We start from the raw sequence: 54331 nt of genomic DNA on the forward strand, positions 1-54331 counted from the left end.
CGCCCGAGCGTCCAGTCAAGAAGGTCCCGGCGGCGGAGGGCACCGTAAAGAGCCTCGGTGAGGAAGGCCCTGTCCCGGAGAGCCAGCCCCCGGGCGAGGGCGTCCCGGACCTCCCGGGGCTTCTCCCCGTAAGTGAGCACCCGGGTGAGGGCCTCCGAGGCGCGTTTCCGGACCGAGGACATGCCCGATTATACAGGCGGCCCGCGCGCGGCGGCAAAGCAGGCATCGGCCCGCGGCGATAAAGCGGCGGGCATGACGAGCATCATATTTTTTCTCCCGGACACTTTTTAAAATGAAATCAAACGAACCCGAATACCGGCCCCTTAACAAGGAGGGAAAAATGGAAAAGAACAACACCCATCAGGAAGAATGCCCCTCGTGCGCGACCCTGGGCGCTGCCATCGCCAGGGAGGCCCCGCGGGAGGACCGGGTGCTTCCGCACTGGCCCGTGCAGATACGGCTCATCGGCACGGTGGCGCCGTTTCTTCAGAACGCGGACCTCATGGTGGCCGCCGACTGCACGGCCTTCGCCGTGAGGGACTTCCAGGGGCTCCGGGGGGACCGAAAGCTCCTCATCGGCTGCCCCAAGCTGGACAACCCCCAGCAGTACGTGGAGAAGTTCACCGAGATACTCCGGAACATTCCCATCAAGAGCCTCACCGTCCTGAGGATGGAAGTACCCTGCTGCGGCGGCATGACGGGCATCCTCACCGAGGCCGTCAGGCGCTCGGGTGTGGAGATACCCCTCAGGGAAGTCGTCATCGGCGTCAAGGGCGACGTGCTGGGAGAGCGCGAGCTGCGGTAACCGGGAAGGCCGGGGCATGAGGAGGCGCTTCGAGGACCGCGAGCCTTCCCGCCGTTATCCGGAGTTCCGGGTATAATGGAGCCATGGTCATCGTCTCGCTGAATATCGGCCTTCCCCGGAGGGAAATCTTCGGAGGCAAGGAGCTTATCACCGGCATTTGCAAGAGGCCCGTTCAAGGCCCCGTGCTCGTCAGGAGGACGGGCCTTGAGGGAGACGGCGTGGGAGACAGAAAGAACCACGGCGGCGCGGACAAGGCCGTCTGCGTCTACAGCCTGGAGCACTATCCCTTCTGGGAAAAGGAGCTTTCGACCACCCTGCCCCCGGCGGCCTTCGGGGAAAACTTGACGGTACGGGGCCTCCGGGAGGAGGACATACGTATCGGAGACGTTCTCCGGGCCGGGAGCGCCCTTTTCGAGGTAAGCCAGCCCCGGCAGCCGTGCAAGACCCTGGCCGCCCGGCTGGGAAGGGCGGACCTGCCGAAAATGATGACCGCAGCCGGCAGGACCGGCTTTTACATGCGCGTCCTGGAGGAAGGCACCGTAAGTCCGGGGGACGAGCTTCGCCTCGTCCGGGAGGATCCCCTCGGGGTCACCGTGGCCTTTGCCAACCGCATTCATTACCATGAAAGAGACAACCTGAAAGGAATCGAGCGCGTTCTGGCCGTGCCCGCCCTCTCCGGGGCCTGGCGGGATACCTTCCGGAAGATGAAGGAAAAGCTCCTCTCCTGAGAGCCATCCGCCCGCCCCGGGCGCTCCCCACCCGCCTCACAGCTTGACACCCGTCGGGCGGCATGATAACTGAAAGGTAAGAATTTCAGCGTCTTTTTGGCCCCGGCGACGAAGCCCGACCGAAAGCGGGCGGGGCCGGCACGGAGGCGTTCTGAAGAGAAGTGCAGCCTTCATCGGAGAGGCGCCCGGGCCTTACCCGCCCTTTCACTTTCGGGCGGCGAGCATCGGCCCGGCAGGGCGTAAGAGGAGAGATGGCAGGGAAAGGCATCCGGGCAGGGAAAGCCCGAAACGGCTCTCCCGGACCCCGGAGACGGCTTTCCACCGGGGTGCTCCGGCGCGGACTCTGCGAGGCCTTCCTCGTGACGGCGCTTCTTCTGGGCCTGGCGGGGCATGCCCGCGCACAGGAGCTCCGGGTGGAGGTGACGGTGGAAGGGGTGGAGGGAGCACTCAAGAAAAACGTGCTTGCGCACTTGGAAATCGAGCGGGAGAAGGACAACCCCCGCCTTACCCCGGCCATCATCAGGCAGATGCACCGGGATGCACCGGAGCAGGTCAGGCGGGCCCTGGAGCCCTTCGGATATTACAGCCCCGAGGTGAAAGCCGAGCTTCGCCGGGAGAAGGAAGGCCTCTGGCGGGCCCGCTATCTCATCGACCCCGGCAAGCCCGTGCGGGTGCGGACCATTGACATCGCAATCACGGGCGAAGGGGCCGGAGAGACGTATTTCAGGCACTTCAGGGCGACACCCCCGTTCAAGGCCGGGGACGTGTTCACGGACCCCGCCTACCGGAAGGCGAAGCGCGACCTCGAGGAAATCGCCCGCCGGTACGGATACTTCGATGCGAAGATGACCGTGCATCGGGTGAAGGTGTACCCCGGGGAATACAGGGCCGATATTACCATTCATTTCGATACGGGGCCGCGGTACAGGTTCGGGGAGGTGACCTTCAAGCAGAACATCCTGAAAGACGGCTTCCTCAGGCGTTTCGTCACGTTCGCCGAAGGCCAGCCCTACGACCAGAGGAAGGTCTTCGACCTGCAGGACGCCTTGAGCAACAGCGGCTACTTCAGCCTGGTGGAGATACGGCGGCATCCCGGGGAGGGCCCGGACCTGGAGGTCCCCCTGGAGGTCGTCCTGCACCCCGGCAAGCGCAACAAGTACGGCTTCGGGCTGGGCTACGGGACGGACACGGGTCCGCGGGGGACCCTGCGGTACGAAAACACGCGGGTCAACAGATGGGGACACCGCCTGAGGGCGGAGCTGAAGCTCTCGGCCGTGCGCAACGAGTTCACCACGGCCTACATCATCCCCATGCGGAACCCCCGCACGGACCACCTCGACTTCACGGCGGCCTATCGCCGGGAGAATCCCGAGACGAGCAAGTACGAGACCCTGCTCGGGGGGACGAGCTTTACGCACATGCGGCGGGGCTGGTTCGAGACCTTCTACCTGAACCTCCATTACGAGGACTTCGAGGTGGCGGGGGAATCCGAGCAGAGCTTCCTCGTCCTCCCCGGGGTCACCTGGACCCGCAGGAAGGCGGAGGACAGGAGAGCCGGGGTCTCCGGCCCTTACGCGGCCTCGGGCTACAGGGTGTTTCTCGACCTCAAGGGGACGAGCGAGTACCTGGGCTCCGACCTGGCGTTTGCGCAGGCCACGGCCCGGGGGAAACTCGTCTACGGGCTGGACTCCTTCGGGCAGGTTATCCTGCGCGCGGAGGCCGGAAGCACGGCGGTAAGCGACTTCGCCGAGCTTCCCGCCTCGCTCAGGTTCTTCGCCGGCGGCGACCAGAGCATCCGGGGCTTCGCGTACAAGTCCCTGGGGCCGCGGAACGAGGCGGGGGAGGTGGTCGGGGGAAAGCATCTCCTGGTGGGGAGCTTCGAGTACGACCAGAGGGTCTACAAGGCATGGAGCGTTGCCGCCTTCGTGGATGCCGGCAACGCCTTCAACGCCTTCAGCGGCGAGAAGGTCAACGTGGGCGTGGGAGGCGGCATACGATGGATATCCCCGGTGGGCCCCCTGCGCCTGGACCTGGCCAACGCCGTCAGTGAGCCGGGCAACCCCTGGCGCGTCCACGTGAGCGTGGGGCCGGAGCTGTGAGGCGCGCCCTCCGCATCACGTGCCTGACCCTCCTGGGCCTCCTGGTGCTCCTTCTGGGCGCCCTCTGGTATGCGGTCTCCACGGAGCGCGCTCTCACGTGGGCCTACGGAGAGCTTCAGGCGCGGGTGCCGGGGGAGCTTCGGGTGCAAAGCCTGAAGGGCACGCTCAAGGGGCCCATCAAGGTCTCCGGCCTCCGGTACGGTTCCCCCACCATGAACATGCGCCTTGAGAGCCTGTCCCTGGACTGGAACCTCTGGTCCCTTCTCTTTCTTACCTTGCACGTAGAGAACGTGCAGGCCCGGGGCCTCCATGTGGAGCTTGCAGGGAAGGAGGCCCCCGGGAAGCCCTCCGCCCTTCCCGCCCTAAGGCTTCCCCTGGCGGTAAGTGTTTCGGACCTCCGCGTTACCGACGTGAGCATCCTCCGGCCCGGGGGGCGCGAGCCCCTCGTCGTCAGGGAGTTTTATCTGAAGGCCAAACTTGGCCGGAAGCTCACGATAAAGGACCTCCGCCTCAAGGCGCCGCTTCTGGACGCCCGCGTGCGGGGCTCCCTTACGCCTTCGGGGGACTATCCCCTGGACCTCACGCTCCACTGGACCGCCAGGCCGCCGGGATACGCCGAGGCATCCGGGAGCGGCACCCTGAAGGGCAGCGTCACGGACATGGACATCGCGCAGCGGTTGACCGCGCCCTTTGAGGGCAGCGTGCAGGCCACGGTGCGGGACGCCCTCACAAGGCTCCGGTGGGAAGGCACCGTCTCGATGGAGGGCCTGGACCCGAAGGCGGTAAACCCCCGGTGGCCCGAGGAGCACATATCCGGGGACGTGCGGGGCAGCGGCACCCTCGCGTCCTTTTCCCTCTCGGGCGCTCTCAGGGCGAGGGAGGCGGTGCAGGGCCGGGACGTGACGGCGGACTTCGCCCTGAAACGCGAGGACGGCCTCTGGTCCATCAAAAAGCTCACCGCCCTCTTTCCGGGGCTGCAAACGCGGGTGCAGGTGCACGGGGAAGTCCTCACCCACCCCGTGCGCGCCGACCTCACCGGGTCCTGGCGCTCGCTGGCATGGCCCCCGGGGGCGGAACGGCCCCTTATCGCAAGTCCTTCCGGGACGCTCGTTTTCATCGGAGAGCCCGACGCCTACAGCTTCGAGTTTCACGGGGACCTCTCCGGGAAGGACATTCCCCGGGGACAATGGGACCTCACCGGAAAGGGAAACGCATCGGGAGTGGAGGTCTCCGCCCTCAAGGCCCGGGTGCTGGACGGAGTGGTCACGGGAAGCGGGCGCTTTGGGTGGAAACCCGCTACCACGTGGAAGGCCTCCCTTTCCGCGAAGGGCGTGAATCCCGAGGGGCTGGCCGAGCAGTGGAAGGGAAAGCTCGCCGTGGCGGTGGAGACCACCGGCACCCTGGGGAAGGAAGGCCGGAGCATGGCCTTCGACCTAAAGAAGGCCAGCGGCACGCTCAGGGGATATCCCCTGAGGGCCTCGGGACGCCTGGAGGTGAAGGGAGACAGCTATTCCCTGTCCCGGCTCACGCTGCGCTCGGGCCTGGCCCGGCTTACCGCATCCGGCGGGCTCGATGAGAGCTGGAACATGCACTGGGAGATGGACGCACAGGAGCTCAAGGCGCTTCTCCCCGGGGCGGCCGGCTCCTTGAGCGGGAAGGGGCGGCTCCGCGGCCCCCGGAGGAAGCCCATCGTGCAGGCCACCCTCAAGGGCACGGAGGTGAGGTACGGGGAGTACCGGGCACAGAGCCTGAGCGCAAAGCTTACCCTGGACCTCACAAGTACGGGGGAATCGAAGGTTGACGTGGATGCTCAAGGGCTTACGCTGAGGGAGACGAAGCTTCAGAGGCTGGCTGTGAGGGGGTCCGGGACCATCGCCTCCCACCGGTTCGACGCGGATATGACGGCGAAGGACGCCGCGCTGAGCCTCTCCGCCAAAGGCGGCTACCAGAAGGGCTCCTGGCGGGGCACGCTTGGGAAGGCAGAGCTTGTCTCCCCGGAGTTCGGCACATGGAATCTCGAAAGCCCCGCCGCCCTGGCCGTCTCCTCCGGGGCCGTGCAGGCGGAGGTGTCCTGCTGGGCAAGCAAGAAGGCCCGGGCCTGCGCCGGGGGCTCCTGGAAAAAAGAACGGGGATGGCGGGGAAAGGCGTCCCTGGAGGCCCTGCCCGTGGGCCTCCTGGGGCCTTTTCTTCCGGAAAAGACGGCCCTCACCGGCACGCTGGGAGGACGCGCGGACCTGGCTGGAGGCCCGGGCAGGCCCACGACCGGCTCCTTCTCCTTCACCATGAGGGACGGGTCTTTCTCCTACGCCATGGAAGAGCAGTCCCTGGGGTTTCCCCTGCCCAAGGCCGAGGTGCAGGGCACCCTGACGGAGAAGGCCGCGAGCGCCCGGTGGGACATCTCCCTGGGCAAGGATGGGACCCTGTCCGGAAAGGTCTCCCTTCCGCCCCTGGAAGGGACCACCATCCCGGACGGCCCCCTTAAGGGGACGCTTCGGGCGGAGCTTCGGGAGCTGGGCTTCCTCGGCATCCTCACCACGAAGGTCAGGGACGTGGAGGGCGCCCTCACGGCGGACCTTGCGCTATCGGGCAGGACGAAGAACCCCGAGGTCTCCGGAACGCTCCGCGTAACCGGCGCAAAGGCGGCTATCCCGCCCCTGGGCATCACCCTCAGCAAAATCGACCTTACCGCCACGATGAAGGGCGATAACGTCATCAGCTTCGAAGGGGGTGCGGCCTCGGGCGAGGGCACGGTGGAGATAAAAGGGAGCCTCGAAGCGCCGCCCGGAAAGCCCCTCTCCCTCCAGGTGGAACTGACGGGGAAGCAATTCGAGGCCATCAGGGTGCCGGAGGCCCGCATTCTCATCTCCCCGGACATGGAGATACGGCTCAAGGGCAAGACCATACGCCTTGAGGGAAAGCTCGCCATCCCCGAGGCCGACATCAAGCCCCGGGACCTCTCGGGTGCCGTGGAGCCCTCCCCCGACGTCGTGGTGGTGCGGAAGGCAGGGCGGCCAGGGAAGAGGGCGCAGCAGTGGAAGCTCTTCGCGGAGGTCACCGTCGTCCTCGGGGACAAGGTGCACTTCGAGGCCTTCGGCCTCGAGGCATCCCTGGCGGGGAGCCTCGCCGTGGTGGACCAGCCGGGGAAGGCGACCACGGGCCAGGGGGAGCTGACCATCGTGGAGGGCCATTACCGGGCCTACGGCCAGGACCTCACCATCAAGGACGGGCGGATAATCTTCGTCGGGGGGCCCGTGGACAACCCCCGCCTGGACATACGGGCCGTCCGGCAGGTAAAGGACGTGACGGCCGGAATCCAGGTGACCGGAAACCTCCGCTCTCCCCGCCTGACCGTCTTCTCCGACCCGCCCATGGAGGAGGCCGACGCCCTGTCCTACGTCCTTTTCGGCCGCCCCCTGCGGGGCATTTCAAGCTCCGAGGGCCGGCAGCTCTACGGCGCGGCCACTTCGGCGGCCCTGGCCGGGGGAGAGGTCATCGCAGAGCGCGTGGGGCATCTCTTCGGGATACAGGAAGTGGAGATAGAGTCGGGGCAGACCCGGGAGCAGGCCACCCTGTTTCTGGGGAGGTACCTCTCCCCGAGCCTCTACGTCAGCTACGGAGTGGGCATCTTCGAGCCCATCAACGTCTTCCGCATGCGGTACATGCTGACCGGGAACTGGTCGCTGCAGGCCGAAAGCGGCACGGAGAGCGGGGTGGACCTCTTCTACAACATCGAGCGATAGCCCATGGAGGCATTGGACAGAGGGGCGGCCGCCATCGAGCGGCTCATCTGGGAGACACGGAAGGAGGACCTGGACAGGCCCCGGGCCGTGCTCCTGACTCTGGTGCGCTATGCCTGCGTCGTGGGCAGGACCGTCCGGGAGAGGCAGCTTACCCTGAGGGCCATGAGCCTGGTCTACACGACGCTACTCTCCCTGGTCCCTTTGCTGGCCGTGAGCTTCTCGGTGCTCAAGGCCTTCGGCGTGCACAACAGGATAGAGCCCCTGCTTTACCGGTTCCTCGCCCCCCTCGGCCCGAAGGCGGGGGAGATAACCGACAGGGTCGTGGAGTTCGTCTCCAGGGTCAACGCCGGGGTGCTGGGCTCCCTGGGGCTCGTCATGTTCGTCTACACGGTCATCTCCCTTCTGCAAAAGGTGGAGACGACCTTCAACGAGCTCTGGCGCGTGCAGGCCCCGCGGAGCTTCGCCCGAAGGTTCAGCGATTACATGAGCGTCATCCTCGTGGGGCCGGTCCTCGTCTTTGCGGCCCTGGGCCTGACGGCCTCGGTGATGAGCGCGGAGTTCATCCAGAGCCTCCTGGCCTTCGAGCCCCTGGGCAGGGTGGTCCGCTTCCTCGCGCGGCTCCTGCCCTACCTCATGGTCTCGGGGGCCTTTACCTTTCTTTACTCCTTCCTCCCCAACAGGAAGGTGAAACTCTCCTCCGCCCTGGTCGGCGGGGTGGTGGCCGGGGTCTTGTGGGAGACGGCGGGATGGGGGTTTGCGGCCTTCATCGTGACCTCCACCAAGTACACGGCAATATACTCGGGCTTTGCCATCCTGATTTTCTTCATGATATGGCTTTATGTAAGCTGGCTCATCCTCATCGTGGGGGCGGTCATCTCCTTCTACCACCAGCATCCCCGGTACGTGGCCAGAAAAAGGCCGAAGGACCTCTTGAACACCCGGCTCCTGGAGAGGGCGGCCCTTCTGGTGATGTTCCTCGTGGCGCTCCGTTTCGCCCGGGACCGGGACCCGTGGAGCATGGACGAACTGGTGGACGAAACGGGCCTCCCCATCGAGGCCGTGCAGGCGGTGGTGGAAACCCTGGAGCACCGGAGGCTGCTTCAGAGGACGGGAGAGGACCTGGACGCCCTCCTCCCCGGGCGCTCCCTGGACACCATAGCCCTTACGGACATCCTGGAGGCCCTCCGTCCGGAGGGCGGCGGGGAGGAGCAGGGCGTCGCCGTCAGGGAGGTGCAGCACGTGATGAAAGGGCTCGACAGGGCGGTGAGAAGCGCCCTCGGAAAAGAGACCCTGAGAGACATGGTCCTGGCCTACAAGGGAGAGACCCTTCCCGGAGACGAAAAGGCTCCGCCGTCCGGGGAAGGCACCTAGAGCGGCGGAAGAAAGGGCAGAGGTGCCTTTGGAAAAAAAGGGGGGACTGGTCCCCCGGTGCCTCTCAGTCTTGTTATACGTTTGAGGGCGGGGATATAATAGTCGCCTATGCTCGTTCCTTTTTCATGGCTTCGGGAAATGGTGGACGTGCGCATGCCCGTCCACAGGGTCTCGCACACCCTGACCATGGCAGGCCTGGAGGTGGAGGGCCTCACGGAGGTCGCAGGAGACCATGTCCTGGAGATAAACGTCACCCCCAACAGGCCCGACTGCCTGAGCGTGCTGGGCATAGCCCGGGAGCTTGCCGCCCTCACGGGCAAGCAGGTGAAGATGCCCCCCTTCTCCATCGCGGAGGAGGCGGCCACCGGGTTCAGGGTGGAGATACTGGATGCCGCGCTCTGCCCCCGATACGCCGGGCGGGTGATACGCGGGGTCGCGCCCGGGGAGTCCCCGGCCTGGATGCGGGAGCGCCTGGAGATGTGCGGCATCCGTGCCATCAATACCGTGGTGGACGTGACCAACTATGTGCTTTTGGAGCTGGGCCATCCGCTGCACGCCTTCGACCTGGGCACCCTGGCGGGAGGAATGATACGGGTGGGAACCGCAGGGCGGGGACGGAGCATACGGACCCTGGACGGCATGGAGCGCGAGCTTCCGGAGGACGCCCTGCTTATCTGGGACGCCGAGAGGCCGGTTGCCGTGGCCGGGATTATGGGAGGCGCGGAGACGGAAGTGACCGGAGGGACGACGGACGTCTTCATGGAAAGCGCCTGCTTCGACCCCCTGTCGGTACGGAGGACCTCCCGGCGGCTGGGCCTCGGAACGGAGGCGGCCTACCGCTTCGAGCGGGGGACGGACCGGGAGATGCTCCTCACCGCCCTGGACAGGGCCTCGGCCCTGGTGGCCGAGCTTTCGGGCGGGCGCATCGAGCGGGCCGTGGACGAGTATCCCGTGCCCTTTACGCCCGTTTCCATCACCTTTTCGCCGGAGAAGGCGGGCAGGGTGCTGGGCACCGAGATAGGGCGGGAAGAGATGACCCGCATCCTGGAGAGCCTCTCCATGAAAGTCACCGCCGAAGCGGGCGCCCTCAGGGTCCTGACCCCGCCGCATCGCCACGACCTGGCCTCCGACGCCGACATCATCGAGGAAGTGGCCCGCGTGCACGGCTATGAGAACATCGCCACCGAACTCCCCAAAGCCGAGGTCACGGCCCGCGTCGCCTCGCCCGGACGCAGGGTGGCCTTCACGGTCAAGGAAGTGCTCCGGAAGGAGGGCTACCACGAGGCCGTAAACTTCAGCTTCATGGACCCGGCGTACCTGGACATCCTGAGCCTCCCGGCCGGGGACAGGCGGCGGAAGACCGTGGAGCTGAGAAACCCGCTCACCAGGGAGGACAGCGCCATGCGAACCATGCTCCTGCCCTCGCTGCTTGAGAACTTCGTCCTGAACCACGCCCGGGGGGCCGCCGAGATGCGCGTCTTTGAGGCAGCCAGGGTCTTCACGCGGACCTTCGAGGAGCTTCCGGCGGAGCACCTGCATGCCGGGGGCCTTTCCTACGTGGAACGGACGCCCTCCCTTTATCCGGAGACGGCGGAGGAGTTCTTCGTGGTCAAGGGCACGGTGCAGTCCGTCTTCGACCGCATGAGGGTCACGGGCTACGCTTTCCTGCCCTCGGGGGAGCCCTTCCTTCACCCGGGGAAGTCGGCCGACCTTGCCGTCGGCGGCAGGAGGATGGGCTTCGTGGGGGAGGTGTCCCCCCAGGTCCTGGAGAAGCTCGACGTCAAGCCCCGGGCGCCCGTCTACGTCTTCGACCTGAACCTCGACAGGCTGTTGACGCTGCTGCCGGAGCGCGTGACCTATGAGCCCCTGCCCAAGTTTCCCCCCATCGAGCGGGACGTGGCCGTGCTTCTGGGCGAAGAGGTGCAGGCGGCCGACGTGGTTGCCGTCATCCGGGCCTTCCCCTCGGAGTTCATCGAGGACGTCGGCGTCTTTGACGTCTACAGGGGAAAGGGCGTGCCGGAGGGGATGAAGTCGCTGGGGCTGGGCATACGGTACCGCTCGAAGGAGCGCACCCTCACGGACGAGGAAGTCGACAGCCTGCACAAAAGCCTGGTGGAGCACCTCCTCAGGGAAACCGGCGGGCACCTGCGCGGCTGAGGGCTTCCCCGCACCCCTCCGGCGGCCTCTTCTCTTGGCGTCCACCGTAACGCCGAGGCGGAGAGCTTCGCGGGCCGGGCTCCGGGACGGCTACCTCTTCTCCGCGCTGTCCAGAAGGACGGTGACCGGGCCGTCGTTGGTGAGGGCCACGTGCATGTGAGCGGCAAACCGTCCCCGGCACACCCGGACGCCCTCTCTGCCCAGGGCCTCCACGAACTCCCGGAACATCGCCTCCGCCCGGGCGGGCTCCTCCGCGGCGGTGAACGAGGGGCGGTTCCCCCGCCGGAGGTCCGCCGCAAGGGTGAACTGGCTTACCGCCAGCACTTCGCCCCCAACGTCCCTGACCGAGAGGTTCATCTTCCCCCCGGCGTCCTCGAAGATGCGGAGGTTTGCGACCTTCCGGACCAGCCAGTCCGCGTCCTCCGGGCCGTCGGGAGGCAACCCGCTCCTCCCCCACCCGTACCGATGCCTCCGAGACCCGCTGGATGAGCGCCCGCATGCGGGCATGGTACCGGAAAGCGCGGCTTCCTGTAAACAGGACAAAGACATGGAAGTGCCGTCCTCGCCGCTCAGGGCTCGTTGAGAGGTTCTTTCACATGAAGGGGGGCTTCGCCCGAGTGGGCTACGCCTTGCGGCGCGAGCGGGCTTTCTTTCCGGAGGCGCCGGCCTTGCCCTTCGCGCGCCACCTGTCTTTCTCTTCCCTCAGGTAGTCCCTGAGCTCGAAGGGTGTCCTGAACATGACGTCGTACCAGTCGTCGTACCGCTCGCAGTAGGGAGGGAGGTGCTTCCTGCAGGTATCGAAGCGGTCGTCGTAGATGGTGCAGAGGTTGTCCTTCCCCAGGTACTGGCACACGCCCTTGACGATGAGGTGCCAGCGCCGGTTGCGGATGTACACGCCCACGGTGTCGTAGTTCAGGTGCCACATGAGGTCGTCTATCTCCTTGCGGGTCCGGGGCTTGAGGATGGTGATGGAGAGGTCGTGGCAGCACAGGGCGGGGCAGTCGCTGCAGTCCTTGAGGGTGGTCTTCTTCCTCTTCCTCTCTTTTTTTATGGTGCTCAGTTTCTTGTTCATGGGCGGAAACAATATTATAAGGCATAAGGGGCCGGCCCCGCCAGGGTGCAACCGGCCACGGGAAAAAGTCTCCTCTGTTATGATGGGGTATGCCGCGGAGCGAGCGTGAAGCACTGAGAAGAGAAGTGGAGGAACTGAGGGCGGCGCCCTCCCGGGACCTCCTCTCCCAGCTCAGGGTGCGGGGCTTCCGGGTGCATTCCATGCAGCCCGGCGGCGACCTTCTCATACCCGCCCCCGAACACACCGGGGAGTTTTACGACCTCATGAAGAAATACTCCTTCAGGCTCTTCCTGAGGGAGGTCATCAAGCGCCAGGGGGCCTTCGGCCGCCGGGACGTCACCCGGTACGCAAACGCCCGGGTGACCGGCGAGTACATAGACGCCCTCCTCGATATGGGGCTTGCCCGCAGGGAGGGCAGGCACGGTTTCCGGCTTCTCCGCGAGGTCAGCAGCTTCGGCGACACGCTGGAATGGTTCATGGCCGAGGTGATGAAGCGCGAGTTCCTCACCCAGGCCTTCTGGGGCGTGAAGTTCAAGGGTAAACAGGTGGGCGGGGACTACGACCTTCTGGCCCGGGTGGACTGCTCGCTCCTTTACATGGAGGTGAAGTCCTCCCCGCCCAAGCAGGTGCAGGACGCCGAGGTGGCGGCCTTCCTTGACAGGGTGGAGGACCTGGCGCCCCTGCTCTCGGTGTTCTTCATGGACACCGAGCTGAGGATGAAGGACAAAATCGTCTCCATGTTCGAAGAGGAGCTGGCCCGGCGCTCCCCGGGTGAGCCCCCGCCCGTCCTGCGCATGGAGAAAGAGCTCTTTCGCGCCGGGGAGGATATTTTTATAATAAATGCCAAGGACAGCATCGTCGCCAACCTGGAGAAAGTGCTCTCCTGGCGGCTGAGGAGGAAGACGTGACGGAAAAGACCAATATATGCGTCATCTGCGCCTGGCGGGCGGGATGCCAGAAGAAATTCTCCCTTTCGGGAAAGGATGCCCGCTGCGCGGACTTCACCGAGGACGTCTCGCTCAGGAAGAAAACCCCTCCGCCCGAAAAACAGCGGGAAGAGGACGAGAAGGAGCGGTAACATCCTCCGGGCCTTCCTGTATAGCGTTTTCTGGGTCCTCGTCATGGTCGCGGGCTACCTGTACCTTCAGGGATGGTGGGACCGCGCACCGGCCACGGAAGAGGCGGAAGTAACGGCGTCCGCCTCCCCTGTGCGCCCCGCGCCTGCCGCCGGGGAGCCTTCCGCGGAGGCCACCCTCGCCCGGGCTTCGGCGCCCGCCCTCCCCAAGGAGCAGCCCGGCATGCGGGTGGAGCCCGAAAGCCTCTCCCCGGTCATCCGGGAGGCCCAGGAGAAGCTCGAGGCGGGGGATTACGAGGAGGCGCTCAGCCTGATGAAGGGCCTTCTGCCGGGGGACAGGCGAGCCCTGGCGGGGGTGGGCCTGGTCTACTACAAGATGGGGGAATATCCGCTGGCCATCGAGTACCTGGAGCAGTCGCTCGAGGAAGGGGTAAACGAGTTCCTCTCGTTGAAGTTCCTGGCCTTCGCCCATTACAGGCAGGAGGAGCTCTCCCGGAGCCTCAAGCGGACCGAGGAGGCCCTGGCCCTCCAGCCGGACCGGGAGCTGGCGGACCTCAAGGAGAAGCTCAAGCGTGAGCTCCGCGCCCGGGGCTCCTCCCACGTGGCGGAGCAGTCGCTTCATTTCAAGGTGGTCTTCGACGGCTACAAGCACGGCGCGATAAGCCGCACCGTCCTGGACATCCTGGAGGACGCCTACAGGGACCTGGGCCAGAAGATGGACTATTTCCCTTCCCGCACGGTCACGGTGGTGCTTTACACCGAGAAGAACTTCTTCGACGTCACCCTGCTTCCGGCCTGGACGGCGGGGGCCTTCGACGGGAAGATCCGCCTCCCCGTAAAGGGCGTCGAGCAGGAGGCCCCCGGCAAGCTCCGCCAGGTCCTGTACCACGAGTACGTCCACGCCATGCTCTACGACATGGCTCCCGGCCGCCTGCCCCACTGGCTCAATGAGGGGCTGGCCGAGTACCTGGTGCCCCGGGGCCTCGCAAAGACCGGACAGGTGCTGCCGCTCCGCTCGCTCACGGACAGCTTCCCCGTGGGAAACCAGAGGACCATGATGCTGGCTTACAGCGAAAGCTACTCGGCCGTGGCCCATCTGGCCGATGCCTACGGGCTCTGGAAGGTCAAGGAGCTCATCCTGGCCCTGGGCAGGGGAGAGGACCTGGACAGCGCTTTCCAGTCGGCCTTCTACCTGGGCTACGAGGATTTCCTCCGGGACTGGGGAAAGGAAGGCTCGACGGGCTGAGGGCGGCTCTTCCGGGTATCAGGCGGAGGCGGCGTTGCGCCTGGCCAGCTCCGGTTCTCTCGCCGTCCCTTCTCGAACCCCACCGAACGTCCCGCCTTTGTCTCCCTGACCTTCGACCGTCATGCCTGCGTCCTTGCTTTGCGTTCAGTGTGGCGATGAATTGTCTGTCATTCAGGGCTTGACCCGGCACCCGGTTTTTTCGCCCGCGGTCCCGGCCTTCGCGGCAATGCCTGTTTGTCGGCGTTTGGATTCGGAGATATAATGCGGAAAGCACGACGTGGTTCACATGCCGATGCCGCAATCAAGATGAAAGAAACAGGAGGTCCGACATGAACAGGCTGACGGGAAAGACCGCGCTTGTAACCGGCGCAAGCCGCGGCATAGGGCGTGCGGTGGCGCTTGCGCTGGCCGGGGAAGGAGCCGGTGTTGCCGTGAATTACAGGGCGAGGGAACAGGAGGCTCTCAAGACCTGTGAAGAAATAAGGAAACTCGGGAGCCGCGCGGCGGCTGTCCAGGCCGATGTTTCCATTTCAGCCGACGTTTCCCGGATGGTCGAAACGGTGCAAAAGGAGCTTGGCCCGGCCGACGTCCTCGTAAACAATGCCGGAACGGCAGGCCGCCAGCCCATCGATGACATCGCCGAATCCGACTGGGACGAAGTGCTTGCCGTAAACCTCACGTCCGCCTTCCTGGTAACCAGGGCGGTTCTGCCGGGGATGCGGGCCCGCGGGTGGGGACGCATAATAAACATATCATCGGTCGCAGCCCAGATAGGCGGGGTGGTCGGCCCTCATTACGCCGCCTCGAAAGCCGGCGTCATAGGGCTTGCGCATTACTACGCCTCGCATTTCGCAAAGGAGGGGGTCACCGTCAATGCCATAGCGCCCGGCCCCGTAAGCACGGAGATGGTCGCGGCGCTCAGGCACCTCACCCCGGACACCGTTCCGGTGGGCCGTTTCGGCGCGGCGGAGGAAATAGCAGCGGTTGCCGTAATGCTTGCCTGTAACGGCTATATCACGGGGCAGACCATAAACGTAAACGGCGGCAGGTATTTCAGTTGAATCGGGACAGCGCTGGCGCTTTAAGGCGCCCCTTGCCGCTTCTCTTTTCCGGCGTAAGCGGCATTAACCATTACATTTTTGTGTGGTAGGATGTCTTATGGCGCGGGAGCTGACCATCGTCTCGGGCGGCATCCTCTTTTACAGGCTCTTCGACGTGGCCTGGGAGATAGACCTCAAGGGGCTTGACGAGAAGCTCCGGGAATCCCGCCGCCTGAGCATCGAGCGGAAGCTCTTCAGCAAGGCCTTCGAGTTCGCCAACCCTCCCGTGTCCATCCGGCTTTCCAACCTCACGGCCACCCTGGACGGGCGAACCATGGAGGCCCACGCGTACGCCAAGTTCTACGACTACGGCGTGGTGAGCGTCATCCTGGACTTCCCGGCCCGGGGGATGAGCATGGGGGAGTACGCCTCCCTGGCCCTGCACCTCAGGCACAAGCAGCCCCTGGAGGAGTATTTCCGCACGGAGCTGCGCCGCCTGGTGGAGGACCTGAAGGACGCCATGGAGGCCGTGAAGATAAGCCCCCTGGAGGAGGACTACACCGTCTACCACCTGCGGGCCCTGGAGCCCGCCCTCACGGCGGAGGAGCTTCTGGCGGGCATCGACCTGGGGGAGCTGATGCTCGCCGAGGAGGGGGAGCTGCCTCCGGGAAGGGCGCGAATCGAGGAGCTTCTCGCCTCACGGTACTCGTACTCCGACCGGGACCTGGTCCTCATCAACTGGGACAACGCCCTTCTTCTGGAGCCCTCGGCCAGCATGGACATCCCCGACCTTCTGGAGTTCGCCCACGCCCAGCTCCTTGAGCTCAGGGTCTACGACCAGATACTGAACAAGGAGCTCGACGCCATCTACGCCAGCATCAGCCCCGGCGTGCGCATCCCCTTCTGGGGCATCAAGCGCTACGAGGAGCTGGCGGCCCGGGTGACCCGCATCATCGCCGAGCTTACCGAGATTACCGAGAAGGTGGACAACTCCCTGAAGGTGACCGAGGACGTCTACTACGCCCGCATCTACGCGGCGGCGGTGAGCCTCTTCAAGGTGGGGCAGTGGGAGGACGACATACGGCGCAAGATAGCCCTGGCCTCCCGCGTCTATGACATGCTTTACCGCGAGATTGCCAACCGCCGGACGGAGGCCCTGGAGGTGGTCATCGTCCTGCTCATCGCGCTGGAAATCGTCCTTTTCTTCTTCGACTGAGGGGGCGCAAAAGCGGCCCCCCCGAGTGACGTAAATTGTCACAAGCCGCCGTGCCGGGTTCCTCAAGAGGGGGCAGCCGGAAATATTTTCGGCCATATTTTCTGCTTAATCAAGACCTTAGGTTCCATAAGAAAACTTTATCATTGACACATTTTCACTTTATGAATTATAATTTGAATTGCCCTGGGGGAGGCACCGAAATGCCTGAGAGTCTCCAGTTAGGAGAGACCCCTGAACCTGATACGGGTCATGCCGGCGTAGGAAAGGGTACTTTGGGTGGGAAGAAACCGTGTCTAGGTTACGTACGGGCGTGCGGCCTCAAAGAGGGAGACAGCGTTGAGCTCGTCAATTTCGTCGGCGGAGGATAGGGCCCGGGTGGGAGACAAGCTGGTCATCCGGGGCATCGAGTTCGCCTCGCGCCTCTGGGTGGGGACGGGCAAGTACCGCGACTTCGAGGAGACGGCCCGGGCCCTGGAGGCCTCGGGCACCGACGTGGTGACCGTCTCGGTGCGCAGGGTGAACATCACCGACAGAAAGTCGGCGAACCTCCTGGACTACGTCGACCCGAAGAAGTACAAGATACTGCCCAACACGGCCGGCTGCTACACCGTCGAGGACGCCCTCCGGTACGCGCGCCTGGGCCGCGAGGCCGGGGTCTCGGACCTGGTCAAGCTCGAGGTCATCGGGGACGAAAAGACCCTTTTCCCCGACGTCTGCGGCCTTCTCAAGGCCACCGAGGAGCTGGCCAAGGAGGGGTTTATCGTGCTGCCCTACTCCTCGGACGACCCCATCACGGCACGGAGGCTCATGGATGCCGGGGCCGCGGCGGTCATGCCCCTGGGAGCGCCCATCGGGTCGGGACTGGGGATAAGAAACCCGTACAACATAAAGATAATTCTGGAGACCGTGGACGCCCCTCTCATCGTGGATGCGGGCGTGGGGACGGCCTCCGATGCAGCGCAGGCCATGGAGCTGGGGTGCGACGCCGTGCTCATCAATTCCGGCATCGCAGGGGCAAAGGACCCCATAGCCATGGCCGAGGCCATGAAGCACGCCGTCATGGCGGGGAGACTCGCGTATCGAGCGGGGAGGATTCCAAAAAAACTGTACGCCACCGCAAGCAGTCCGTTAGAGGGGATGTTATGATTGCGACCGAGACGAAGAGGGAAAAAGAAAAGAGAACCATGCATTATCAGCCGCTGGAGCTTGATTTCAACCTGTACCTGGTAACCGACCGCGCGGTCCTCGGGGACAGGGACATGCTGAGGGCCGTCGAGGACGCCCTGAAGGGCGGGGTGCGGGCCGTGCAGCTGAGGGAGAAGACCATGGGCACCCGGGAGCTCCTCCGGCTGGCCTACGAGATGCGGGAGCTGACCCTGAAGCACGACGCCCGCCTGTTCATCAACGACCGCGTGGACATCGCCGTGGCCGTGGACGCCGACGGCGTGCACCTGGGGCAAAGGAGCATTCCGCCTTACGCCGTGCGCCGGTTCGCCGGCCGGCTCATCATAGGAGTCTCCGCCCACAGCCTCGCCGAGGCCCGCAAGGCGGAGGCCGACGGGGCCGACTTCATCACCCTGGGGCCCGTCTTCCACACGCCCTCCAAGGCGAAGTACGGAGAGCCCCTGGGGCTCGGGACGCTGAAGGAGGTCGTCGAGGACGTCTCCGTCCCCGTCTTTGCCATCGGGGGCATCGGCCCCGAGAACCTCAAGGAGGTCCTGGATGCGGGCGCGCACGGCGTGGCCCTCATCTCGGGCATCCTGGGAGCAAAGGACATCAAGGGCGCCACACTGAAGTTCTTCCGGCTGTTGAAATGACGCGCATCGAACTGGCAGCGAGGGGAGACCTCACCGACGAGGTCCGGGCCGCGGCCGTCTCCGAAGGAGTTTCTCCGGAAGCGCTCGCCCGGGACCTCGCCGGGGGATTCTCGGTCATCCCCCGAAACGCCGCGAGGCCCATCGCCCCCCTTGCCATCGGCAGGGGCCTCCGCACCAAGGTCAACGCCAACATGGGCACCTCCCGGGACAGGATTTCCATCGAGGAGGAAAAGGAGAAGCTCCGGGTGGCCCTCAAGCACGGGGCCGACGCCGTGATGGAGCTTTCCACCGGCGGGCCCCTCAGGGAGATGCGGGAGCACATCCTCCGGGAATGCCCCGTGCCGGTGGGAACCGTGCCCATCTACGAGGCCGTTCTCCGCGTGGTGGAGCACAAGGGAAAGATAGCGGCCCTGACGGCGGATGACCTCTTCCGGGTCATAGAGGAACACGGGGAGATGGGCGTGGACTTCATCACCGTGCACGCGGGCCTGACGCTTCATGCCGTGGAGCGGCTCAAGGAACAGGGCCGCGTCCTGGACATCGTGAGCCGGGGAGGGGCCTTCCTGCTTGAGTGGATGGTCTATAACGAGCGCGAAAACCCCCTGTACGCGGAGTACGACCGCCTCCTCGAGATAGCCCGCCGCTTCGACATGACCCTCAGCCTGGGCGACGGGCTGAGGCCGGGATGCCTGGCAGACGCCACCGACCGCGCCCAGGTGGAGGAACTGCTCACCCTGGGGGAGCTCAGGGACAGGGCCCTCGGGGCGGGGGTGCAGGTCATCATAGAGGGGCCGGGCCACGTGCCCCTGCACCAGGTGGAGCTGAACATGAAGCTCCAGAAGGAACTCTGCGGGGGCGCACCTTTCTATGTGCTCGGCCCCCTGGTGACGGACGTGGCCATGGGGTACGACCACATCGCCGCCGCCATCGGCGGCGCCCTGGCGGCCGCCGCAGGGGCGGACTTCCTCTGCTACGTCACCCCCGCCGAGCACGTGCGCCTGCCCGGCGTCGAGGACGTGCGCGAGGGGGTCATCGCCTCCAAGATAGCCGCCCACGCCGCCGACCTGGCCAAGGGCGTCCCCTCGGCCCTCCAGAAGGACAGGCGGATGGCCCGGGCCCGGAAGGCCCTGGACTGGGAGGAACAGATAGCCCTGAGCTTCGACCCCGAGAGGGTGAGGCGGTGGCGCGAGCAGGTTCCGCCCGCCCTGAGCGAGGTCTGCAGCATGTGCGGGGAGTTCTGCGCCATCCGCACCGTGGAGCGGGCCCTGAAAAAGAAAGCCTCCCCGTGACCGCGGCCAGGGCCATCCTCGTCCTGGCCGTCCTGGCCGGAGCCGGCCTGGCCGCCTATTTCCTCCTGCGTCCCCTACCCGACGGAGAGGCCGTCTTCAAGAAGCAGGGCTGCGTGCGGTGCCACCATATCCACGGCGTGGGGGAAGGCCCCGTCTCGCTCAACGGCGTCACCAAGAGGCGCTCGGACACGTGGATAAGGCAGCAAATCGAGGACGCCCGCATCCATAACTCCACAAGCGGCATGCCCAGCTTCGGGTACCTCCCGAGGGCAAAGATAAAAGCCCTGGTGCGGTTCCTCCACAAGCAGGGTCAACAGTCCGCCGCGCACTCCCCCTCTCCGTAGCCGAAGAAGCACAGCCACCGGTCGAAGACGGCCAGCTTCTCACCCCCGTAGCGGGCTATGGAGGCCCGTACCACCTCCAGGGGCTTCTCCCTGGCGGACCCGCCGTCCTTGGAAAAGAACTTGTCGGCAAAACAGACGATTTTCTCCTCGAGGCTCACCGGGAGCATGTCCCTCTCAGGAAGGGGCAACCCGCTCCTCCGTACGTCCTCCGCCGAGAGCCCCACGCCCACGTGCCTCTCTGCTACGAGGGCATGGCGGGGAAGGCCCTCCCGCTCTAGGAGCTCCCTGCCCAGAACACCGTGCACGACGTAGGGCCGCTCCCCGCGGCAGCCCAGCAGCGGGGCCCGGGTCCAGAGGATGCCCACGTCATGAAGGAGAGCGGCCTCACGGAGGAAGTCCAGGTCGGGCCCCAGATGCGCCACGTGCCGGGCCACGGCGAGGGCCTTGGCCGCGACGGCCTCCGAATGGTCAACCAGGAGGCGGCGGGCCCGGGGCGAGGAGCGGTAGTATTTCGCGATGATGGCCGTGGGGTCCATCCGGTTATTGTACCGGAGGGGAGTCGGGACAATCACCCGGCGCTCTAGAACCTATCTCAAAATCGCTTCCGGCTCAGCCCCGAAAAGTCTTGTGACTTTTCGGGGACCCCTGGCCGAAAGAGGCCCAAATGACGGCATACGGCGTCTTGAAGGAAAAATCGTCCTCAACGCAGCGCTGCTGCGCCTCCGGGCGATTTCCCCTTCCCTCCTTGTCTGCCGCCATTTTCGCTTCGAAATCAATTTTGAGACAGGCTCTACTTGACCAGAACCCCCGCGTATCCCACCACGCTTGCGTAGTCCCCCGTGACCTCGGCGCTGGTGGCATAGCGGACCAGCTCCGCCCCGGTGGCCCCCAGGGCCCGGGAGGCCGCCAGCATGACCACCGTCGGCATGTAGCCGCACATGGAGATGTTCTCCCGCCGGACCACCTCGTAGAGGCCCTCGGCGTCCAGCTCCAGGATACGCTCGATGGCCAGGCGGTCCCGGGCGCGGGCCACGTCCTCCGGGAGAAAATGGCTCATGTCCGAGCTGGCCGCCACGGTCACCGGATACCCCGCCCCCGCTATGGCCCGCGCAATGCCCTCCCCCATCTGCAAAAGCTCGGCCAGGCCGGCAACCATGATGGCGATGGGGACGATACTGGCTTCCGGGGCGAAGTGCGCCACGAAGGGGAGCTGCACCTCCAGGGAATGTTCAAAGGCATGGGCCTCGCTGTCGGGACGCACCAGGGGGACCTCCCGGGAGATGGACCGGGCCAGGGCGGTGTTGACGGCCAGAAGGCCGGTGGGTACCTCCCACTCCCCCTCGTCCATCATGGCCACCGGAAGGCCCATCCCCGTGTGGTTGGGGCCCAGGAGAACGAAGCTCCGGGGGAACTTGATGCGGCTGTAGACCGACCCGGCCACCGCTCCGGAGTACATGAGCCCGGCGTGCGGGGCCAGGAGGCCCTTGACCGCCTCCCGGGGCGCGTCGGCCTCAACGAGGGAGGCCACCTGCTTCCGAAGCCTCTCCCTGTCGCGCTCATAGAATTGCCCTGCAACCGCCGGCACCCGTCTCATGCTCCATTATTTCATGAACGCCAAGTGGGTGTAAAGACTACTGTGCGTTTTCGCACAGGGCAACAATGCCCTTTTCAGGGCGTCCGCTCTTAAAAATACTGGAAAGAAGCTGTGTTAGCGGAAGAAAGGACGCTTGGCGGCCGGAAAAAGAGATAATCGCTCTATATCAGAGAAAAAGGTCTCTAGCCGAAGAGGCGCCGGCCTCAACAAAAAAGGCGCTGGCGCCCACTGGTGCCCTTAGAAGGGCTCGGAGACCTCCACGGGCTCCTCGTCCGGGTAGTAGCCGTGGGCCGCGCTCTCGAACCGGGTGCAGTAGTCCAGGTAATGGAGGTGCACGGTGCCGGTGGGGCCGTTGCGCTGCTTGGCGATGATGACCTCGGCCTTTCCTTGCTTCTCCCGGTTGTTGTGGTCGTAGACCTCCTCGCGGTACAGGAACAGAATCACGTCGGCGTCCTGCTCGATGGCGCCCGACTCCCTCAGGTCCGCCAGGGTCGGGTGCTTGTCCACCCGGAGCTCCACGCCCCGGTTCAGCTGGCTCAGGGCCACCACGGGGACGTCCAGCTCCTTGGCCAGGGCCTTCAGCGAGCGTGAGATGTCGCTTATCTCCTGCTCCCGCCGCTCGAAGCTCGCCCGGCCCCGCATGAGCTGCAGGTAGTCCACCACCACCAGGCTCAGCCCGTGCTCCATCTTCAGCCTCCGGGCCTTGGCCCGCATCTCCAGGACGTTGATGGCGGAGCTGTCGTCTATGAAGATGGGGGCCTCGGTCAGGCGGCCCGCCGCGGCGGTGAGCTTGCGCCATTCGGCCTTCTCGATGTGCCCCTTGCGCACCCTGTTGCTGTCCACCTTGCCCTCGGAGCAGAGCATCCGGAGGACGAGCTGCCGGGTGGACATCTCCAGAGAGAAGATGGCCACCGGCTCCTTGAGGTCCACGGCCACGTGCTGTGCCAGGTTCAGGCTGAGGGCGGTCTTTCCCATGGAGGGCCGTCCCCCCACGACGATGAGGTCCCCCCTCTGAAACCCCGTGGTCTTCTCGTCCAGGTCCAGAAAGCCCGAGGGCACCCCGGTGATGGCCTCCTTGCGGGCGTACAGCTCCTCTATCATGGTGAAGCTGTCCTTCACGGCGTCCCTGAGGACGGCGAAGCTGCCCCGGTTGCGGTTCTCCGAGATGTCGAAGACGCTCTTCTCGGCGAAGTCCAGAAGCTCCTCGGCATCCCCCGCCTCCTCGTATATGCGGCTTGCGATGTCGGTGCTGGAGCGCAGGAGCGAGCGCAGAAGCGCCTTTTCCCGGACGATCTTGGAGTGATAGCGGATGTTCGCCGCGGTGGGGATGGCCGAGGCTATCTCGGCCAGGTAGGTGGCCCCGCCCACGCCCTCGAGCTCTTTCTTCCTCAGGAGGAGGTCCGACAGGGTCACCAGGTCGATGGCCTCCCCCCTGTCGAAGAGCTCCAGTATGGCCCCGAAAATCCTGCGGTGGCTCTCCCGGTAGAAGTCCTCTTCCCTGAGGATTTCCAGGCACTTCAGGAGCGCGCCGTTTTCAAGCAGAATGGCCCCCAGCACGGACTGCTCCGCCTCCAGGTTCTGGGGCGGGAGACGGTCAAACGGGGGGCCGGAGCTCACTGGCTCTCGGACTCGGCGACCACCTCGACGGTCACCGTGGCCGTCACGTCGGGGGCGACCTTCACGGGCACCTGGTAGGTGCCCAGTTTCTTGATGGGCTCCTCGAGCTGCACCTTGCGGCGGTCCACGGCGTAGCCCTTCTCCTCAAGGGCCTGGGCCACGTCCTTGGCCGTGACGGAGCCGAAGAGCTTCTCCTCCTCGCCGGCCTTTGCCTGAAACCTGAGCGTGACCTCCGACACCCTTGCCGCCAGGTCCTCGGCCTCCAGGAGCAGCTTTCTCGCGCGCTCCTGGATGATGCGCTTCTCGTGCTCCAGGGCCTTGACGTTCTTCTTCGAGGCCTCCAGGGCGAAGCCCTTGGGGATGAGGTAGTTGCGGGCATAGCCGGGCCTCACCTTCACCACCTCGCCCATTCTGCCCAGGTTCTCCACGTTCTCCTTTAAAATGACGTCCATGGAGGAGTCTCCTTTCCGGGATTACGGGTGTAAGGTGATTAGTATAGTGATTTCCGGCCTCCCTTTGCAAGGAGCCGGTGCTGGGATACCACCGCCCCGCACCCGCTTTTTCTCTTGATTTACCGGGGCTTCCCCGCGCGCCAAGCCTTTGCGGTCACGCGAAAAAGCGCAAAGCCGCCGAGCGGAATCCTTCGACTGCATCAAAACCGTTTTGGTTATCGACTTCTGGAGTAATGATGGAAGAGGGTAAGGGAGCCGGAAGCTTGCTCCATTGTCTTGGGCGGATAAAAAACCCCGCCCCTTATTCAATCAATAATGGATAAACAACGACCGGGACAATCGCGTTGCCCCTCAACGAAAACGAGAACCTGAATGCATAAGGTATGGCCCCTCGGGCGCATTCGTCTCGTTTCCTTGCCTTGCAAAAAGAGAAACTCATCCTGCGGTTTAAGCATGCCTCAGGATTATGCCCGGGCAGGCCCGCCGATTGCGCCAGCGCCTCCGGCGCTCATCTCATTGTCCGCCCTGGCCGTTGTCCTGGTCTGCGGCATGTTGGCCTGCGGCACCCACGGTATCCGAATTGTTCGTGCCCGAAGCATAGTCCCCGCTTCCGCACGCGGCCAGTGTAGAAAAGGCGACCAGCATGAGTAACATGATGAGAGCCTTGAGTCGTTCTTTCATGGTATTCCCCCTTCACCGCCTGAATTTCCCAGCTCCATGAAAAAGGGCAAGGCCTGCCGGGGGCCATCCTCCGGCAGTCCGGCCAAGCTAGAGCACCCGCCGCCTCCCGCCCCAGCCTTACGGTTGGTTTTGGATGCCGAACAATAAATCACCACCGATTCAGCTGCTAATATAGAAGCAAGTTTCATGCGCAAGGTTCCAAGCGCCTTGATTTTAAAGAGGTTTTATTCGGAAGAAAAGTAATCCTGTAAAAACCATCGACAGAAAGTATCGGCGGATTTTACACTGATGATGAACGGCGTCCTCTCGGCATGCCTGCCACTTCTTATCCTCCCGCCAAATAAATCTAGCTTGGATAGTTTTTTAATGATAAAGTATGACAATGGGAACAGCGGACAAGGGGTGGCGCATGGACAGCGATCTGCCGGAACGCCTGGAAACGTGGATTTCCATCGAGCTGGGCATCGCCGGCATATACCACGCCTTCAGCCGGATGTTCGCCGAGGCGGAGGGCTTCTGGGCTGACTTGGCCCGCCAGGAGGAAAACCACGCCACCATCCTGATCGTGGGGAAAAGGTACATCCAGGGGGGACAGCTTCCCCAGGGCATGGTCCCCGCATCCCTTCCCCACATGAAGAGCACCCTCCAGCTCATCGAGGCGTTCAGGAAAGAAATCGCAGTTGGCAGAGTTTCGCCGGAAAGGGCGCAACAGATGGGCCTGGCCCTCGAAGAGACCATCGAGGAGGGCTACCTCCTGGAGGTGATGACCGGGAAAACCGACTCGGAGATAATCTCCCGGTTGCAGAGGCTGCTTCTGGACACCAGGTCGCACGTCCTGAGGATACGAACCTTCGTGGAAAAAGGAGGATATCCCTAGCCGCCGCGCAAGACGGGCGCCTCCGGCGGGAAGGTTCCGCTCAGGCCTTCTTCTGTCCCTTCTCCCCCGCCAGCATATGGAGCCTGGCGGTAAAGACGAAGTTTACGCCCTCCTCGGCCACCACCCGGCGGTAGAAGGCGCATTCCTGGCAGGCGTGGAGCTTCTGGGCGAAGGTGCCCTGCACCTCTCCCTGGCAGAGGGTTCCGGCCACTGCCCAGCAGGCCCGGCCCGCGTTGCATCCGCCGTGCACGCCGTCATACCGGGCATCCACCGCGGCGGGGCAGACCCTTTGCCCTCCGTTTCGCGCGCCGCCGGGCTCCCGCCCGCATTTCATCTCTTCCCAGCAGTTCTTCTTCATGAAAAGCATCGGCACCAGGTTGCCGACGCCGGACATTATAAGCACCGTGCCCGCCCGTGTCAAACCCACCAGACTCTCTCTAACGCCGGAGCAGGTCCTTCAATGCCTCTCCGGTTCCCTCGGACGCCCCTTCTCCGAGCTCCTTTCCGGCCCGCTCCTGGAGCATTTTCTTGACGTCCTCAGCGGACTTCCCCAGGTATGTCCCGGCCCCCGCCCGGATGGCGGCTTGGGCGGCGCGGGCTGCCAGGGGCCGGAGCACCTGCACGGCTATCTGCGTGGGGGAGGCCCCGCCCTCCCCGCCCACGTCGGTCAGGCGAACCGAGGGGAGCTCGGCCCTGTACGTCTTGCCCGGCCGGGCCGCAACCCTGAGGTCCACCCGCCCCTTCTCCGCCACCAGCTCCCGGATAAGGATGTTCTTTCCCCCGCCCCTCTCGGCCGGGGCCTCCTCCCCGGCCTGGTTCTCCAGGTGCTTGCGGATGACGTCTATGTTGGCCCGGCCCGCCTCGTTAATCTCATAGATGACGCGGGGCGCGGTGACGTGCACCCGGTTCAGGACAATGGTGCCGGTGGTGACCGACTTGGGCACCACGCCCACGGTGATGCTCCCCGCCCGAAAGGCGCTGTTCCCGGAGAACCCCTCGGGGTTTCCCACGGTGAAGCCGCTCAGCGTCGCCTCCCCCTTTTTCAGCTCGACGTGCACCGATTCCACGCGCACCGCCGTGCCCGTGGCCCGCGAGCCGTAGCGCTCGATGGCCAGCTTCACGATGGCGTCGACGTTGGACAGGGTTACGTAGACGGCCGCCCCGGCGATGGCCAGGACCACGACAAAGGCAATGGCTATCTTCGTCCTCTTCCTCATCTCCCCCTCCTCAGTGCCCCGATTTTCCCTGCATGGTAACACCTTCCCCTCGCGGAAGGCCAGGGTGTGAGCCCGCCGCTTTACAATTCCCGGCGATTCAATATAATATGGATACCAATTTTTCAGCCGGAAAAGGAGGAAAAGCATGTTCAGAAAATGGGTCTCATGGTATATGATTGCCTCCATGCTCCTTTTGGCCGTCGTGCCCCGGGTGGAGGGGGCGCTGAGCCCGTCGGAGGTCATCAAACTGAGCAAGGCCGAGCGGGCGCAGGACATGGCCACGGTCCGCTCCATCCTGGAGAACAAGCTGGTCTCCCAGCGCCTTTCCGACCTGGGCTACAGCGCCGAGGAGGCGCAGGCCCGCCTGGGACAGCTCTCCGACGCCCAGCTTCACTCCCTGGCCCAGAAGCTCGACGACCTCAACCCCGGCGGAGACGCCCTGGGCGTCATCGTCGTCCTTCTGGTCATCGCCATTCTGGTGGTGCTCTTCCTCAAGCTTTACAACAGACAGGTCGTCATACGATAGCCCGCGGGTTGAGACAAAGGGCCGCCTCCCCCGGCGGGGGAGGCGGCCCCGCCCGTCAGTTCCCATGAAAACAAGAATCGCCTTTTCCCTTGTCCTGCCTCTTCTCCTCTGGGGCTGCGCCCTGGGGGGCGGCGAGAGGACGTCCATTCCCGAGGGCGCAACGGTGCTCAAAGGTGTGCCTGTCTATGCCCAGGAAGCCCACCAGTGCGGCCCCGCCGCCCTGGCCATGGTCCTCGGTTACTGGCAGGGACCCGACGGCCCGGCCATCACCCCGGAGGACGTGGCCCCCGCCGTTTACAGCAAAAACGCCCGGGGCACCCTGGGACTGGACCTGGAGCTTTACGCCCGGCGCAAGGGCTATCGGGTGGGCCGCCCCGAGGGGAGCCTCGAGGCCCTCAAAAGGAGCCTGGACGAGGGCGTGCCCCCCATCATCATGGTGGACTACGGCACGTGGGTCTACAAGGTCTACCACTTCATGGTCGTCACCGGCTATCATAAGGACGGGCTGGTGGTGCAGGCGGGAAAGGACCGGCCCGAGTTCATCAAGACGGACTCTTTGTTGAGGATATGGCGGAAGACCGGAAACTGGATGCTCACCATACGCCCCTGAGGCGCGGGAAAGACCGCCCGTGGCTCCTTCCCGTGCTGGCGCTCCTCATGCTGGCCCTCGCCGGATGCGGCCTGCCCCACATCGTGGTCCTCAACGACCCCCTGAGCCCCGAGGAGCACATCAACCTGGGGGTGGCCTATGAGAAGGACGGCGAGTACGAGCAGGCGCTCAAGCAGTACGAGGCCGCCAAGGGCGACCTGCCCATCGCCCATCTGTACATGGGTAACGTCCTGTTTCTTCAGGGGCGGTACGGGAAGGCGGAGAAAAACTACCGGGAGGCCATCGAGAAAACGGACGACCCCCGGGCCTATAACAACCTGGCATGGCTCTTCTTTACCCGGGGCGAGCGGCTCGACGAGGCCCGCACGCTGGCCCGCGAGGCCCTGGCACGCGAGCCGGACTCGGAGCAGTTTCGGGACACCCTGGAGCAGATAGAAGGGAAAGTGGCCCCCCGGGGCGAGGGCTCTCAGTAGTAGCGCTTCTGCCGGGAGATCTTCCCGATAATCCAGCCTACCAGCAGGACGCCGCCGCCGGCCAGGAACCACTTTATCATGCCGTTTCGCATGAGGCGCTCGTTTTCGGCCTGCAGCGTGGAGCTCGTCGTGTTCAGCCGCTCGTTCTCGGCCTTCAGCAGGTCGCGCTCCTGGACAATCTGGGTGACGTTCTTGGACTGCTCGGCCAGCGTCTCGTACTTCTCCGTCATCTCCTTGAGCTGGTGGGCCGTGTCCTGGGCCGACTGTGCGGCCTCGCTCATCTGGCTGGAAAGGTCCCGGGCCTCGCTCCTGTAAGAGCGCCTGGCGTCCTGCAGGTCGCTCTTCAGCTTGTCGCGCTCCTGCTGGAGCCCCTCCACGGTGTCCTTGAGCTTCCCGACCTTCGACTTCAGGGCGTCGATAATGAAGGTCTTCGGTGTCTCCGACACGATGTACTGCCCGTGCACCCAGCCTTCCTTGCCGTCCTTGGTGCGGACCTTGAGGAACTCCCCGTCCTTCTCCAGCACCTCCACGGGGGTGGCGGTCGGGAGGTACTTGATAATGCGATAGTCGTTGCCCTGCCCGGCCCGCATGGTGATGATGAGCTTGTCCGAGACGTACCGCGTGTCGGCCCGGGCCGGAGCGGCGGCCACGGCGCCGATAAAGAGGATAAGCAGCAGAAAAACCGCGTATTTTGCGTGCGTTCTCATCGGTGCCCTCCCTCTTCGAGGAGTAAATCAATGGGTAGTATAACACAGGGGCCGGGGCGGGCTTCAAAGGGGGGCGCAGGTATAGGGAATCGAATCTGTTAAAGGCTTCATCCAGTCACTTGCATTTCCTCACCCCTCCTTCCTCTTCTATTCGGTGCTTTCACCAAGGTAGTTGGTTATTTCACCAGGTTTTTACGGGTTAATCATAAGTAAAGTGTTTGGCTTAACCGATGCAAGGCAAGGAAAGCCCTTGCAGATATCCTTTAGCTATACTGTGCTTTACAAAAAGCAGCGGAGTAGGAATAGCAATTGCATGTCTGAATTGAAACTATTGAAGAATCGATCTCGCTCGCGGAGGACCTGTGGTTGCCATTAATCAGAAAATGTAGTCGTTGCGGACTTCAGGAAGATAGTGAGAAGTGAGAGAGGTCAACTCACCTGTCAACTGTAACCAAAATGTAACTACAGCGGACTAGCGAAAAAGATAGGTGGATGAAGAACATAGACATGGCTCGTGATGTTATTGGAATTTTTAGTCTTTTGCTGATCATCTTCTCTGCGGAGGTTGCTTTCGTGGCCCATGCTTGGGGCTCACCAGTAAAGCCGTGGGTTCTTCTGGCAGTTATGTGGACATGCGTGTCAGTGGTGGTACTAAGTGGCTACCAATGGAAGAAGAAATAGGGAGGGGCGGATGAAGCGTACAGGTATCGCCCTCATCTGGCAGAAGGGGAAGGCGGGTCCCCAATGGCGGCAAGGATACCGCCTATTACTGTTATAACGGCGGCTGTAGCGTATACAGTATCCACAACATTTCCTCGGAGCATCCGCAACGAGACTGACCGCGGCTCTCAGGATTTTCAATCGTAATCTACAAGCTTCCTCTCAATTAATCAATGCCACTAACAGGAGGATAATGACGAAAAAGACTCGTGCTGTTTCGAGTGTCTTTCGAAAAGCGGCGGTTACTTTGTGGTAGGATGTGGGTGGGCCGGTTGTCTCTGCACTGCCGAACAACGAGGAGCAGGCCGGGGGGTTGCCCGGGTAGCCTTCCCGTGGAGAATGCCCTCCCCGTCGAACCAGATAGGGTCGATACAGATTATCCTGTTCCATCCCTTTGTTTCATCCTTCTGTTGGTGATAAACCAGCCAGAGTTTCCCCGCCTGGTCTTGTATAACACTTGCATGTCCGGGACCGAAAATGCCGTTGCCTTTATGGATGATCGGATTTCCACGGTATTTAGTATATGGGCCTAGTGGATGTGCTGCTGTTGCGTACCCGATGGCATAATCTTCAGAATCAGCGCTGCCTCCGGAATAGAGGAGGTAATAGACGCCATGATGCTTGATCATCCATGGGGCTTCGATCACCGGCACATCGTTCATTTCCCATGCTTCGGACGGGGCGATAACCTGAACTGGTAGCCCTTTTTTCGTTATAGGCGATTCCATGGGCTGGACAAATATCGCGAACTCCGGGTACCGGGCATAATACAGGAAGTATGAACCATCGCCGTCGCGGAACATATGGGCATCTATCCCGTGGCTAATCAGAGTCCCGCTGTCCTTGAACACCCCGTCAGGACGGTCTGCTGAAGCAACACCGATCCTGCCATTGACTGTGTAATACAGGTAGAACAGGCCGTTATCTTTACTGAAGAAGACATCAGGAGCCCAGAGGCCGGGCTCCGCGCTCCGAAACACCTTCGGCCCCTTGGTCCAGTGAACCAGGTCGCTTGATATATAGACATCATAGCTATGATTGTCCCCGGTTGGGTACAGATAATATTTGCCCTCGTGGTAAATAACTGCCGGATCTCCTATGCCGAGCGTACCGACATATGGCGCGGAATTCGGTCCCTTGATTGCATACGTCTCAACAAGGACGGGGTTAGAATAGGTCGCGTCACATTCCGCACGCAGAGCGGTTGGGAACAACAGCGTGAGCATCACCACGATCTTCGTCATACTGCTCATGAAGTATTATAGCGCGACGTTCTGCTCGCCAAGAACCAGTCCATGGACTGCCAAGGCTTAGGGCGTTGCAGACCTGAGAGAAGTTCTCATCTGCTGATAACGCAGAAATATATTTATTTCTGGTAGTAACCTCACACGTGAGGTACGAGAGTTTGACGCTCAGTTACAGGAAGAGCGCCCCCACCCGTCTTCCCCGCACCGCCTCTCCGTATCCGGCGGCCTTTGTGCCCGCCGCCGCATCCTGTATAATCACTTTAGATATGCATGCTTGTGAGAGCTTTGCCCCATGCTTTCCCTTCGGTAGCCCCCTTTGCACCCCGAAGGGGCCATATTTTCCATCTTTCCGGAGGGTGTGTCGCCGCACACCCTGTCCCGCCGCAAATAAGTTAAAATACCGTGGACAAGGCAGGAAGGCTGAAACGGCCCGGTCTGCGGCCCCAAACTGTGAGGCATGGACAATGACCTTGCGAGAGCAATTCGAAAAAACCGGCAACTGGTTTTTCAGATGGCGGAGTTATTTGCCCTTTATTCTCTTCCCGGTCCTGCTCCTTGCCTTGCGGCAATCGGAATTCTTGGAGCGAATCGTGGGCGATTTCGGAGAGGATCTTTTTGAGGGGTTGGCATTGGCGATAGCCTTTACTGGGCTTGCCGTCCGATGCATTGTGGTCGGCTGCGCCCCCAGGGGAACCTCGGGAAGGAATACGAAAGGACAGCAAGCCGCAAGCCTCAACACGACCGGAATGTATTCGATTGTAAGGCACCCTCTTTATCTCGGGAACTTCCTTATCTTCCTGGGGATGGCGCTGTTTACTGAGGTATACTGGTTTATTCTCGTCTCCGTACTTGCCTTCTGGCTGTACTACGAGAGGATAATGTTCGCGGAAGAGAAATTCCTGCAAGAAACATTCGGTGATGAATTCCTGGACTGGGCCGGCAAGACACCGGCCTTCGTGCCGAAATTCAGGAATTGGCAGCGGCCCGCGCTGCCGTTTTCCTTCAGGAACGTACTGAAGCGCGAATACTCCGGCTTCTTCGTGATAGTTGCATCGTTTACCTTTATCGAGTTGGCCGGAGAAATGTTCGTGGTCGAGGTTCCAAAGGAAAACGCATTTGAAGATTTGTTCTGGCCGATATTTTTCTTCGTCGGCTTGGTCATATATATGTCGCTGAGGACCTTGAAGAGGAAGACCACACTTTTGGATGTTGATGGCAGATAGGTCCTGCCCGTCGAGCGCATTCGTCCTTAGATGTCCTCCTCTCCGCATCGCCTCCCCCGCACCGCCTCTCCGTATCCGGCGGCCTTTGTGCCCGCCGCCGCATCCTGTATAATCACTTTAGATATGCGTGCTTATGAGAGCTTTGCCGCATGCCTCCCCTTCGGTAGCGCTGTGGCTCTGGCGGTCGGGTAATGGCGCCGGAGGCCGCAGGGGCCCGGGACGGCGTCGTCTTCAGGACCGAGGGCCTTACCAAGGTGTACGAGATGGGCGAGGTGAAGGTCCAGGCCCTGAGGGGGGTGGACCTGGAGCTTTTCTCAGGCGAGCTGGATGTCCTGCTCGGGCCCTCCGGGAGCGGCAAGTCCACGCTCCTGAACATCCTGGGCGGCCTGGACACCGCCACATCGGGCAGGGTCACTTATCGCGGCACGGACCTCACCGAGGCCACCGAGAAGGAGCTCACCGAGTACCGCCGCTTTCACGTGGGCTTCGTGTTTCAGTTCTATAATCTCATACCGAGCCTGACCGCCCTGGAGAACGTGGCCGTGGTGACCGAGATAGCCCCGTCCCCCATGAGGCCCGAGGACGCCCTCGGGCTGGTGGGGCTGGGCGACAGGCTCACCCACTTTCCCTCGCAGCTGTCCGGCGGACAGCAGCAGAGGGTGGCCATCGCTCGGGCCATAGCCAAGAACCCGGCCGTCCTCCTGTGCGACGAGCCCACCGGGGCCCTGGACTCAAAGACCGGAGTCGTCGTCCTGGAGGCCCTGGAGCGGGCCAACAGGGAGCTGGGCACCACCACGGCGGTCATCACCCACAACGCCGACATCGCCGGCATGGCCGACCGGGTGATTCACCTGAGCGACGGGCTCATAGCCGAGGTGCGGCGCAACGAGCAAAGGAAGCCTCCCCGGGAGATACACTGGTAGAGGGCCATGCGGGCGCTGAACAGAAAACTCTTCAGGGACCTCTGGGGCATGAGGGCGCAGGCCCTGGCGATAGCCCTGGTGATGGCAAGCGGGGTGGCCACCTACATAATGTCCGCGAGCACCCTGGATTCCCTCAGGCTCACCCGCTCGACCTTCTATCGCGAGTACCGTTTCGCCGATGTCTTCGCCTCCCTCAAGCGCGCCCCCCGGAGCCTGGAGGCGCGCATACGGGAAATCCCGGGTGTCCAGAGGGTCGAGACCCGGGTGGCCGCCGACGTGCGGCTTGAGGTCGAAGGCTTTGCCGACCCGGTCACCGGGAGGCTGGTCTCGGTGCCGGAGGGCGGGCAGCCCGTCCTGAACGCCCTTTACATCAGGCGCGGCAGGTACATAGAGCCGGGGAAGGAAGACGAGGTGCTGGTCAACGAGGCCTTTGCCGACGCCCACGGCTTGGGCCCCGGGGACAGCCTGGAGGCGGTCATAAACGGCAGGCGGAAGAAGCTCCACATCGTGGGGGTGGCCCTTTCCCCGGAGTTCATCTACCAGCTCAGCCCCGGGTCCGTGTTCCCCGACTTCAAGCGCTACGGGGTCATGTGGATGGGCCGGAAATCCCTGGCCGCGGCCTACGACATGGAAGGGGCCTTCAACGACGTGGTCCTCACCATCTCGGCGCGGGCGCGGCTCTACGACGTCATCGACCGGCTCGACTCCGTGCTCAATCGCTACGGGGGCCTCGGGGCCTACGGCAGGGAATACCAGACCTCGCACCGGTACCTCTCGGAGGAGTTCAGGCAGCTCACGCAGATGGCCGCCGTTTTCCCCGCCATATTCCTCGGCGTGGCGGCCTTCCTTCTGAACATAGTGCTCAGCAGGCTCATAAGCACCCAGAGGGAGCAGATAGCCGTGCTCAAGGCCTTCGGCTACAAGAACCTGGACGTCGGCCTTCATTACGGGGCCATGGTGATGCTGATGGCGGCCCTGGGGGTCACGGGCGGCATCGCGGCGGGCGTGTGGCTTGGAAAGGGCCTGAGCGGCATATACATGGACTACTACCGCTTCCCCTATCTACGCTACGAGCTTCGCCTGCCGGTGGCCGCGGCAGCCGCGCTCATAAGCTCGGCCGCCGCCCTCCTGGGGACCGCCTTTGCGGTACGGAGGGCCGCCGTCCTGCCCCCCGCCCAGGCCATGAGGCCCGAGCCCCCCGAACGCTACAGGGAATCCATTGTCGAGCGGATGGGGCTCCGGCGCCTGATATCCCAGCCCGCAAAGATGATAGCGCGGCACCTGGAGCGGCGGCCGGCAAAGACGGTCCTCTCCATCATAGGCATCGCCTTCGCCTGTGCCATAATGATGGTGGGCAGCCTCTTCCGGGACGCGGTGAGCTTCATGGCCCAGGTGCATTTCGACCGCATCCAGCGGCAGGACCTGACGGTGAGCTTCGTCGAGCCCACCTCGAGAAAGGCCCTGTACGAGCTTCAGGCCCTCCGGGGCGTCGAGTACGGCGAGCCCTTCCGCTCGGTGCCGGCCAGGCTGAGATTCGAGCACCGCTCCTACCGCACCTCCGTGCAGGGGTTCGAGCCCGGCGGCACCCTGCACCGGCTCCTGGACCGCAGCCTCGAGCCCTTCGAGCTTCCGCCCCGGGGAATCCTGCTCACGGAGCACCTGGGCAAGATACTGGGCGTGAGCCCCGGAGAGGACCTCACCGTGGAGGCCCTGGAAGGGAGCCGGCCCGTGCGGCAGGTCCCGGTGGCCGGGTTCGTGCGCGAGTACGTGGGCGTATCGGGCTACATGAGGCTTTCGGAGCTGAACCTCCTGATGCGCGAGGGGGACGCCATATCCGGGGCGTATCTGGCCGCGGACTCCCGGTATCAGCCGGAGATTTACGCCGAGCTGCACGGGATGCCCCGCGTGGCGGGCACCGTGGTGAGGGAGAGCGCCATAGAGAACTTCTACACCACCATGGACCGGCAGGTGCTCATCTTCGCCTTCTTCAACACCCTGCTGGCCTCCACCATCGCCTTCGGCGTGGTGTACAACAGCGCGAGGATAGCGCTTTCGGAGCGGAGCCGGGAGCTTGCCAGCCTGCGCGTGCTGGGTTTCACGCGGGGGGAGATTTCCTATATACTTCTGGGCGAGCTCGGCCTGTTGACCCTGGTCGCCATACCCCTGGGCTTCGTCATAGGGCAGGGGCTCTGCGCGATAATGATAGCGAGAATGCAGACGGACCTGTTCCGGGTCCCCCTGGTGCTGGAGCCGCGCACCTACGCGTTCTCGGCGGCGGTGGTGCTGGTGTCGGCGGCCGTCTCGGGGCTCATCGTGAGGCGCAAGCTCGACCGGCTGGACCTGGTGGCGGTGCTCAAGACAAGGGAGTAGGCGCGGTGAAGTGGTGGCGGAAGATATGGATACTGGCCGTTCTGGCCGCGGTGGTGGGGGCGGTCATATACGGGTTCATGCCCGGGCCGGTGTCCGTGGACACCGCGACGGCCGTGCGCGGGCCCCTCAGGGTGGCCATCGAGGAGGAGGGCAGGACCAGGGTCAAGGACCGTTTCGTCATCTCCGCCCCCGTGGCGGGCTTTGCCGCGCGCATCGAGCTCGAGGCCGGGGACGCCGTTGCCAAGGGCGCCGTGGTCGCCATGCTTGAGCCCCTGAGGGCCCAGGCCCTGGACCCCAGAACCAGGGCGGAGGCGGAGGCCAGGCTCTCCGCCGCCCAGGCCGACCTCAGGGCCGCCGGGGAAAGGGTGGACTCGGCAAAGGCGGACGCGGAGTACGCCGCCTCGGAGCTCGGGCGCACGAAGGCCCTCCATGAAAAGGGCTTCGCCTCGAAAGACGACCTGGAAAGTGCCCAGGCCTCCGCCCGCCGCACGGCAGCCGAGCTGCGCTCGGCCCAGTTCAACGCAAAGGTGGCGGCCTTCAAGGTCCAGGAGGCCCGGAGCGCCCTCCGGTACGCGGCGGCAGAAAATAGAGGTGCAAGGCACCGCCGGGTATCCGTCCGCACGCCCGTGGAAGGCCGGGTGCTCAAGGTGTATCACAAGAGCGAGGGCGTTGTGCCGGGGGGAGCGGAGCTCATCGAGGTGGGCGACCCCGCCGCCCTGGAGGTGGAGGTGGACCTGCTCTCGCGCGACTCGGTGCGCGTGGGGCCGGGCACGCGGGTGCTGTTGGAGCGGTGGGGAGGCGCACCCGCCCTCGAAGGACGGGTGCGCGTGGTGGAGCCCCAGGCCTTCACGAAGGTCTCCGCCCTGGGCGTCGAGGAGCAGCGCGTGCACGTCATATCGGACATCGTCTCCCCCCGCGACATGTGGGAGCGCCTGGGCGACGGCTACCGGGTGGACGCGAGCTTCGTCGTATGGGAGGGGGAGGACGTGCTTCAGGTGCCGACGAGCGCCCTTTTCCGCCACGGGGAGGGCTGGGCGGTCTTCGTCGTGGAAAGAGGCAAGGCCCGCCTGAGGGCCGTCGAGGCCGGCCACCGGAGCGGCCTTCGGGCCGAGATACTTTCGGGCCTCAAAAAAGGAGAGACCGTCATCACCCACCCCGACAGGTCCGTGGAAGACGGCACCAGGGTGAAAAAGAGGTCGTGACCCCGGAGCGGCGAAAGCCGCCGCCTCCGAAGGCGCCGCTCCGTCAGGCGTACGGGACAGCCGCATCCGCGCGGAACATGAGGCGCCCTTTGCTCGACGGCACGCGTGGGAGGCAAAAAGGGCAGCACATGAGAACCGGATACGCGTTTAAGAGGCTTCAGGACGCGGCACGGGCCTTTTTTATTCAGAGGAAGCTCGACGCACACGAAAGATGGACCCGGGAAGAGCTCCTGAGGTATCAGCGTGAGCGGCTTTCCCTGCTGGTCGCGCACGCGGCCCGGCACTCCCCCTTCTACCGGGAACTCTACGGGAACATAAGGACGAACAGGGGAATCCTCATCGAGGACCTGCCGATAATCGACAAGTCGGCCATGATGGATAATTTCGACCGGTTCGTAACGGACCCCCGTCTGAAACTCTCCGAGCTCCAGGCCCACGTCGGCCGGCTCACCCGCGACGAGTACTACCGGGGAGAATATCGCGTCACCACGACAAGCGGAAGCTCGGGGATGAAAGGAGTGTTCGTTTTCGACAGGAAGGAGTGGAGCACCGCCCTTGCCGGTCTCATACGGTGCGGCTCGTACATGAGAGTGAGCCCGAGCCTCCTTCACCGCTGGAAAATATCCACCATCGCGGCGGACAGCCCGGCACACGTAACCGACCGGATGTCGGAAAGCACCGATGTCGGCCTCACCAGGGCGCAACGCCTTTCGGCGACATCCGGCATCGGGGACCTCGCCGGGGCATTGAATGCGTTTCAGCCGGAACTCCTGGGCGCCTACCCTTCCATTGCAGCGCTCCTTGCCGAAGAGCAGCGCGAAGGACGCCTGGATATCCACCCCCGGGTGGTTGCGACGTTCGCCGAGATGCGCACGGGAGACATGCAGAGAAAGATTCAAGAGAGCTGGGGCGTCGTCCCGTTCAACGCGTACGGCATGACGGAGGCGGGGATAGCGGTGGGCGTCGATTGCTCCCTGCATCGGGGAATGCACGTTTTCGAAGACCTTGTCATCCTCGAGGTCGTGGACGAACGGAACAACGCCGTTTCCGACGGCTCGCCGGGCCACAAGCTCCTGGTCACGAACCTTTTCAACTTCACACAGCCGATTATCCGTTATGAGGTCTCCGACATGCTCACCATGTCGCGGGCGCCTTGTCCGTGCGGCAGGCCCTTCCGGCTCATAGCCGCCGTAGAGGGGCGAAGCGACGACATCGTGTATCTTCGGGGAGCGGGAGGCGGGGACGTGCCAGTGCATCCGAACCACTTCCACGACATACTGGAAACCCTCGAAGAGATAAAACAGTACCAGGTCGTCCACGAAGAGAAGGGGATTACCATCAGCGCGGTCCTCAGGCCGGGGACATCCGGCGAAGAGACGGCCAACAGGATCAAGGAGCGGCTCAGGGCCGCGCTGGAATCCCTCGGCGCCCTGTGTCCGGACATCCATGTCCGCTTCGTGGACGGGATTCCGAGAGACGCACGGCAGATGGGAAAACTGAAACTCGTACGGTCAAATATTTCTGTGGAAAGCATGACATAGTTCACACGCCGACATCGCACGCCCCGTCCCTCCTTGGCCCGGAGGAGAATTGTGCATACGCCGTAGAGGTCCTCTCCCGGGAAACCCCCGGCCGCTGCTTCATATTTTGTTCATAATTTTTTTCTATGATTTCATTAACGAAGCTATCGCTCTTGTTCGGGGTGGGAAAGGAATTGTATAAACAGGCAGTCGGGAAAGCGGTCCCTCTCTTCATGGCATGCGGGCTTTTTCTCTTCGTTCTTTCCACGGCGGCCTTCGCCCAGGCACCGTCCGACGTCCCGCTCATGAAACTGGAGGAGGTCACCGACCTCCTCATGAGCCCCGGCTGCAATTACACCTACACGCTCACCCTCTGCCCCTCCGCCGAGGCGGCACAGATGCGCGAGATAGTCAAGGACAGGCTCCGGCAGGGCCAGAGCAAGGAAGAGATACTGGCCTATTTTGAGGCCGTTTACGGCCCCAAGGTACTGGCCCAGCCGGCCAAGCGGGGTTTTTTCTCCATGGCCTGGTGGTTCCCCTATTTCATTCTGGCCGACGTCTTCGCCGTGGCCGCGGTCGTCATCCTCCTCTGGAGAAAGAGGGCGCGGGAGGACGAAGGGGCCGGAGGGGAGGACGCGGGCACGGCCCTCGGGGAGGACGAAGAGGCTTTCTTCGAAGAAGAGGTGCGCAGGTTCAAGGAGGAGTGAGCGCCAGGGGAGCGCCCGCACACTGAGAGGGGAAGGCAGCGAGATGAAAAAGGCCATAAAGATACTGGTGCTTCTGCCCGTCGTCATCCTGGCCGGGGTCCTGGTGCTGGGCGCCCTGGGAGGGGGCGAGAAGACGCGGAAGCGGCAGGCGCGGCCTTCCATCGGAGAGCCCGCGCGGGACTTCACCTATCCCGGCCTCGACGGCAGGGACGTGAGCCTCTCGGACTATTACGGCACGAAGGTGGTCTTCGTCAATATCTGGGCCACCTGGTGCACCGAGTGCAAGAAGGAGCTTCCCACGGTCCAGGCCCTGTACGAGAGGTTCCGGGGAGAGGACTTCGAGGTCCTGGCCGTCAGCATCGACGCCCTGGGCGAGAAGGCCGTGGCGCCCTTCATGAAGGAGATGGGCCTGACCTTCCCCGCCCTGCTCGATACCGCCGGGTCCGTGCAGCTTCTCTACGGGACGACGGGCGTGCCGGAGTCCTTCATCATAGACAAGAAAGGGCGGGTCGCCTTCGTGGAGATAGGGGCCGGGGACTGGAGAGAGCCGGAAAAGCAGGCCCTCGTGCGGAGCCTCGTCTCCGAGACGTCCGGGACCGCCCGCGCGGAGGCCAGATGAGGGGAAAAACCAAGGTCCTGGTGGTCTCCGTCCTGCTCTTGGCGTCCTTCGGCTACCTTGTCTTCATAGGCATGCGCGAGGGAAGCATGTTCTATCTCGAGGTCTCGGAGTTCCGGGCGCAGGCCGAGCATCTGGACGGACGGAAAGTGCGCGTCAACGGCGAAGTGGTGCAGGGCTCGGTGGCCTACGACCCCGAGACCCTGAGGCTGGCCTTCACCCTCAAGGACCCCAAGGGGCCGGAGAGGCTGAACGTCCTGTACAGGGGAGCCCCGCCGGACCTGATGCAAAAGGACGGGGTGACCCTGGTTGCCGAGGGGGCCTTTGACCGGAAGCGGGACCTCTTCGTCTCCAGGAGGCTTCTGGTGAAGTGCCCCTCGAAGTACGAGAAGAAGGAGGGGGCGTCATGACCCAGGCGGGCAGCCTTTCCCTTCTGTTCTCCCTGTTTCTTTCCGTGCTGGTCTTCGCCGGGCTCTTCCTGGGCCTGAGGAGGAAGGACGGCCGGTTCGTCGAGGCCTCCTACCGGGCGGCCGACGGCGTTTTCTTCTTCATGAGCGTCGCCGTGGGGGCCCTCCTCTACGCGTTTCTGACCGACGACTTCAGGGTGGCTTACGTGGCGGGGTACTCCGAGCGGGCGCTCCCTCTTTTCTACAAGATAACGGGGCTCTGGGCGGGACAGAACGGCTCGCTCCTCTTCTGGGGGTGGCTCATCGCCCTTTTCACCTTTATCCTGGTGAGGAAGAACGAAGGGAAGCCCGGCTCGCGCTTTCTCCCCTACGTCCTTATCTTTCTGAACCTCACCGTCCTGTTTTTCCTGGTGCTCGTGAACTTCGTCACCCCCCCGTTCGAGCTGGCCGCGCGGGTGCCCGCAGACGGCAACGGCCTGAACCCGCTTCTTCAAAACCCGGGGATGGTCTTTCACCCACCCACGCTCTACCTGGGCTACGTGGGCTTCACGGTGCCCTTCTCCTTTGCCATGGCGGCCCTGGCGATGGGCGAGCTCGGCGACTGGTGGATAAAGAAGACCCGGGCCTGGACCCTGTTTTCCTGGCTCTTCCTCACCCTGGGCATCGTCTTCGGGGGCTGGTGGGCCTACAGGGAGCTGGGCTGGGGCGGGGTGTGGGGATGGGACCCCGTGGAGAACTCCTCCCTTCTTCCCTGGTTCACCTCCACGGCGTTTCTCCATTCCGTCATGGTTCAGGAAAGGCGGGGGATGCTCAAGGTCTGGAACCTGGTCCTCATCATCCTGACCTACCTCTTGAGCATCTTCGGCGCCTTCGTCACCCGAAGCGGCATCATCCAATCGGTGCACGCCTTCGGGCAGTCCGGGGTGGGCTACGTGTTTCTGGCCTTCCTCGCCCTCGTGGGCGTCCTGGGCGTCTATCTCGTCGCCACCCGGTACGGCAAGCTCAAGGAGAACAACCCGAAGCTCGAATCGGTCGTCTCCAGGGAAAGCTCCTTCCTCTATAACAACCTCATCCTGATCGGCCTTTGCTTCGCCACGCTCTGGGGCACCGTCTTCCCCCTGGTCTCGGAGGCCGTCAAGGGCGTGAAAATCTCGGTGGGCCCGCCGTTTTTCAATACGGTGAACTCCCCCATGTTCCTCCTGCTCCTTCTGCTCATGGGCCTCTGCCCCCTGCTGGGGTGGCGAGGGACATCCGTCAGGGGAACCCTCAAAAACCTGCTCATCCCTTCCGTACCCATGGCCCTTTCACTGCCCCTTCTCTACCGGGTTGGCGTAAGGAGCGCCATGCCCCTGTTTTTCTACGCCTTCTCGCTCTTCGTCGTCGTCAGCCTCGCCAGGGAGTTTTATATCGGCACCCGGGCGCGGGTGAAGAACGCCGGGGAGAAATGGCTCCGGGCCTTCGTCACGCTCCTGGGCAGAAACCGGAGACGGTACGGGGGGTACCTCGTGCACGCCGGCATCGTGCTCATGGCCCTGGGGCTTGCGAGCTACGGGTATTACCAGTACAAGGAGGAGTTCACGCTCTCGCCGGGCCAGGAGGCGTCGGTGAAGGAGTTTAACCTGAGGTACGTCGGGCTGACCTCGGAGCGGGAGAGGAACTACGAAGGCGTGAGCGCCCTGGTGGAGGTCTACCGCGACGGTACGCTCCAGAGGGTGCTCCGGCCCGAGAAGCGCTTTTACCAAAACGGCGAGCCCACCACCGAGGTGGCCATCATGCAGGGCCCGGAGAAGGACCTCTACCTCATCCTGAGCGGATGGACCCCCGAGAGGAGCATCAGCATGACCGTGGTGGTCAACCCGCTTCTCTCCTGGGTGTGGACGGGCACGGGCGTGGCGGTCCTGGGGGTGGTGTGGGCGATGCTTCCGGGCGCAAGGAGGGAGGAGGAGACGGTGGACGCCATGGTCGCGGAGTATCTTCTCCGGTTTCAAAGGAGCGCGGGCGCATGACCCTTGTGTTGCTGATAATGGCGGGGCTGGCCCTGGCGGCCTTCGCCTATGTTCTGCTGCCGCTTTTTCAGGAGAAGGCCTGGCCCTTCGCCGAGGGGCATGAGGCGGGCGAGCTCAGAAGGACGCGCAGGCAGGCCCTCTGGGCCATAGCGGACGTGGATGACGAGTACCAGATGGGCAAGCTCTCGGAGCAAGACCACGCGGCCCTGCGGGCCGCCCTCAAGAAGGAGGCCCTTCCCGTCCTGAAACGGGAGCGGCATCTCATGGGCGAGGCCCGGAGGCTCGACGGCAAGGGCCTCGAACGCGGCCTCAAGGAAGACCTTCTGAGAGAGGTGGTGCGGATTTGCGGCACGCGGGATTCCTGATAGGGGCATTACTTTTTCTCCTCGTGGGGATGGCCGATGCCGCCCGGGTCACGGTCGAGGTGACAAACGGCACCTCCGGCGAGCCCATGGCCTCCCACCCCCTGAGCCTGTCGGTGGGCTCCCTCACGGCCCGGGGAGACTTCGAGGCGAGGGAGAGCCGCACCGTGAAGACCGACGACGGGGGCGTCTACAGCGGAAGCCTGGACGTTGCGCCGGGCGAAGAGCTGAGGGCCCGGGCCGTGCACCGGGGGATTTCCTACTCGGCCATGGCCGAGGCGAGCGGGAATAAAGACCTGGCCCTCAGCCTTCCGGTCTACGAGATCACGGACCACAGGGAGGGGGTCTCCGTAGAGGAGCGCTCCATGTACGTGGTGCCCAAGGGCGAGAGGTTCGTGCAGGTGTACGAGACCCTGACGGTGGTGAACCGGGGCACGAAGACCTACGTAGGCAAATGGAGCGACGACCTGAGCGCAACCCAGGTGCTCTTCATCCCCATGCCGAAGTACTACATGCTGACCTCGCTCGAGGGCATCCCCCAGGGGAAGGCACTCACCGCCGAGAAGGGCATCGTTACACTCAAGGAGCTCAAGCCCGGCACCCACCGGATAGCCCTCGGCTACTTCGTCCAAAGCGACACGGGCCGCTTCGACCTTTCGCTCCTGAGCGCCCCCGGCGCCCCCGAGACACGGTCCCTCGTGCTCGCCTTCTCCGAGGAGAAGGGGTGGAACCTCAAGGCGGGCGGCCTCACCAGGACGGGCCTCAGCGAGGCGGGGGGAAGGGCCTTCAGGGTCTACAAGGGGAGCCCGGGGAGCGCGGCGCACATCACGCTCTACGGGCCGTCCTACGTGAACACGGCGGGCATCTGGTCCCTCTCGGTGGGGCTTCTTTTCCTGGCGAGCCTTGCCGGGGTCGTGCTTCTCAGGGAGCCCGGCCGGCGGTGGTCCCTCAGGCGGGAGAGGCGGCGCCTGGAGGCCCTTCTCGAGAGGTTCGACGAGGAAGCCCGGGAGGGCGAGGTCCGCAGGTACTACCATCCCTTTGCCCAGGTGCTGAGGGAGAGGCTCAGGGAGATAGAACAGAGGTACGGCGCATGAGCCTTCTCGAGCTCAGGGGCATATCCAAGGAGTATCACGGCAAAAGGGCCTTGAAGGACGTGAGCCTCGACGTCCGGGAGGGGGAGCGCCTCGTCCTGTTCGGCCCCAACGGCGCTGGCAAGACCACCCTCATCAAGATAATGTCCGGCATCATGGCCCCCGCGGCGGGAGAGATACTCTACCAGGGGGCTCCCCGGCGGGACGGCTCCCTCAAGCGGGACGTCTTTTTCCTCGGGCACCGGAACGCCCTTTACGAGAGCCTCACGGTGCGGGAGAACATCGATTTCATAAGAAGGCTCTTCAGCCCGGCGCTCAACGGCTCCGCTCCCTCCACGGACGAGCTGCTCAGGGAGCACGGCCTCTTGGAGAAAAGGGACGAGCCCGTCCGCGAGCTCTCCCAGGGGATGAAGAGGCGTGTGGCCATAGCCAAGGGCTTCCTCACGGGACAGAGGATATTCATTCTGGACGAGCCCTTCTCGGGGCTGGACCTCCGGTGGAGGCGGTCCGTGCAGGAGAAAATCGGGGAGCTGAAGGGCCGGGGAAAGTCCCTTGTCCTCTGCACCCACCTGGTGGAGGAGGGGCATGCCCTGGCCGACCGGGTGGCCTTCCTCGACCGGGGACGCCTCCTCCGCCTGGCGGCAAAGGAGGACCTGGACGTCCCGGGCGTTCACGAGCTTTTCCGGAAGGCCGGGGGGGAGGCGCAGGGATGAGCTTCGTGCGCGGCGCCATGGCCGTCATGGGAAAGGACCTTCGCCTGGAGCTGAGGGGCAAGGACTCCCTGAGCCTCATGTTCTTCCTGTCCCTTCTTTTCCTGGTCATATTCAACTTCGCCCTGGACATCGACAGGGACAACGTCGCCGCCCTGGCGCCGGGCGTCCTCTGGGTCATCTTCGCCTTCTCGGGCATCCTGGGCATGGGGCGGACGAGCATGGCCGAGAGGGCCGAGGACGCCTTCCTGAGCGTGGTCTTCTCCCCGGCAAGCGAAGAGAGCTTCTACATGGGAAAGGTCCTGAGCAACCTGGTCTTCCTGCTCGTGGCCGAAGCGCTGACCATGACGTGCTTTGCCGTCCTGTTCGATTACGAGAAGCTCCTGCTCTCCCTGCCGGGCCTCCTGCCCCCGCTGGTCCTGGGCACGCTGGGCTTTGCGCTGGTGGGAACGCTCTTCTCCTTTCTGACCACGACGTCACGGTACGGCGAGGTGCTTCTGCCTTTCCTGTTTCTGCCGGTGGTAAGCCCGGTGGTGCTGGGAGGGGTTTCCTCCATGACGGCGGTGCTTGAGGGGAGGCCCCTGGAGGAGGCCTGGCGGTGGATCGAGGTCATGGGGGTCTTCGACGTTCTTTATTTCTGCATTGCGCTGCTTGTTTTCAAGCATATCATCGAGGAGTGAAAACGTTATGAGAACCGGAAAAATACAGGCAGTCCTCTTCGGGTTCCTGCTCTTTCTGCTGCCCCTGGACTTCTATCTCATCTTCGGGGTCGCCCCGACCGAGAGGATAATGGGGGACGTGCAGAGGATTTTCTACATACACGTTTCCCTGGCGGTGAGCGCCTACCTGGCCTTTGCGGGGGTGTTCGCCGCAAGCGTGCTGTTTCTCTGGAAGAAGGACCTCCTCTGGGACACCGTGGCCTCTTCGGCCGCGGAGGTGGGCGTGCTTTTCTCCACCCTGGTCCTTCTGACCGGCTCGCTCTGGGCGCGGCCCGTCTGGAACGTCTGGTGGGCCTGGGACCCCCGGCTGGTGAGCATGTTCATCCTCTGGTTCATCTTCGTGGGGTACTTCCTCCTGAGAAGAAGCATATCCGACTGGCACCGGAGGGCGCGGTACGGGGCCGTCATCGGCATCATCGGGTTTCTGGACGTCCCCATCGTGCGCCTGGCCACCACGTGGTGGCGCTCGGTCCACCCGCGCCTGAAGGGCGAAGGCGGGGGCCTGGAGCCCACCATGCTCATGGTGATGCTCTTCAGCATGGCCACGTTTCTTCTTTTTACGGTCTTTCTGTTCCTGTTCCGCTATCGCATAGCCCGGAGCGAGAACAGGCTTCTCGTCATCTCGAAGAGAATGGAGGTCTGAGAACAATGGAAAACGGGATTTTCCTCGCCGCCGCCTACACGGTGGTGTGGCTCGGCGTATCCACCTACGTCTACCTCAGCGTGCGCAAGCAAAAACGGGTGGAGCAGAAGATAGAGCTCCTGGAGGGCCGGCTTCCCGAGGAGTGACGCGGGGTTGAAGGCGGCGGAGGCCGAAGGTTCGAGACCCCGCGCCCGCGGCGGACGTCAAAGGGTTGCGGCGATGCCGCAACCCTTTCTACGCGCCCTCCCGGTATGCGTCAGGATTTTCCCACCGGGAATCATCGACGCTGCTGCGCCCGCGCCTTGTCCTTATACCTCTCGATGTAGTGCGCGGCGGCCAGGGCGGCCACGCAGCCGTCGGCGGCGGCGACCACGATCTGGTTGGCGAACTTCGCCCTCACGTCCCCCGGGGCGAAGATGCCCGGCACGCTGGTCTGGCACATTTCGTCCGCCAGGATGAAACCCTTTTCGTTCGTGCGCACCCCGGGGGGGACCAGCTCGCTGTTGGGCAGGTATCCGATGAAGATGAACACGCCGTCGGTGGCGACCTCTCTTTTCTCCCCCGTGACGGCGTCTTCAAGGGCGGCGGCCTTGACCACATGGCCGTCGCCCTTTATCTCCGTCACGGCCGTGTTCCAGAGTATTTCCATCTTCGGCTCGGACAAGAGGCGGTCCTGGAGAATCCTGCTTGCCCGGAGCGCGTCCCGCCTGTGGACGAGGTACACCTTCTTGGCGATTTTGCAGAGGTAAAGCGCCTCCTCCACGGCCGTGTCGCCCCCGCCGACCACCACGGCGGTCTTGTCCTTGAAGAAGAGCCCGTCGCAGGTGGCGCAGTAGGAAACGCCGGTCCCCAGGTACTCGGCCTCTCCGGGGACGTGGAGCTTCTTCATGGTGCCGCCCACCGCCAGGATGAGGGCGATGCTCCGGAGCTGCCGGCCGCCGGTCAGCCCGACGGCGTGAAAGTCCGCGCCGGCGCGGATCGCGGTGACCTCCTCCTGAAGAATCTCCAGGTCGAAAGCCCGGGCATGGCGGACCATCCTCTCGGCCAGGTCGAACCCGGTGATGCCCTCCAGGCCCGGGTAGTTCTCCACGTCCTTGGCTATGGCAATCTGTCCGCCGAGGAGCCCCTTCTCGATAAGAACGGTGCCGAGCGCCGCCCTCCTGGCGTAAAGCCCGGCCGTGAGCCCCGCGGGGCCGCCGCCCACGATGATGACGTCGTAGAGCTCTCCGGTCTTCATGGCAGCCACCTGTGAGATGCCGTTTCGAACATGCCGCTTCCGCAGACTCCCTCAAAGAAAGCCGAATCCATCCTTGATTATACCGCGTCTTGCGTGAATGCCCAAGAGCACAGGGGAGCGCCGCCGGGCGCCAGCGGACGCCGGCACCTTTTCTTTGGGTAACAGCGCCGCCGGTAATCGCCGGGACGGCGGGAGGGCTATGCCGCGCAGACCCAGCTCTTCAGGCGGCTTGAGGCGGTGATGCGTTCTTCGGCCGTAAACAGGTCGGCATACCGGGGGTCAAGGACGAGGGCCTCCAGAGTGGCGCCCATGCAGTTGCACCGGCCCAACTCCGCGGTGCCGAAGAGAAACCTGCCCGAGGAGAGAATCCTCTTTGCAGCTTCCACTCCCCCCCACTCCTCCACCATGCTGAGGAGGCGCGGCTCCCTGTAGCCGCACTTCACCCACACGTTCTCATAGAGGGCGACAAGGTCCTGCTCAAACTGTCTGCTCTTCACGTTCCCCCGCTCTTTCCCCCTGACTTCAGAGCAAGAAGAGTTGCGCAACAGATTGATTTTATGTCTCTTTTTGTGCGTTCTTTACAATTGCAGGAAAGGCTCGCCTGTGTCAAGGTCAATCTATAATTATGATATAGTCTGAAGTGTATATGGAGGTGCAGCTCCCGGGCATAAATTAAGGCCGCCCCCCTCCGGGGGCGGCCATTCACCGGGACTTCCTTCTCACCAGTATCAGGTGCGGGTGGAGAGGTCGGAGCCGCCGTCGCCGAGAAGGCCGGCACGTTGCCCTCGATAAGTCTCCAGGGAACAGGAGGCGCTGCGTGAGCTGCCCGGTGATGTGCGCGGTGAAGAGGAAACCGGCCACGGGGCAAAGCTTCCCTCCGACGTCCAACTGCTCTGTCCAGCCGTCGCGTTTGCCACGTTCGCCTTCACGTTGTCGTTGATTGCCCGAATCGGCCCAACCCGGGGATGCTTCACTAAAACCTAGCACTCCCGCGGGAGGCTGTCACGTCGGTTTTTCTCCTACAGAAAGCGAGGGTGAGAAGCGCTCAGGAACCCTGGAAAGCCCTTCGGGCCCTGCCCCTCTTCAGGAAGGCGTAAAGAAGAAGGCCCAAGCTCTCCAGGGCGAGAACCCCGCTGAGGGCGTAGGTCACCGGCCCCGCCCCGACCGCGGTGAAGAGGGCCCATGAAATGATGCCGTTGATGGGGACGTTCAGCACCGAGGCGACCAGGAGGGCGTCGGGCTTCTGAAGGGGGGCCGGGCCTGCCTGGGGGAGGCTGCCCGGGTGCTGCACCTCGCCCGCCAGGAGCCGGGCTATGGCGAGGGCCCGCTCGATGCACGATTGCCAGTCTTGCGGGCGCGCCAGGTCATGGTCCTTCTGAACGAGGACGTGCTGCCCCCGGGCCTCGACGCGGAAGCCCCTGTTGGCTTCGAAGAACCGAAGGACCTCCGGCCGGAAGATGCTCCGTATCCTGCCTTCCTCCCTTCCCCTGAGTTCATAAGCCCGGGAAAAGGCCGGCGCCCGGGGAAAGTCTATGTCCTCCCTGCCCAGTGCCTGCAGGAGTTTCCGGGATATGCCCTCGGGGGTGAGGCTCAGGACGGGGAAGTCCCACCGGGCGGAGCGGAGGGCGATGGCCGTGCGGTTATTGCCCGAGGAGCCGTCGGGTTCCACCACGGTGAAAAGCACAACGTCCTCCTCACCGCCCCTGCCCCTGAAGATGCGGGAGACCGAGGGTTTCAGAAGCCCCAGGAAGGCGGGAAACCCCGCACCTTTCATATAGACGTAGAAATCCTTCCTCCTGAAGGGGGCAAGGCCGAGGTTCGCTGCGGCCTTCCGGTCCCGGTCGGCCGCCCTCTTGCGGGCCGCAAGGAAAAACACCGCCAGAAGCGCCGAGAGAAGGACCAGCAGCCCTGCCGTGCCGCCGGGAACCATGACTGCCAGGGCGTCAAGGGACATCCCGCCTCCATGCACTGTATTGTTTGACGAGAACGAAACCGCCCCAGAGGAGTGCTCCCGCCATGAGGCAGGCTCCCAGGACGTGGGCGAGGAGGGCCAGCAGATGGTCGTACCTCAGAAGCCCGAGATGTCCGAGGATGTACTGCCAGTCGTGGTAGTCCTGGACGTCGCGGCCCGTTACTCCTCCGAGGAGGACGAGATTGAGGGCACGGGCGTCGTTTATATAGGGGGCCAGGTCCATGAGGCTCTCCCCCGTCCACCAGAGGGCCGCCGAGGCGGCGAAGGCGTCCCGGGTCCTGAGGAGGAAGACCAGCAGACAGGCCACCGGCACGGCCACCTGCATGAGGCTCCCACCGAGCATCATCACGAACTGGCCCAGAAGAGAGAACACCACGTGCCCTGCCTCGTGGAAGGGAAGGTTCACCAGGTGAAGGACACTTTCCCCGGCGGCGCTCTCCGAGAGGGGAGTGAGAATGAAGGCAAGGCCCCGGAGGAGAAGCACCGCATAAAGAAGGGAGCGTCCCAGGAGGGCGAATCCCCCTACATTCGGAGGCACGGCGAAAAGGAGCCTTGCCAGGCCCGCCTCATCGCCGGGCGCCGAACGGCCGGCCTCGCGGAACCCAGGCGGGGCCTCGACCGACAGAGCCGTCGCCGCTGGGACCGCTGTCCCCGCTGGGACCGTTGTCCCCGCCGGGACCGTTGCACCCTCGTTCAAGCGGGCGTAGTACTTCTCGTAGATGAGGCCGCAGCGGAGGCACTCCTCGTGCCCGTCGGGCTGGTCAAAGCCGCACGTGGGACAGGTCATCTGCACAGGCGGGGAAGAAACCCCCGGGTTATCGTTCTTTGCCGATGCCTCATGCCGTTTGGAACAAAGCAACATCCTTGCCCGATGCCCAAGCAAAAGGCCGTTTCGCTCAAGTGCCAGTAAAACAAGGAAAAAGCCTGGCCAACGGGGGCGGGGCGGAAACAAAATGTGTCGCCGATTACAATTTCCGTCACCGGAAAAGGGGACCGGAGGGCGAGCTAAAGGGCGTGGGTCTTCTGCCTTGTCTCGAGCCAGCGCTCCAGGGCGCCCGCCTCCATGGGCTCGGCGATAACGAACCCCTGGCCGTAGCGGCACCGCAGGCGCTTGAACCTGGCCACCTGCTCCGGCTGCTCAAGGCCCTCCACGATGACGTCCAGCCGGAGGTTATGGGCCAGGAAGATGATGGACTTGACGATCTGCAGGTTCTCCTGGTTGCCGTTCATGTCCCGGACGAAGGAGCGGTCTATCTTCAGCGCGGTAATGGGGAAGCGGTGGATGTAGCTGAGCGAGGAGTACCCCGTGCCGAAGTCGTCTATGTGCACGCCCACGCCCATGTGCCTCAGGCGGTTGAGCATGGTGGCGGCGGACTCGGCGTTCTCCATGAGGACGCTCTCGGTGAGCTCCAGGGACAGGACCCGAGGGTCGAGACCCGTTTCGGCCAGGACGTCGGAGACAAGGTCCAGAAAGGAGGACTGGGAGAACTGCCTGCTTGAGATGTTCGCGCTGATGGACAGGGGCGGCTTCATGGGGAAGAGCTTCTGCCAGTGGGCCAACTGGCGGCAAGCTTCTCTCAGGACCCAGGCCCCGATGTCCATGATGAGGCCGGTCTCCTCGGCCAGGGGGATGAACTCCTGGGGCATGACGAGGCCGCGCTTGGGATGCTCCCACCGGAGCAGGGCCTCGAAACCTACGATGGTCTCGCTGGCGAGGTCCAGGACGGGCTGGTAGTGGAGGACGAACTCCCGGTTCTCCGTCGCCCGCCGGAGCTCGGTCTCCAGCGTCAGGTGGGCCATGGCGTCGGCGTGCATCCGGGTGTCGAATATCACGTGGCAGGCGCGGCCCCGGCCCTTGGCCCTGTACATGGCGATGTCGGCGTCCCGGAGGATGTCATCGGCCCGGGTGTAGCCCACGGAGCTGAAGGCGAGCCCGATGCTCGCGGTGACGAACACCTCGTGACTGCGCAGGGCGAAGGGCCGGGAGATCTCCTCCTGGATGCGGCCGGTTATGTTCAGGGCCTCCTCCTTGTCCTTGAGTTTTTCAAGGAGGATGGCGAACTCGTCCCCGCCGAAGCGGGCCACCGTGTCGCCCTGCCTCAGGCATCCCTGAAGCCGCTGGCTGACGGCCTCCAGGAGCTTGTCCCCCGCACTGTGCCCCAGGCTGTCGTTGATGACCTTGAAACGGTCCAGGTCAAGAAAGAGCACCGCAAAGAGGTCCGCGCTCCCCCGGAAGCCGCTCATGAGCCCATGCTCCAGGCGGTTGATGAACAGGGCCCTGTTGGGAAGGCCGGTGAGCGTGTCGTGGAAGGCGTCGTGGACAAGCTGCTCCTCGGCCATCTTGCGCTCCGTGACGTCGGTCTGCGAGCCGGCTATCCGGACGGCCTCGCCCTGGCGGTCCCGCACCGCCAGGCCCCGGCTCAAGACCCACCGGTAGGTGGAGTCCCTGTGCAGGACGCGGTATTCGCACTCGAACTGGGTGGCCTTGCCCGCCAGGTGCGCCTCGAGCTTCGCCTCCAGGTGTTCCCTGTCCCGCGGATGCACCCGCCGGAACCACTCCTCGGGGCTGTCGCCAATGTCCTTCTCATCGAACCCGAGCATGGACTTCCACCGGGGGGAGTAGTACACGCGCATGCGGCGGAGGTCCCAGTCCCAGAGGCCTTCGTTTGCCCCCCGCGCCGCCAGGGCGTAGCGCTCGGCACTCTTTCTGAGCCCCTCTTCCGTCCGCTTCCGCTCCGTGACGTCCCGGAAGCACTGGATGACGTGGGTGACCTCGCCCCCCTGGCCGATGACGGGGTAGTAGTAGATGTCCATCCAGCGCTCCGAGCCCTCCGGGTCCGCGATGCGGCGCTCCTCCCGGCAGGGGTCCTTGGAGCGGAAAGCCTTTTCCGCAACACAGCCCGGACAGACGCCGTCCCGGCCGTGGAGCACCCGATAGCAGGGCTTCCCGAGGAGCTCCCCCGCGGGCAAGCCCTTCAGGGCCGCGTAATCGGCGTTCAGCCGGGCAAAGACGAAGTTCCCGTCAAGGACGGACAGGGGGTCTCGGATGCCCGCAAGAAGGGAGGAGACGAACCGCTCCGAGCGCGTGCGCCGGGCGAGCTTCTCCTCCATGCGGGAAAGGCTTTCCCCCAGGGCTTCCATCATGGCATCGAACTCCGCGGCCAGCTCATCCCGTCCGCCCCGGCCCGCGCCGTGGGGGAGGCCCTCCGGGAGCCTTCCGGAGGAAATCCTCCGGGTGGCCTCCCTGAGGAAATCCACCGGCCGGGCGAAGACCATGCTCAGGCGCAGGGCGGCCAGCACGCCCAGAAGAAGACCCAGGGCCAGAGAGGCATGGATGAGGCTTCGAAGCGCCTCCGCCCTCCGCCCGTTCTGGGCGGAGAGCGCCTCCATCCGGGCCCGGGCGAGCCGGGAAACGTCCTCGAGCTCCGTAAGGAGCTTCTTCGCCGGCTCTCGGGGGAGCCCTTCTCCGTACCGCGCGAACAATGCCTCGATGCCCGCAATCCTCTCCGAGACGGAAGGGGCGTGGTGGCAGCCGGAACAGTCCCGAACCCTCTCCTCGACGGATTCTGCGGTGAGAAGCCTTTTGTCTTCCGTCCGGACGCCGGCGGCGGCGAGCCCCGCCCGGTCCGGCGAGGTGGATGGAAGCAGGGCCCCCCTGAGGCCCTCCATATCGTGGAGCCGTGCGAGGCGGGAGAGCCGGAGGGTGTTATCGAGGGAGACCGCGGCCGTGACGGCCGCCAGGGCCAGAAGAAAGAGGGCCAGAAGGGGCAGGAGCAGTTTCCTGTTCACGGCAGAGGGTCCCGCCCAGGGGCCGGGGGCGCCGCCCCCGCTTTTTCTCTCCCCATTACGTCCTCCAATAAGAAAGCCTACCCGAAAGGGATAGGCCGCTGGTTGCTACGCCGCCAATTCGACAGCCCCTCTATCCCGGCCGGTGGCCTTTAAGGACAGGTGGCTTTGCGCCCCCCGGTTACCCGGGGTTTACCCTTTCGTTGGTCCGGCTTCCGTTGTTTCTCCTCCCATACTCAAGCACAGGCGTCTTGGAAAGTCAAGGATTCGGCTCATAGACGGCGGGATTCTCCGGACATCGTTTTTCTCGCTGGATTTTTCCTATACAATGGACATAGAAAGGGGGCGCCCGGGCGCCCCCCGGGAGGAGGTTTCCACATGGCCCAAGAGGACAAGCTCAATCGATATCGGGAAAAGCGGGACTTTCAGAAGACCTCGGAGCCCAGGGGGAAGGCCCGCAAGGCGAAGAGAAAGGGGCCCCTCTTTGTCATCCAGAAGCACCGGGCGAGGCGCCTGCACTACGACTTCAGGCTGGAGGCGGGCGGGGTTCTCAAGTCCTGGGCCGTGCCCAAGGGCCCTTCCCTGGACCCCGGCGAGAAGCGCCTGGCCGTCCCCACGGAGGACCATCCGCTTCAGTACGGGGACTTCGAAGGCACCATACCGGAGGGCGAGTACGGCGCCGGGACGGTGATGGTCTGGGACACGGGGACATACCGGAACCTGAGGGAGGACGAGGGGGTCTCCATGCAGGAGGCCCTGGAGGCAGGGCACGCGGCCTTCTGGCTCCAAGGAAAAAAGCTCAGGGGAGGGTTCGCCCTGAACCGCACGCACTTCCGGGGCAAGGAGAACTGGCTCCTCGTGAAGATGAAGGACGAGGAGGCCGACCCCCGGCGGGACCCGGTGCGCACGGAGCCGGACAGCGCCCTGAGCGGCAGGAGCATGGAGGAGATAGAGGAGGAGGGCTGACGCCCTTTCCCTCGGCCCCCCGGCGTCGACGAGAGCCCTTTCCCCGCGCCCGGGAAAACGTTCGGGGACGCCCTTTCGGCCGTCGCCGGGGTTCCTGGGGCTTTCTTCGCGCCCGCCCTCTTCTGTGACCCTGCGCACAGACGGGCGCGGGGGCGGCGGCTAAACTACAGGCGAGATGGGCAAATCTCTGGGCAGAGTTCTGGCGGTGGTCCTTCTGGCCGGCATGCTTTCGGGCTGCACGACGGCCCTCACCTCCGCACGGATAGACATGAGAACGAAGGACGCCGGCGTCAGGGACGCCAACGTCACGAACGCCAGCGTCAGGGTGGCCTTCACCCGGAGGGACGTCAAGCTCATCCGCGCCTACTACCGGAAGAACCTGCCGCCGGGGCTGGCCAAGAAGAAAAGGCTTCCGCCGGGCCTTCAGAGGCAGGTGCAGAGAAACGGCACCCTGCCGCCGGGGCTGGCCGCGAGGAGCCTCCCCCGGGAGCTGGAGCGGAAGCTTTCGCCCATCCCGGAGAACTACGTGAGGCTGCGCGTGGGGATGGACATCGTGCTCATGGACACGAGGACGCGCGTGGTCCTGGACATCGTCAAGGACATAAGCTGAGGAGAGGCCATAGAGTAACGGAGAAGACGACATAAGGGCACCACCGAAAGGGCAAAGCCAGGGGAACCCGCACAGCCGTCCTGGCGGCGCAAAGCCACCTGTCCCGCGGGGGGATAGAGGGGCTGTCGAAGTGGCAGTATGCACCGGGCCCACCCTTTCGGGGGTGGGCCTTTTGGTTGCGGGGCACCGGGGGTGAGGAAAAGAGCCCGGGGTGGGTTCCCTCCGGTGTCCAAGGGCCAGGACGGACAGCCCGTGCCCTCCGGGTGTCCGCCCTCGGGCCCCTGTCCGGCGCCGCGCCGGGGACCACAACATGCACGACGTGCCCCCTCCGGCGCCGGACAGTCCCTCCTTCCGTCCTCCCCCTGTCCTTTTCGGCCTAATGGCGATATAATCTGAGAGCCATGGTGAGCGCCGTCGAACTCGCCTCAGGGCTTCTCATCCTTGTCGGGGCCCTCATCCTCATCCTTTCCCTGGCCATGGGGGTGAGGCTTCTCCGATTGGTGCCCGGGGAGCTTCGCCCGAAGTGGCTCGCAGCTCTGTT

General features: G+C 64.1%; 52 protein-coding genes, 1 pseudogene and 3 riboswitches. Of the genes and pseudogenes, 37 read left to right on the top strand and 16 right to left on the bottom strand.

What is annotated here, in order from left to right; translation table 11 throughout:
• Positions 1-182, bottom strand: a 182-nt coding sequence (locus P8Y39_04945; GenBank protein MEJ2191682.1) for a hypothetical protein, incomplete at its 3' end; no start/stop codon positions are given.
• 158 nt (positions 183-340) lie between these two features.
• On the opposite strand from P8Y39_04945, the gene P8Y39_04950 reads away from it, so the two are divergent.
• The 6 genes from P8Y39_04950 to pheT all read left to right on the top strand — a co-directional run bounded on the left by P8Y39_04950 (position 341) and on the right by pheT (position 10900).
• Positions 341-805, top strand: a complete 465-nt coding sequence (locus P8Y39_04950; GenBank protein ID MEJ2191683.1) for a hypothetical protein — start codon at positions 341-343, stop codon at positions 803-805.
• Positions 806-888: 83 nt separating this feature from the next.
• The gene (locus tag P8Y39_04955; GenBank protein ID MEJ2191684.1) at positions 889-1533 is read left to right on the top strand and encodes an MOSC domain-containing protein; all 645 of its coding nucleotides are present in this window, start codon (positions 889-891) and stop codon (positions 1531-1533) included.
• A 251-nt stretch (positions 1534-1784) separates the two neighbouring features.
• Positions 1785-3632 (top strand): autotransporter assembly complex protein TamA, encoded by a 1848-nt coding sequence (locus P8Y39_04960; protein ID MEJ2191685.1) that lies wholly within the window; start codon positions 1785-1787, stop codon positions 3630-3632.
• On the top strand, positions 3629-7372 hold the full coding sequence (locus tag P8Y39_04965; GenBank protein MEJ2191686.1) for a translocation/assembly module TamB domain-containing protein: 3744 nt from the start codon (positions 3629-3631) through the stop codon (positions 7370-7372). The genes P8Y39_04960 and P8Y39_04965 overlap by 4 nt, the downstream gene beginning before the upstream one ends.
• A 3-nt stretch (positions 7373-7375) precedes the next feature.
• Positions 7376-8743 carry a YihY/virulence factor BrkB family protein gene (locus P8Y39_04970; GenBank protein MEJ2191687.1) on the top strand — a complete coding sequence of 456 codons (1368 nt, stop codon included), beginning with the start codon at positions 7376-7378 and terminating at the stop codon, positions 8741-8743.
• 108 nt (positions 8744-8851) lie between these two features.
• Complete coding sequence (gene pheT / locus P8Y39_04975) at positions 8852-10900, top strand: phenylalanine--tRNA ligase subunit beta (GenBank protein ID MEJ2191688.1); 2049 nt, start codon at positions 8852-8854, stop codon at positions 10898-10900.
• A gap of 90 nt (positions 10901-10990) precedes the next feature.
• Here pheT and dtd read toward each other — a convergent pair.
• A pseudogene (dtd, locus tag P8Y39_04980) lies at positions 10991-11399 on the bottom strand (D-aminoacyl-tRNA deacylase).
• 123 nt (positions 11400-11522) lie between these two features.
• Complete coding sequence (locus P8Y39_04985; protein ID MEJ2191689.1) at positions 11523-11972, bottom strand: YkgJ family cysteine cluster protein; 450 nt, start codon at positions 11970-11972, stop codon at positions 11523-11525.
• 89 nt (positions 11973-12061) lie between these two features.
• Here P8Y39_04985 and P8Y39_04990 point away from each other — a divergent pair, with 89 nt between their 5' ends.
• From P8Y39_04990 to P8Y39_05030, 9 genes are all read left to right on the top strand, one after another.
• Entirely contained in the window at positions 12062-12880 is an 819-nt protein-coding gene (locus P8Y39_04990; protein ID MEJ2191690.1) for a hypothetical protein, read from the top strand.
• Complete coding sequence (locus P8Y39_04995; GenBank protein MEJ2191691.1) at positions 12877-13050, top strand: hypothetical protein; 174 nt, start codon at positions 12877-12879, stop codon at positions 13048-13050. The genes P8Y39_04990 and P8Y39_04995 overlap by 4 nt, the downstream gene beginning before the upstream one ends.
• Positions 13051-13093: 43 nt before the next feature.
• Positions 13094-14293 (top strand): hypothetical protein, encoded by a 1200-nt coding sequence (locus P8Y39_05000; GenBank protein ID MEJ2191692.1) that lies wholly within the window; start codon positions 13094-13096, stop codon positions 14291-14293.
• Between the two features lie 329 nt (positions 14294-14622).
• A complete protein-coding gene (locus P8Y39_05005; GenBank protein MEJ2191693.1) occupies positions 14623-15354 on the top strand; it encodes a 3-oxoacyl-ACP reductase FabG in 732 nt (243 codons plus the stop codon).
• 97 nt (positions 15355-15451) lie between these two features.
• Positions 15452-16549 (top strand): hypothetical protein, encoded by a 1098-nt coding sequence (locus P8Y39_05010; GenBank protein ID MEJ2191694.1) that lies wholly within the window; start codon positions 15452-15454, stop codon positions 16547-16549.
• A 175-nt stretch (positions 16550-16724) separates the two neighbouring features.
• Positions 16725-16830: riboswitch (TPP riboswitch) on the top strand.
• 94 nt (positions 16831-16924) lie between these two features.
• Positions 16925-17695 carry a thiazole synthase gene (locus tag P8Y39_05015; GenBank protein ID MEJ2191695.1) on the top strand — a complete coding sequence of 257 codons (771 nt, stop codon included), beginning with the start codon at positions 16925-16927 and terminating at the stop codon, positions 17693-17695.
• Between the two features lie 38 nt (positions 17696-17733).
• Positions 17734-18366: a thiamine phosphate synthase gene (gene thiE / locus P8Y39_05020; GenBank protein MEJ2191696.1), complete on the top strand. Its 633-nt coding sequence runs from the start codon at positions 17734-17736 to the stop codon at positions 18364-18366.
• Entirely contained in the window at positions 18363-19655 is a 1293-nt protein-coding gene (gene thiC / locus P8Y39_05025; GenBank protein ID MEJ2191697.1) for a phosphomethylpyrimidine synthase ThiC, read from the top strand. The genes thiE and thiC overlap by 4 nt, the downstream gene beginning before the upstream one ends.
• Positions 19652-19999 carry a c-type cytochrome gene (locus tag P8Y39_05030; protein MEJ2191698.1) on the top strand — a complete coding sequence of 116 codons (348 nt, stop codon included), beginning with the start codon at positions 19652-19654 and terminating at the stop codon, positions 19997-19999. The genes thiC and P8Y39_05030 overlap by 4 nt, the downstream gene beginning before the upstream one ends.
• Here P8Y39_05030 and P8Y39_05035 read toward each other — a convergent pair.
• From P8Y39_05035 to rplI, 4 genes are all read right to left on the bottom strand, one after another.
• Positions 19966-20535 carry an HDIG domain-containing protein gene (locus tag P8Y39_05035; protein MEJ2191699.1) on the bottom strand — a complete coding sequence of 190 codons (570 nt, stop codon included), beginning with the start codon at positions 20533-20535 and terminating at the stop codon, positions 19966-19968. The genes P8Y39_05030 and P8Y39_05035 overlap by 34 nt on opposite strands.
• A gap of 254 nt (positions 20536-20789) precedes the next feature.
• Positions 20790-21593 (bottom strand): AmmeMemoRadiSam system protein B, encoded by an 804-nt coding sequence (amrB, locus tag P8Y39_05040; protein MEJ2191700.1) that lies wholly within the window; start codon positions 21591-21593, stop codon positions 20790-20792.
• Positions 21594-21830: 237 nt separating this feature from the next.
• Positions 21831-23210: a replicative DNA helicase gene (gene dnaB, locus P8Y39_05045; GenBank protein ID MEJ2191701.1), complete on the bottom strand. Its 1380-nt coding sequence runs from the start codon at positions 23208-23210 to the stop codon at positions 21831-21833.
• Positions 23207-23662: a 50S ribosomal protein L9 gene (rplI, locus tag P8Y39_05050; GenBank protein MEJ2191702.1), complete on the bottom strand. Its 456-nt coding sequence runs from the start codon at positions 23660-23662 to the stop codon at positions 23207-23209. Before rplI ends, dnaB begins: the two co-directional genes overlap by 4 nt.
• Before the next feature lie 1063 nt (positions 23663-24725).
• Between rplI and P8Y39_05055 the strand changes: the two genes are divergently transcribed.
• Positions 24726-25220: a hypothetical protein gene (locus tag P8Y39_05055; GenBank protein ID MEJ2191703.1), complete on the top strand. Its 495-nt coding sequence runs from the start codon at positions 24726-24728 to the stop codon at positions 25218-25220.
• Positions 25221-25260: 40 nt separating this feature from the next.
• Here P8Y39_05055 and P8Y39_05060 read toward each other — a convergent pair whose 3' ends face one another.
• The gene (locus P8Y39_05060) at positions 25261-25647 is read right to left on the bottom strand and encodes a hypothetical protein (GenBank protein ID MEJ2191704.1); all 387 of its coding nucleotides are present in this window, start codon (positions 25645-25647) and stop codon (positions 25261-25263) included.
• Between the two features lie 10 nt (positions 25648-25657).
• A complete protein-coding gene (locus tag P8Y39_05065; protein ID MEJ2191705.1) occupies positions 25658-26437 on the bottom strand; it encodes a hypothetical protein in 780 nt (259 codons plus the stop codon).
• A gap of 145 nt (positions 26438-26582) precedes the next feature.
• Here P8Y39_05065 and P8Y39_05070 point away from each other — a divergent pair, with 145 nt between their 5' ends.
• The 3 genes from P8Y39_05070 (at position 26583) to P8Y39_05080 (ending at position 28046) form a co-directional block, all read left to right on the top strand.
• On the top strand, positions 26583-26963 hold the full coding sequence (locus P8Y39_05070; protein MEJ2191706.1) for a PA2779 family protein: 381 nt from the start codon (positions 26583-26585) through the stop codon (positions 26961-26963).
• A gap of 64 nt (positions 26964-27027) precedes the next feature.
• Positions 27028-27573 carry a C39 family peptidase gene (locus tag P8Y39_05075; protein ID MEJ2191707.1) on the top strand — a complete coding sequence of 182 codons (546 nt, stop codon included), beginning with the start codon at positions 27028-27030 and terminating at the stop codon, positions 27571-27573.
• Complete coding sequence (locus P8Y39_05080) at positions 27531-28046, top strand: tetratricopeptide repeat protein (GenBank protein ID MEJ2191708.1); 516 nt, start codon at positions 27531-27533, stop codon at positions 28044-28046. The genes P8Y39_05075 and P8Y39_05080 overlap by 43 nt, the downstream gene beginning before the upstream one ends.
• Here the strand turns inward: P8Y39_05080 and P8Y39_05085 are convergent.
• Positions 28040-28753, bottom strand: coding sequence for a TIGR04211 family SH3 domain-containing protein (locus P8Y39_05085; protein MEJ2191709.1), 714 nt, complete (start codon positions 28751-28753; stop codon positions 28040-28042). The two genes, P8Y39_05080 and P8Y39_05085, sit on opposite strands and share 7 nt — an antisense overlap.
• Positions 28754-29245: 492 nt before the next feature.
• Here P8Y39_05085 and P8Y39_05090 point away from each other — a divergent pair, with 492 nt between their 5' ends.
• On the top strand, positions 29246-29434 hold the full coding sequence (locus P8Y39_05090; protein ID MEJ2191710.1) for a hypothetical protein: 189 nt from the start codon (positions 29246-29248) through the stop codon (positions 29432-29434).
• A gap of 281 nt (positions 29435-29715) precedes the next feature.
• Here P8Y39_05090 and P8Y39_05095 read toward each other — a convergent pair whose 3' ends face one another.
• Complete coding sequence (locus tag P8Y39_05095; protein MEJ2191711.1) at positions 29716-30717, bottom strand: glycoside hydrolase family 43 protein; 1002 nt, start codon at positions 30715-30717, stop codon at positions 29716-29718.
• A gap of 593 nt (positions 30718-31310) precedes the next feature.
• Between P8Y39_05095 and P8Y39_05100 the strand changes: the two genes are divergently transcribed.
• The 15 genes from P8Y39_05100 to P8Y39_05170 all read left to right on the top strand — a co-directional run bounded on the left by P8Y39_05100 (position 31311) and on the right by P8Y39_05170 (position 45365).
• Entirely contained in the window at positions 31311-31943 is a 633-nt protein-coding gene (locus P8Y39_05100) for an isoprenylcysteine carboxylmethyltransferase family protein (GenBank protein ID MEJ2191712.1), read from the top strand.
• A gap of 191 nt (positions 31944-32134) precedes the next feature.
• Positions 32135-32866, top strand: coding sequence for an ABC transporter ATP-binding protein (locus tag P8Y39_05105; GenBank protein ID MEJ2191713.1), 732 nt, complete (start codon positions 32135-32137; stop codon positions 32864-32866).
• A gap of 6 nt (positions 32867-32872) precedes the next feature.
• Positions 32873-35236 (top strand): FtsX-like permease family protein, encoded by a 2364-nt coding sequence (locus tag P8Y39_05110; protein ID MEJ2191714.1) that lies wholly within the window; start codon positions 32873-32875, stop codon positions 35234-35236.
• Between the two features lie 5 nt (positions 35237-35241).
• Positions 35242-36438: an HlyD family efflux transporter periplasmic adaptor subunit gene (locus P8Y39_05115; GenBank protein ID MEJ2191715.1), complete on the top strand. Its 1197-nt coding sequence runs from the start codon at positions 35242-35244 to the stop codon at positions 36436-36438.
• A gap of 128 nt (positions 36439-36566) precedes the next feature.
• A complete protein-coding gene (locus P8Y39_05120; GenBank protein MEJ2191716.1) occupies positions 36567-37979 on the top strand; it encodes a hypothetical protein in 1413 nt (470 codons plus the stop codon).
• Between the two features lie 212 nt (positions 37980-38191).
• Positions 38192-38665: a cytochrome c-type biogenesis protein CcmH gene (locus P8Y39_05125; protein MEJ2191717.1), complete on the top strand. Its 474-nt coding sequence runs from the start codon at positions 38192-38194 to the stop codon at positions 38663-38665.
• A 43-nt stretch (positions 38666-38708) separates the two neighbouring features.
• The gene (locus P8Y39_05130) at positions 38709-39284 is read left to right on the top strand and encodes a TlpA disulfide reductase family protein (GenBank protein MEJ2191718.1); all 576 of its coding nucleotides are present in this window, start codon (positions 38709-38711) and stop codon (positions 39282-39284) included.
• Complete coding sequence (locus tag P8Y39_05135) at positions 39281-39691, top strand: cytochrome c maturation protein CcmE (protein MEJ2191719.1); 411 nt, start codon at positions 39281-39283, stop codon at positions 39689-39691. The genes P8Y39_05130 and P8Y39_05135 overlap by 4 nt, the downstream gene beginning before the upstream one ends.
• On the top strand, positions 39688-41694 hold the full coding sequence (locus P8Y39_05140; protein ID MEJ2191720.1) for a heme lyase CcmF/NrfE family subunit: 2007 nt from the start codon (positions 39688-39690) through the stop codon (positions 41692-41694). Before P8Y39_05135 ends, P8Y39_05140 begins: the two co-directional genes overlap by 4 nt.
• Positions 41691-42059 carry a hypothetical protein gene (locus tag P8Y39_05145; GenBank protein ID MEJ2191721.1) on the top strand — a complete coding sequence of 123 codons (369 nt, stop codon included), beginning with the start codon at positions 41691-41693 and terminating at the stop codon, positions 42057-42059. The genes P8Y39_05140 and P8Y39_05145 overlap by 4 nt, the downstream gene beginning before the upstream one ends.
• Complete coding sequence (locus P8Y39_05150) at positions 42038-43150, top strand: hypothetical protein (GenBank protein MEJ2191722.1); 1113 nt, start codon at positions 42038-42040, stop codon at positions 43148-43150. Before P8Y39_05145 ends, P8Y39_05150 begins: the two co-directional genes overlap by 22 nt.
• Positions 43147-43860: a heme ABC exporter ATP-binding protein CcmA gene (ccmA, locus tag P8Y39_05155; protein MEJ2191723.1), complete on the top strand. Its 714-nt coding sequence runs from the start codon at positions 43147-43149 to the stop codon at positions 43858-43860. Before P8Y39_05150 ends, ccmA begins: the two co-directional genes overlap by 4 nt.
• Complete coding sequence (locus tag P8Y39_05160) at positions 43857-44537, top strand: heme exporter protein CcmB (GenBank protein MEJ2191724.1); 681 nt, start codon at positions 43857-43859, stop codon at positions 44535-44537. The genes ccmA and P8Y39_05160 overlap by 4 nt, the downstream gene beginning before the upstream one ends.
• Before the next feature lie 7 nt (positions 44538-44544).
• Positions 44545-45219 (top strand): cytochrome c biogenesis protein CcsA, encoded by a 675-nt coding sequence (gene ccsA, locus P8Y39_05165; GenBank protein ID MEJ2191725.1) that lies wholly within the window; start codon positions 44545-44547, stop codon positions 45217-45219.
• A gap of 5 nt (positions 45220-45224) precedes the next feature.
• A complete protein-coding gene (locus tag P8Y39_05170) occupies positions 45225-45365 on the top strand; it encodes a CcmD family protein (protein ID MEJ2191726.1) in 141 nt (46 codons plus the stop codon).
• 131 nt (positions 45366-45496) lie between these two features.
• On the opposite strand, the gene trxB is transcribed toward P8Y39_05170, so the two are convergent.
• The 5 genes from trxB to P8Y39_05195 form a co-directional block, all read right to left on the bottom strand.
• Positions 45497-46456 (bottom strand): thioredoxin-disulfide reductase, encoded by a 960-nt coding sequence (trxB, locus tag P8Y39_05175; GenBank protein ID MEJ2191727.1) that lies wholly within the window; start codon positions 46454-46456, stop codon positions 45497-45499.
• 197 nt (positions 46457-46653) lie between these two features.
• Entirely contained in the window at positions 46654-46953 is a 300-nt protein-coding gene (locus tag P8Y39_05180) for a hypothetical protein (GenBank protein MEJ2191728.1), read from the bottom strand.
• A 548-nt stretch (positions 46954-47501) separates the two neighbouring features.
• A complete protein-coding gene (locus P8Y39_05185) occupies positions 47502-48410 on the bottom strand; it encodes a hypothetical protein (protein ID MEJ2191729.1) in 909 nt (302 codons plus the stop codon).
• Entirely contained in the window at positions 48400-49215 is an 816-nt protein-coding gene (locus P8Y39_05190) for a zinc ribbon domain-containing protein (protein ID MEJ2191730.1), read from the bottom strand. Before P8Y39_05190 ends, P8Y39_05185 begins: the two co-directional genes overlap by 11 nt.
• 218 nt (positions 49216-49433) lie before the next feature.
• Positions 49434-52217, bottom strand: coding sequence for an EAL domain-containing protein (locus tag P8Y39_05195; protein MEJ2191731.1), 2784 nt, complete (start codon positions 52215-52217; stop codon positions 49434-49436).
• Positions 52218-52334: 117 nt separating this feature from the next.
• A riboswitch (cyclic di-GMP riboswitch) is annotated at positions 52335-52421 on the bottom strand.
• Positions 52422-52592: 171 nt separating this feature from the next.
• On the opposite strand from P8Y39_05195, the gene P8Y39_05200 reads away from it, so the two are divergent.
• Positions 52593-53180, top strand: coding sequence for a DNA polymerase ligase N-terminal domain-containing protein (locus tag P8Y39_05200; GenBank protein MEJ2191732.1), 588 nt, complete (start codon positions 52593-52595; stop codon positions 53178-53180).
• A 175-nt stretch (positions 53181-53355) separates the two neighbouring features.
• The gene (locus P8Y39_05205; GenBank protein ID MEJ2191733.1) at positions 53356-53790 is read left to right on the top strand and encodes a hypothetical protein; all 435 of its coding nucleotides are present in this window, start codon (positions 53356-53358) and stop codon (positions 53788-53790) included.
• 40 nt (positions 53791-53830) lie between these two features.
• A riboswitch (cyclic di-GMP riboswitch) is annotated at positions 53831-53920 on the top strand.
• The last annotated feature ends 411 nt before the right edge of the window (positions 53921-54331 follow it).

Source organism: Nitrospirota bacterium, from assembly GCA_037386965.1.
Taxonomy (GTDB): Bacteria; Nitrospirota; Thermodesulfovibrionia; order Thermodesulfovibrionales; family JdFR-86; genus JARRLN01.

What these genes read in the sequence shown, in the direction of transcription:
- P8Y39_04950 (MEJ2191683.1), top strand. Translation starts at nt 341, where the DNA reads ATGGAAAAGAACAACACCCATCAGGAAGAATGCCCCTCGTGCGCGACC.
- P8Y39_04955 (MEJ2191684.1), top strand. Translation starts at nt 889, where the DNA reads ATGGTCATCGTCTCGCTGAATATCGGCCTTCCCCGGAGGGAAATCTTC.
- P8Y39_04960 (MEJ2191685.1), top strand. Translation starts at nt 1,785, where the DNA reads ATGGCAGGGAAAGGCATCCGGGCAGGGAAAGCCCGAAACGGCTCTCCC.
- P8Y39_04970 (MEJ2191687.1), top strand. Translation starts at nt 7,376, where the DNA reads ATGGAGGCATTGGACAGAGGGGCGGCCGCCATCGAGCGGCTCATCTGG.
- pheT (MEJ2191688.1), top strand. Translation starts at nt 8,852, where the DNA reads ATGCTCGTTCCTTTTTCATGGCTTCGGGAAATGGTGGACGTGCGCATG.
- P8Y39_04985 (MEJ2191689.1), bottom strand. Translation starts at nt 11,972, where the DNA reads ATGAACAAGAAACTGAGCACCATAAAAAAAGAGAGGAAGAGGAAGAAG.
- P8Y39_04990 (MEJ2191690.1), top strand. Translation starts at nt 12,062, where the DNA reads ATGCCGCGGAGCGAGCGTGAAGCACTGAGAAGAGAAGTGGAGGAACTG.
- P8Y39_05000 (MEJ2191692.1), top strand. Translation starts at nt 13,094, where the DNA reads ATGGTCGCGGGCTACCTGTACCTTCAGGGATGGTGGGACCGCGCACCG.
- P8Y39_05005 (MEJ2191693.1), top strand. Translation starts at nt 14,623, where the DNA reads ATGAACAGGCTGACGGGAAAGACCGCGCTTGTAACCGGCGCAAGCCGC.
- P8Y39_05010 (MEJ2191694.1), top strand. Translation starts at nt 15,452, where the DNA reads ATGGCGCGGGAGCTGACCATCGTCTCGGGCGGCATCCTCTTTTACAGG.
- thiE (MEJ2191696.1), top strand. Translation starts at nt 17,734, where the DNA reads ATGCATTATCAGCCGCTGGAGCTTGATTTCAACCTGTACCTGGTAACC.
- thiC (MEJ2191697.1), top strand. Translation starts at nt 18,363, where the DNA reads ATGACGCGCATCGAACTGGCAGCGAGGGGAGACCTCACCGACGAGGTC.
- P8Y39_05035 (MEJ2191699.1), bottom strand. Translation starts at nt 20,535, where the DNA reads ATGGACCCCACGGCCATCATCGCGAAATACTACCGCTCCTCGCCCCGG.
- amrB (MEJ2191700.1), bottom strand. Translation starts at nt 21,593, where the DNA reads ATGAGACGGGTGCCGGCGGTTGCAGGGCAATTCTATGAGCGCGACAGG.
- rplI (MEJ2191702.1), bottom strand. Translation starts at nt 23,662, where the DNA reads ATGGACGTCATTTTAAAGGAGAACGTGGAGAACCTGGGCAGAATGGGC.
- P8Y39_05055 (MEJ2191703.1), top strand. Translation starts at nt 24,726, where the DNA reads ATGGGAACAGCGGACAAGGGGTGGCGCATGGACAGCGATCTGCCGGAA.
- P8Y39_05065 (MEJ2191705.1), bottom strand. Translation starts at nt 26,437, where the DNA reads ATGAGGAAGAGGACGAAGATAGCCATTGCCTTTGTCGTGGTCCTGGCC.
- P8Y39_05070 (MEJ2191706.1), top strand. Translation starts at nt 26,583, where the DNA reads ATGTTCAGAAAATGGGTCTCATGGTATATGATTGCCTCCATGCTCCTT.
- P8Y39_05075 (MEJ2191707.1), top strand. Translation starts at nt 27,028, where the DNA reads ATGAAAACAAGAATCGCCTTTTCCCTTGTCCTGCCTCTTCTCCTCTGG.
- P8Y39_05080 (MEJ2191708.1), top strand. Translation starts at nt 27,531, where the DNA reads ATGGCGGAAGACCGGAAACTGGATGCTCACCATACGCCCCTGAGGCGC.
- P8Y39_05085 (MEJ2191709.1), bottom strand. Translation starts at nt 28,753, where the DNA reads ATGAGAACGCACGCAAAATACGCGGTTTTTCTGCTGCTTATCCTCTTT.
- P8Y39_05090 (MEJ2191710.1), top strand. Translation starts at nt 29,246, where the DNA reads ATGAAGAACATAGACATGGCTCGTGATGTTATTGGAATTTTTAGTCTT.
- P8Y39_05095 (MEJ2191711.1), bottom strand. Translation starts at nt 30,717, where the DNA reads ATGACGAAGATCGTGGTGATGCTCACGCTGTTGTTCCCAACCGCTCTG.
- P8Y39_05105 (MEJ2191713.1), top strand. Translation starts at nt 32,135, where the DNA reads ATGGCGCCGGAGGCCGCAGGGGCCCGGGACGGCGTCGTCTTCAGGACC.
- P8Y39_05110 (MEJ2191714.1), top strand. Translation starts at nt 32,873, where the DNA reads ATGCGGGCGCTGAACAGAAAACTCTTCAGGGACCTCTGGGGCATGAGG.
- P8Y39_05120 (MEJ2191716.1), top strand. Translation starts at nt 36,567, where the DNA reads ATGAGAACCGGATACGCGTTTAAGAGGCTTCAGGACGCGGCACGGGCC.
- P8Y39_05125 (MEJ2191717.1), top strand. Translation starts at nt 38,192, where the DNA reads ATGGCATGCGGGCTTTTTCTCTTCGTTCTTTCCACGGCGGCCTTCGCC.
- P8Y39_05130 (MEJ2191718.1), top strand. Translation starts at nt 38,709, where the DNA reads ATGAAAAAGGCCATAAAGATACTGGTGCTTCTGCCCGTCGTCATCCTG.
- P8Y39_05135 (MEJ2191719.1), top strand. Translation starts at nt 39,281, where the DNA reads ATGAGGGGAAAAACCAAGGTCCTGGTGGTCTCCGTCCTGCTCTTGGCG.
- P8Y39_05140 (MEJ2191720.1), top strand. Translation starts at nt 39,688, where the DNA reads ATGACCCAGGCGGGCAGCCTTTCCCTTCTGTTCTCCCTGTTTCTTTCC.
- P8Y39_05145 (MEJ2191721.1), top strand. Translation starts at nt 41,691, where the DNA reads ATGACCCTTGTGTTGCTGATAATGGCGGGGCTGGCCCTGGCGGCCTTC.
- ccmA (MEJ2191723.1), top strand. Translation starts at nt 43,147, where the DNA reads ATGAGCCTTCTCGAGCTCAGGGGCATATCCAAGGAGTATCACGGCAAA.
- P8Y39_05160 (MEJ2191724.1), top strand. Translation starts at nt 43,857, where the DNA reads ATGAGCTTCGTGCGCGGCGCCATGGCCGTCATGGGAAAGGACCTTCGC.
- ccsA (MEJ2191725.1), top strand. Translation starts at nt 44,545, where the DNA reads ATGAGAACCGGAAAAATACAGGCAGTCCTCTTCGGGTTCCTGCTCTTT.
- P8Y39_05170 (MEJ2191726.1), top strand. Translation starts at nt 45,225, where the DNA reads ATGGAAAACGGGATTTTCCTCGCCGCCGCCTACACGGTGGTGTGGCTC.
- trxB (MEJ2191727.1), bottom strand. Translation starts at nt 46,456, where the DNA reads ATGAAGACCGGAGAGCTCTACGACGTCATCATCGTGGGCGGCGGCCCC.
- P8Y39_05185 (MEJ2191729.1), bottom strand. Translation starts at nt 48,410, where the DNA reads ATGTCCCTTGACGCCCTGGCAGTCATGGTTCCCGGCGGCACGGCAGGG.
- P8Y39_05190 (MEJ2191730.1), bottom strand. Translation starts at nt 49,215, where the DNA reads ATGACCTGTCCCACGTGCGGCTTTGACCAGCCCGACGGGCACGAGGAG.
- P8Y39_05200 (MEJ2191732.1), top strand. Translation starts at nt 52,593, where the DNA reads ATGGCCCAAGAGGACAAGCTCAATCGATATCGGGAAAAGCGGGACTTT.
- P8Y39_05205 (MEJ2191733.1), top strand. Translation starts at nt 53,356, where the DNA reads ATGGGCAAATCTCTGGGCAGAGTTCTGGCGGTGGTCCTTCTGGCCGGC.